Origin of the sequence: Geomonas sp., assembly GCF_035254065.1 — a bacterium.
In the GTDB taxonomy this organism is placed as follows: domain Bacteria; phylum Desulfobacterota; class Desulfuromonadia; order Geobacterales; family Geobacteraceae; genus Geomonas.
Genome location: NZ_DATFBA010000374.1, coordinates 1 through 45,101 on the forward strand (window position 1 = coordinate 1; position 45,101 = coordinate 45,101).

Sequence of the window (45,101 nt, forward strand, 5' to 3'; positions counted from 1 at the left end):
GTGGCACTCGCGCAGGAACCGGGGTTGTACGGCACCATCGTTTCGGTGCAGGACGGCTATGTCTACTATGTCCTCGGTCAGGACAACAACTCAGGGGGAACGACGGCCGAACTGAGAAGGGTGCGCATCGACGGTTCTGCTGCGTCTGAGAGTTATTTCAAGGTGCCGACTCAATACGCCCTCGAATGCTTCGACGGTATCGGCACCGTCTATTTGTCGCAGGGGGTCTACAACGACGTATACAAGTATGTGAGGTATGACATCGCCACCGGCAAAGCCGTCGACCTCTCTACGGGAAACTTTTTTATCTTCGGTTTTAACAGCTCCAGCGTTTATTTCGCCGATGGCCGCGGATACGTCTACCAGGAACCGGTCACCGGAGGGCAAAGCACATACGTGATGAGCGTGCCGTACCCATTGGAGCTGAAGCCGGGCTGGATACCTTCCGGCGACGGCTTCTACTTCATCGTCTCGTATATGGATCCGATCAAAGGGTATCTTTCGGAAGTCGACTATCTCGAGAAGGTAAAGTGAAATTATCTTCCGAGATTGCTCGACAACCAGGGGGACCAAATGACGAGAGCCTTCGAAGGGGTCAGCCTGCTAAGTCATGCTAAAGTGGTGCTACGCCATCCGCCAAGTTACTGGTCATACCTGATGCATTGAGACAGCAACTCCGTTATCCAGGTGTTGATACTCTTACCGTGGGCTGCGGCTTGGGTTGCCAGGCGCTCGTGCAAGTCGGGAGGAACGCGTAGGTTGAACTTGCCGGAGTACTGCTTTCGAGGCTCCACGCCATCCTCTGCACACATATCCAAAAAAGCCTTCAAGGACACTTCTCCCTCTTTTCGAAGGTCGTCCACGGTAGTGGCGTAAAAATCCGCTCCGCCGTTGATCCCCACGAATTCTCCCCTGAACATGTTGATCTGCGGATCAAATGAAATTACTGCTCGATAGCCGTTGATCTCCAGAATATTCATGGACTGACTCCGTTTTGCTCAAGCCATTTCCGAATCGCGACAACTGCACCTTTATCCGTATCCAGCGTTGGATGCGGGCGATGGAAAACACGCCGGTCGCCAAAAAGACGGACGCCAACGCGTGAACCTTCCCGCTCAGTGATCTCCCCGCCTAGCTCCCGGAACAGTGCGATGATGTCGGGCCACTGAATATTGGCAGGAACCGGGTGGTTGAAGATCGCTTGCAGGGTCTTCGCGTGCTTTCTTTTCATGTCTAATTGGTACCACATATCGGTACTAGCGTCAATCGCTGGACAATCTGCACTGCCGCGCTTCCGTCCCGTTCGCCCGTTACTTCCATCGTCTGATTCTTCCGTGATAAAATGCCAGTAAAGGTGCTGTATTCGTATGCGCCCTCACCCCCTGCCCCTCTCCCCTAAAGGGGCGAGGGGAATTGGAAGGTGGACACGGGGGGGGCGAAAAAGGAGGTGCATCAGAATATGCCGCTGATTCAGGTGATACTGGTGCTTATTGTGGTCGGCGTTTTGCTCTGGCTCGTCAACACCTACATTCCTATGGCGGGCTCCATCAAGTCGATCCTCAATGCGGTAGTGGTCATCGTGGTGGTGTTGTGGCTCCTGAACGTTTTCGGATTGTTGGAAAACCTCACCAAGCTTCGGGTCGGCAAATGACGTTGCATGGTACACTTATAGACTGTCGGCCCGCAGCAAGCGACCAGGCCCGGTCAGCCTCACGATGACGGCTTAACCGGAAACCGGTCGGAGGGACCTGTAAGGTCCCAAAGGAGGACAGCATGCTGTGGACAATCGTAGTTATCCTACTCATCCTGTGGTTACTTGGTCTGGTTAGCAGTTATACCTTGGGTGGCTTCATTCACCTGCTGCTGGTGCTGGCGGTCATCCTCATCGTGGTAAACCTGATTTCCGGACGGAGGGCGTTGTAACTGCGCTCCACGTAGTTAAGTCAGCTTGTTAGGCGTTCCATCTGCAGGCCTCCGCGGCACGTGAGCGCCGCGATTTTACAGAAAGGAGGAGTCATGATGAAAAGGGTATTGCTCGCGATGGCCATGCTTGTGCTGAGTACCGCGACAGCCTTCGCCGCGGAGGGCGCTACCGTCGACCTGAGCGGGATGCAGGGTATGCAGGGGGACTCGCCCCTGCAGGAGGGGATGGCTGCCGGAGGTCCGGGAATGCAGGGGGGAATGCCGGGCTGCAACAAGATGGTGATGATGCACAATCCCGAGAAGGTGCTGATGATGGCCTACCACCAGAACGTGGTCACCTTCGGGAAGGCATTGGAAAAGATGGCCAGGCAGCGGGAAAGGGTCCCTCCGGAGTTTGCCCGCACTGCGCTCGCCGAAATGCGTCGTAGCGTCGAGCAGATCGAGAAGTACCGGGCCGGTGCCTTGGCCGGCATGCCCGCCGAGATGAAAGGCGGGGACATGCAGAAGATGATGGATGAGCACCTGGTCAACGTCAAGACCCAACTGAGGGAACTGGACGAACTCGCCAAGTCGGACACCATCTCTTCCAAGGAGGTCCTCAAGCACCTGGAGGCCCTTTTCCACGACTGCAACGGTACCTCCTGTAAGCCCCCCCGCGCCCATGGGATGCCGGAAGGCAAATGCCACCCTGGGATGCAGGATGGAAAGATGTCCGACTGCCAGAAGCGGGGGCCTTGCGGGCATGGCTGCGGGCATGAAGGGGAGCACAACTGCGGACATGACGGCAGGCACGATTGCGGGGAGTGCCGCGAGCACTCCGGCTTGATGCTCCAGCACCACCAGATGATGCTCGGTATGGCCCAGAAGATGAAAGCGCAGGATGCCGAGCTGCAGAAAATGGTCGACAAGATGCAGAAGGCTCCCAAGAGCAAGAAGGCCGACCAGCTGGCGGCAATCGTGGCGAAGATGGTCAAGCAGCGGGCAGAAATGACCGCGCAGATGGAAAAGATGCAGAATCACCACCATCCCGGTGGCGCCCATGCACCATGCATGGAGGGGGGCGGTCATGAGGCCGACGGCGAAGGGATGGATATGGGTGACATGAAGATGCAGGAAGAGTAGACGGCGGCAGGAAGGCTTAGGCTGCCGAAGGTAATGGAAAAAGCAGGGCTGGGTGGAACCTCGTTCCCCCAGCCCTCTTTTTTTTGTCCTTTTTCTACGTTTGGACCAACGTCAGAAGCAATCCCCCCTGTCCCCCCTTTATCAAGGGGGGGACCAGATAGGGGAAGTTATCGCTGAATGGCATAGCTGAAGGGGGAGATCAATGCCTTCCTTGCATCTTCCCTCTCGGGTTGTGCAGGAAGTTCGGGCCCTGCCTGAGGAGCGCGGTCATTCCGGTGGTGGGGAGCGGGCGGCTGAAGTAGTAGCCCTGCGCCTCCTCGCTTCCCTCGGCCTGCAGCCAGGCGAGCTGCGAGGCGGTTTCCACTCCCTCGGCGATCACCTTGAGCTGCATGCTGCGCCCGATGCTGATCACCGCCCTCACCACGGCCGCGTTGTCGGAGTCGCCGGCGATGTTGTGGATGAAGGACTGGTCGATCTTCAGCTTGTCCACCGGCAGCTTCTTGAGGTAGCTCAGGCTCGAATAGCCGGTCCCGAAGTCGTCGATGGAGAGCTGCAGGCCGAGCGCCTTCATGGCGGCCATGCTCCCCAGCACCTTCTGGGGGTCGCTCATGATGGTAGCCTCGGTCAGTTCCAGCTCCAGGCATTCCGGCAGGATGCCGGTCTCCATCAGCGCGCTCTCTACGGTGTCCTCGAAATCGCGGTGCTGGAAGAAGCTCGCCGAAAGGTTGACCGCCACCGAGAGCGGTCCGATCCCCTGCTGCTGCCACTGCCGAATCTGCCGGCAGACGGTGCGGATGATCCATTTGCTGATCGGGGTGAGCAGGCCGCTTTCTTCGGCGATGGAGATGAACTGCTCGGGGTGGATCAGTCCGCGGGTGGGGTGCTGCCAGCGGATCAGGGCCTCCATGCCGCTGAACCTGCCGGTGGCCAGGTCGACCTTGGGCTGGTAGTGCAGCACGAACTCGTCGTGGTCGATGGCGCGGCGCAGGTCGACCTCGATGGCGAACCGCTCGTGGGCCTGCTCGTTGAGCTTGTGGGTGAAGAACTCGAAGTTGCTCCCCCCCGTTTTCTTGGCGTGGTACATGGCGATATCGGCATTTTTCAGCAGGACCAGGTAGTCCTCGCCGTCGTCGGGATAGATGCTGATGCCGATGCTGGTGTTGACCGCGATGTTGCTCCCCTCCACGCTGAAGCCGGCGTTGATGATCTTCTCGGCCACGATAGTGGTCTCCGCAACCCCGCAATCCCACAAGACGATGACGAACTCGTCCCCGCCCAGCCGCGACACCACGTCACAGGAGCGCGTGCAGTCGCTGAGGCTGCGGGCGACCGACTGCAACAGCCTGTCGCCGACGTCGTGCCCCATGGTGTCGTTGATCTGCTTGAAGCCGTCGATATCCAGAAAGAGCAGCGCCACGTTGCGCTTGGCCTTCTGGGCGACCGAAAGGACCTGTTCGATCCTGGCGTACAGGGTGCTGCGGTTGGGGAGCTTGGTGAGGGGATCGTGGTGGGCGAGGAAGAAGATGTTTTCCTCGGCCTGCTTGATCTCGGTGATGTCCAGGATGAAGCCGTCCAGCCGTGAGATGGTGCGGTCGAAGCCGCTGCCGGCGCGCTGCACCGCGCAGTTGTTCAGGATCCAGCGCTCGGTGCCGTCCTTGTGGATGATCCGGTGCCGGATCGGCTGCTGGTCCTTGCCGGAGAAGATGCCGTCCAGGAACTCCATGACCAGTTCCCGGTCGTCCTCGTGGATCATGTTGTACCAAAGGAGCGGGTCCTGGTAGTAATCCTCCGGCGCGTAGCCGGTGATGTCCAGGCATTTGGGACTGTGGTAGATGGACTTGATGGCACCGTTTTCGAAACGGACGCTGTAGACGTACTCGTTTATGTTGCTCACCAGGGTACGGCACTGCTCCTCGCTCTTGAGAAGCGCCTCCTCGGCCTGCTTGCGCACGGTGATATCCCGGATGTTGTATTGGATCACCCTGGTTTGTCGGTCGTGATAGATGGTGCTGATCACCTCGACGGCGAGTTGGCGACCGTCAGCGGTCTTAAGCGGCAGGTCATCGTGGTGGATGTGGTCCCTGTGCTGGAGTGCGTCGAAATGAGCGTGGCTGGCGGCGAAGCCGCTGAAGGCCTCGATCTCCCAGATCCTCCGGTCCAGAAGCTCTTCCCGCGGGATGCCGATCATCTCCACCAGGGTGGGATTCACCTCGGTGATGGCACCCGAGTCGGCGCCCACGATCATGATGCCGTCCTTGGCCGCCTCGAAGAGCCGGCGGTAGCGGGTCTCCGATACCAGAAGGGCCTCCTCGGATCGCTTCCGGTCGGAGATGTCCAAAACGGCCAGGCGGATCTCCATCTCCTCGTTACAGGAGGCTTCGATGCGGACGTAGAGGGGAGGGCCCTCCTTAACCAGCAGGGTGAGCTCACAGGTGCCTTTGCAGGCGCTGGAGGAGATCCTGGCGAGGAAGTCGGTCAAGGTGGGACGGTACTCTTCGCTGACCAACTGTTCGAACTTGGTCCCCACCAGCCGGGAGCGTTCCTCTCCTATCAGGGTGGCGCCGGTCAGGTTGGCGGCGCGGATGACGCCGGCCTCGTCGAGGGTGAAGTAGCCAATGGGGGCGAAATCGTAGAGATCGGCGTACTTTCCGAGCGCGTTCGCTATCCCCTCGCAGGCACCGCTACAGAGGGCGGTGATATCCCGTTCGGAAGGTGATGCGGAAGGCCGGTGCTGCCGGGTTTGTTTCGGGACATGAGGTCGTGCGGGGTGCGTCTGCTCGTGCGCTGGTTGCCGCCCCCCCCGCTCCGGGGAGACATCCTTTTCCCATTCGAAGGTCTCCTCGACTGGCAGGGATCCGCGCTGCACGTGGTTGCGAAAACTTCGGCGCATTAACTACCTCCCGTTTCCGTTCTCATTATGCTGAAAATGATAACGCATTTCACGCAAAACGTCATCTCTTTCTCCCGGGGAGCGGGGGCCGTTACAGGTGGGACAGCTGATGGAGAGGGTGGGGCAGAGGTAGGTGCTGAGCCGGGCGAGGCTGCCCTGACGGCCCATGTCGGGCTGGGGACGCGCAGTCGCCGGCATTAATAGTTCGACTAACGCACCAATCAATCATTGCTAATGGATTGATTTTACGAAAAAAACTGTTTCACGCTCCGTCGATGACGATTATAATGCGCCCGCCTTGACTCTCGTCGTTTCCGCTGCAGCCGGCGATGGAAGGGCCCGACAGGGCCTATTCCAAGGCGCAGGGAAGTTCACAGCCGAGGGGGCTTTCTGCGGCCGCGGGAAGCGGGAGATCGGGGACAACAACCAACAGGAGGAAGGTAGAATGAGCAAGAACAGAAGCATGATCGCCTTAGCCGTCGTAGTAGCGGCTCTGGTGATCCCAACCGTCTGCTTGGCCACACCGCCCAATCCTGGGGGCTACAGCTCGTTTTTTCTCGGCGCAAGCATCCCCCAGGACACCACCGTGACCACCACCCAGTTCAATCCCATCACCACCAGAGAGGCCCGGACCCAATTCGACCCGGGGATCAACGTCGGCGGCACCGCCGGCTACGATTTCGGGTACGTGAGGGTGGAGGGCGAACTGTCCTACAAGCAAGGACAGATCAGCGGGGTCGGGGAACCGACCTACGGCGTGCACTACGTCAATACCGACGGCCATGTCGGGGCCTTTGCCGCCATGGTCAACGCCTTTTACGACATCCACAATGACAGCCCGGTCACCCCTTACATCGGGGGGGGCATGGGGGTCGCTTCCGTCAACATCACCAACACCAAGGGGGTGGATGCCAATTCCGGAGCCCTCAACTACCACATCTTCAGCTCGGACGACGCGGCCGCCTTCGCCTACCAGGTGGGGGGCGGCGTGGAACTCGCCCTCAACCACCATTTCTCGCTCGATGTGGGCTACCGCTATTTCGGCACCAGCACGGTCAGCCTCCACGACAACTGGCCGAACTCAACCGACTTCAAGCTCGCCTCCCATAACGCACAGGTTGGCCTGAGGGTCAAGTTCTGACCGTAACAGCAGGAGCCACGGGGCCTTTCCTCGCGGGGGAAGGCCCCGTGGCCACGATTAGAGAGGACGAAATGAGAACACGCAGCATAACGATCCCGGCCCTTCTGCTGTCGGCCGCCATCTGCCTGGGGCTTTGCGGCTGCGGCGGGGGCTTCGACCAGGGAAGTGCCGGCGGCAGCTCTACCCAGCCCAGCACCGTGTCGAGCGCGGTCGGGGCGATCGCCACCGACTCCTGGGGGTACACCGGCGTAAATGCTCAGCAGTTGACCTCCCCCGCCAAGGCTCAGGTGGTTGTCGAGGGGCGGACCCTGCTGGAGGACGGACTGAGCACCGTGGTCTCCGGGTTTGACCCCACCGTGGTCAAGTACTCCAGCGACCCCACCACGCTCCCTTCCCCGGCCCAGGTTTCCCAGCCGGGGACCTTCGTTTCCTACGTAAGCATCGCCATCAGCACCGCCTGGACCGCCAAACCCGCCATGACGGTGACCATGCAGGTTCCCACCCTTACCAGCGGCCAGGCCGTCACCATCTACTTCTACGACCCGGGGACGGGGAAATGGGTCTCCCCGCAGCCGACCCAGGTCACCAGCTCCGGCGAGGTCACCTTCCAGGCGCCCGTCATGTCCTTCTACGGCGTCTTCAAATGACCCGCAAGCTTCTTGCTCAGGTAGTAACCTGCACAACCTGCACTACCCATTGGTAAGCTCTCCCTCCCCCACCGGGGGATGGCAGGGGTGAGGGAAGCCTCGGATCTTCAAGGAAAGTTCCCTCACCGTGGCCCCTGAAGCAGAAGCAAATCCCCCCTGTCCCCCCTTTATCAAGGGGGGGACCTGAAGCAGAGTTGGCAGGTAAGAAAGAAAAAGGGGCACAGCCGACGGCTGTGCCCCTTTTTTGCTTTTTGTACTGCTACACTTCGGCCGCAGGCCTTAGCTGCCGGTCTTCTTGAAGTAGGAGAGGAACTCCTCGCGGGTCAGGTAGTCCTTGCGGACCAGGTGGTCGACGCTGCGGGTCATGGCGGCGCGTTCCCCTTCCTTCATGCCCTCCTTGAGCAGCACGAAGAACGGGATGTTGCGGGTCTGCGGATAGAGCTGGAAGCGGTGCATGAGCTCGAAGGCTCCCATGTCCGCCAGCATCAGCGAGCAGAAGATCATGAAGGGGTGGATGATGGTGCCGACGGCGACCGCCTCCTTGCCGGTGTAGGCATTCACCGCTTCGAAGCCGAGTTGCTCGATCGCTTTCTGCACCCGTTCCTCCCCCCGCCGGGTGACGATCATCGCCTGCAGGTCGTAGTCCTCGGACTCGTCCGCCAGCCCGTACTGTTTGAGCTTCTTGGAGAGGTACCCCTGGTCGACCGGGAGCATGAAGAAGCCGGCCGCGCGGAAGACCTCGCCGATCTCGCCGTCTTCGCTGAGGTACAGCGGCAGGATCGGTATCTCGCGGGTGGCGGGGTTTCCTTTCAGGGTGAGCAGCAAGCCCCAGCCGTCGTCGGACCAGGGGGAGATGTCGAGCAGGATGGCGCGCGGAGTGCACTGCTCAAGTTGGGAAAGGTCAGCGGCTCGGCAACGGAAACCACCCTCGTGGAGGTAGCGGCAGACCACCTCTCCGCGGTCGACGTTCTTTCCGAGGCCCATGACCCACAGCTCCTGGTCATCACATTCAATCATCTGTATTCCTTTTTTGGCGATCATTTTTTAATAAATAGCATATTTTGAGTGGAGAGCAAGAAAAACTTCGCCGATGTTGAAATGAGGCGTCAGATATGCTACCTATCCGTGATCTTAACTATTTACCGGAGGATGAGCGACATGTCGAGCAAGGTGTATTTCGCGGATATGCGGGCGGGGGCGCGTGAGAACCTGTTCGCCAAGATCGGAAGGCTCATGAAAGAGGCGGGGCTTGCCTCCTGTCTCAGGGAAGGCGAGCTGGTGGCGGTCAAGGTGCACTTCGGGGAGAAGGGGAACCACACCTTCATCCGCCCCATCTTCATCCGCAGGGTGGTCGACGAGATCAAGGAGTTAGGCGCCAACCCTTTCCTGACCGACTCCTCGACCCTCTACCCGGGGCAGCGCAAGGAGGCCGTCTCGGCGCTCGCCTGCGCCATAGAGAACGGATTTGCGTACTCGGTCGTGAACGCGCCGCTCATCATGTGCGACGGCCTGCGGGGGCACACCGCCCAGGAGGTGCCGGTGAAGGGGGAGCTCCTGAAAAAGGTGAGCATCGGTTCCGAGATCCTGGAGGCGGACGCACTGATAGCGGTATCCCATTTCAAGTGCCACGAGCTGACCGGTTTCGGGGGGACCCTCAAGAACCTGGGGATGGGGTGCTCCAGCCGGACCGGGAAGATGCAGCAGCACTCCACGGTGGCTCCCAAGGTGGCCGAGAAGTTCTGCAACGGCTGCGGCATCTGCTTGAAGTCGTGCGCCCATGCCGCGGTCGCCATCGTGGAGGGGAGGGCGAACATCGATGCGGAGGCCTGCGTCGGCTGCAGCCGCTGCATCACCGCCTGCGTCCAGAAGGCGATCAACATCCAGTGGAACGAGAGCGCCTCGCTGGTGATGAAGAAGATGGTGGAGTACGCCACCGGTGCCCTCTCCGGGAAGAAGGGGAAGTCGCTCTTCATCAACTTCATCACCCAGGTATCGCCTGCCTGTGACTGCTACGGGCATGCGGACGCCCCCATCGTGAACGACATCGGCATCTGCGCCTCCACCGACCCGGTGGCGCTCGATCAGGCCTGCGCGGACCTGGTCAACAACGCTCGGGGGAACCTGGATACCGCCCTTGCCAGCGGGCACGAGCCGGGCGGCGACAAGTTCCGTGGCGTGCATCCGGAGATCGACTGGGAGGTGCAGTTGGAACACGGGGAGAAGATGGGAATCGGGAGCAGGAAGTACACCCTCGTCAAGATTTAACGCGGGGGATGGGGACGGATAAAGTCAAAGGCGTTGGAACGCGGATGACGCGGATTGGACGGATTTACACCGATTAAGGCTTAGGTTAAAGCAAGGATTAAAGCAGGTACTAAAGACAAAACCCTAAAGGCATTATTAACAGGGATAAAAGCGGATGAAAGGGATAAAGGCAAAATCACAGCCTTTGATGTACATCCCCTTCATCCCCTTCATCCCTGTTAAATTAGCCTTTAGGGTTTTAGTTTTCCCTTTTACAGGTTTTATCCGTGCAGATCCGCCAAATCCGCGTCATCCGCGTGCTAAGTCTTTGACGTTATCCGCCTTTATCCTACTTCAGGAAACCGAACTTCTTCATGCGGTAGCGGAAGGCGTCGATGCCGAGGTTGAGCTTCTTGGCGGCCTTGGACTGGTTCCAGTCGGTCATCTCCAGGCTCTGCTTGATCAGCTCGCGCTCGACTTCCTCGATGTCGATCCCTTCGGGCGGCAGCTTGAAGGTCTGCATCGGCACGGTCACCTGGGACGCCTTGGCCACGATCTCCAACGGCAGGTTCTCCAACAGGAGGTTTTCTTCGTTCCCCAGGATGATGGCGCGCTCGATCACGTTCTTCAGCTCGCGGATGTTGCCGGGCCAGTTGTACTCGACCAGCAGCTTCTCCGCCATGCTGGAAATCCCCTTGGTCGGCTTGTTGAACTCCTTGGTGTACATCTCGATGAAGTAGTTGGCCAGGATCAGGATGTCCTCCTTGCGCTCCCTGAGCGAGGGGAGGAAGATGGGGATCACCTGCAGGCGGTAGTAGAGGTCGTTTCTGAAGGTCTTCTCCTCGATCGCCTTCAGCAGGTCCTTGTTGGTGGCCGAGATGATCCGGACGTCAACCGGCATCACCTTGGTGCCGCCGATGCGCCGGAAGGTCCTGTCCTCCAGGAAGCGCAGCAGCTTGGCCTGCATGCCGATCTCCATGTCCCCGATCTCGTCCAGGAACACGGTGCCGCCGTCGGCCAGCTCGAAGAGACCTTTCTTGGAGACCTTGGCGTCGGTGAAGGCGCCCTTCTCGTGCCCGAACAGCTCGCTCTCCAAAAGGGTGGCCGGCACTGCCGCGCAGTTGATCGCTACGAACGGTTTCTCGGCACGGTTCGACTCGTAGTGGATCCACTTGGCCACCAGCTCCTTGCCGGTCCCCGACTCCCCCTGCACCAGCACGGTGGCGGCGTCGCTCTTGGCGACCTTGGCCATCATGTCCAGCACGTTGCGCATATGCTTGGAGGTCCCCAGTATCTTGGGCGGCCCCGATTTCTTGTGCTCGCTCCTGAGCTGGACCACCTCGCGACGCAGGTCCTGGGTCTCCAGGGCCTTCCTGATCACGATCGCCATCTCGTCCAGGTTGAACGGCTTGTTGATGTAATCGTAGGCGCCGTGGCGCATGGTGTTGACCGCGGTCTCCAGTCCCCCCTGCGCGGTCACCATGATCACCAGGATGTCCTCGTCCAACTCCTTGAGCCTCTGCAGGACCTCAAGGCCGTTGATGCCGGGGAGATGGTAGTCGAGCAGCACCAGCTCGGGCTGCTCCTCGCGGGCCAGCCTGAGCGCGTCTTCCCCGGTGCCGGCCGTGCAGACGTCGTATCCCTGCTTCTTCAGGTTCTGCTCTAACGACCAGCGGATCAGGTGCTCATCGTCAACGACCATTATTTTCGTCTTGCGCATGGATGCTCCTTACGAATGGTTGTCCCGTCGGCTGCTAAACGTATGTCATGAAGGCTCGGGGAGCTCGCGGGGCTCCCCCCCGTTTGCTGCCCCCTGCAGGGGCACCATCCCCTCCGGGCATTCAGCCGGACGGTAGGCGGGGAGCTCCACCGTGAAGGTGGTCCCCTTGCCGTCCTCGCTGATCACCGAGAGCCTGCCGTTATGCTGCGCGATCAGGCGGTGGCAGATGGGAAGACCGAGACCGGTCCCCTGGGCCTTGGTGGTGAAGAAGGGGGTGAAGATCTTCTCCAGAATCTGCGGCGGTATCCCTTGCCCGGTGTCGGTCACCTTGACCTGCACGGTGGGGACCCCGTCGATCTCCACCAGGCTGCTCTTGACGGTCAGGGTCCCGCCCTGCTGCATGGCCTGCACCGCGTTCAGGAACAGGTTCAGGAATACCTGCTGGATCTGCTTGGGGTCGACGTAGACGGGCGGCAGGTCCTCCTGCAGCTCCAGCTGTTTCTCGATGTTCTTGCCGCCCCGGTGCTGTCCCGCGAACACCAGGGTCTTCCTGAGCTGGCTGTTCAGGTCGGTGCAGGAGGGCTCGGGTGCGGTCGGCTTGCCGAAGAACAAGAGGTCGTTCACCGTCTTGTCCAGCCGGGAGATCTGCTCCAGCACCTCGTTGATGATGGAGCTGCGCGGGTCCTCCGCCTCGAAGTCGTCTTTCAGGACGGTGATGGCGGCCGCGATGCCGGTCAGCGGGTTCTTGATCTCGTGGGCGATGCCGGCCGCCATCTCGCCCACCGAGGCGAGCCGGTCGGCACGCTCCATCTGCTGGAAATGGAAGGATTCCAGCTCCTTCTTGGCCTTGTCCAGCTTGCCGACCATGGAGTCGAAGCTGGTGATCAGCTTGCCGATCTCGTCCTTGCCGTGGGAGGTCATGCGGACCGAGAGATCGCCCGCTTCGACCTTCGCCATGTTCTGGCTCATCCGGATCAGCGGCTTCTTGACGAACTTCAGCATGACCAACGAGATGGTGAGGGACAAGAAGCCGATGATGGCGACCGTGGAGAGGATGAACAGGTTGGTCAGCTCTACGATCCGCTTCCTGGTCTCCACCAGGGAGTAGTTGACGTTCAAAAGGCCGATGATCCTGCTCTTGGAGCCGTGGCAGAGGTTGCATTGCCGGTCGTTGTAGATCGGCTTCACCATCCCCAGTACTTCCCCGTAACCGGGGAGGTTGAAGACCCCCTCCCTCTTGTTGTCCAAAAAGAGCTTGAAGTCCTGCTGGTCGACCAGGTGACCCACCTCGCCCGGCTGGGAGGACTTGAGGATCACCCCGTGGGGGTGGAAGATGCGCACGCCCACCAGCTTCTCGTTCTGGCCGACCATCTCCAGGATGACCTGCACGTCCTCGGTGTTGCCGATGCGCATGGCGTTGTAGACGCTGCGTTCAATGGTGTTCAACAGGAGGTCGCTGGACTCGCGGGCGGAGTTGATGAGCTGCATCTGCTCCCGCCTGAGGGTCAGGAACGCGAAGGTCCCGATGCCGAACACGAGCAGGCAGATGGAGAGCACGATGACCCGAGTTGTCAGACTCTTGAAAATCAGAGGTGCCTCCGCTGGGGTGGTGAATGCATATGCATCTTCAGGTGGTGCCGTGCAACCGGCCGCGGGCCGGTGGCGGTTACTACGGATTACGGTGGCGTTGTTCGCGTGCCTTGTCCGGCTCCCGTCTGAGACTCATCCCCCAGCGGTCTGGGCCAATGCGTGCAGATGAACACCCAATCCTTGTAGCTGCTCTTCCCCTCGAAGTCGCTGGGGTCCAGGTTGAACGAGGATGGGTCTTTGAAGGACTGCTTGATCGGCGCCTCTTCGCTGGTGCTGTGCACGCCGAGTATCCTGCCGTCGGCCCCTTTGATCGGCTCGAACTCCTTGAGGGTCATCGGGTCCAGGAAGAGCTTCCTGAGGCACGGTTTGGGGCTGGCCCCGGTCCCCTTCAGCAGCTCCTTGAGTTCCTTGGGACCCGGTACCCCGACTGGCAGGGCGGCCGGGTAGGTCCGGGGCTGGCCCGGGAGAGGGGTCTGGCCCGTCTGGGTCGGTATCCCCTTGGGCCAGTACCAGCGCCTAAGCCCGTCCATGTACTGCATGCCGCGGAAGAGGAGTTCGGTCTCCTTCTCCCGCTGCGCTGCAGTCTTCCAGACGGTGACGGCCCGTGCGGCCATGATCCCCAGGACCACGACCATCACCAGCGCGCCGATGTAGGTGAAGCCGGCGCTGGATCTGAGGAGGGAGACCCGCCTCATCCTTTCCTCGTGATGATCTCCCTTGCCTCTTCCATCAGGGTCTCGGCGTTCAGGCCGAAGTACTTCAGGAGCTCATCAGACTTGCCGGAGGTGCCGAAGCGGTCGTGGATGCCGACCCGCTTCATGAGGGTCGGGCACTCCTCGCCCAAAAGCTCGGCAACCGCGCCTCCCAGGCCGCCCACCACCGAGTGCTCCTCGGCGGTGATGATGGCGCCGGTCTCGCGGGCCGCTTTCAGCACGATCTCCTTGTCGAGCGGTTTGATGGTCCCCAGGTGGACCACCCGCGCGGAGATTCCCTCGGCCTGGAGCTTCTCGGCGGCGATCACCGCCTGGGCGGTCATGAGGCCTGTGGTCACGAAGGTGAGGTCGGAGCCGTCCACCAGCTGGTTGCCCTTGCCGATCTTGAACTCATGGCCCGCGGGAAAGACGGTGGGGACCTTGTTGCGCCCCAGCCGCACGTAGACGGGCCCCTTGTAGGCGGCCGCCGCGCGGATGGCGCCCTTGGTCTCCTCGCCGTCGGCCGGCACGATCACCGTCATGTTGGGGATCGCGCGCATGATGGCGACGTCCTCCACCGACTGGTGGCTGCCGCCGTCCTCGCCCACCGTGACGCCGCCATGGGTGGCGACGATCTTCACGTTGGCCTTCGGGTAGGCGACCGACTGGCGGATCTGCTCCCAGGCACGGCCGGCCGCGAAGATGGCGAAGGTGGAGACGAAGGGGATCTTGCCCACCGAGGCGAGGCCTGCGGCGGTGCCGACCATGTTGGCTTCGGCGATGCCCATGTTGAAGAAGCGGTTGGGGAATCTCTTGGCGAAGACGCCGGTCTTGGTGGAGCCGGAGAGGTCGGCGTCCAGTGCCACGATGCTCTCGTTCTCGGCGCCCAGCTCGGCGAGCGCCTCCCCGTAAGCGTCCCTGGTTGCTATCATAATCGGTATCCTTTCCTTATTCGTTGGCTAGTCGGCGCAGCCCAGGCACCTGAGCGCCTCGGGAAGCTCCTGATCGTTGGGGGTCACGCCGTGGTAGGAGGCCTTGTTCTCGAACAGGTGCACACCTTTGCCCTTGACGGTCTTGGCGACGATGGCGGTGGGAGCCCCCTTGTGGGTCTCGGCGTGGTCCAAGGCTGCTACGATCTGCGCCATGTCATGGCCGTCGATCTCGATCACCCTCCAGCCGAAGGAGCGGAACTTGTCGGAGATGGAGGCGACGTTCATCACCTTGGAGACGTCGCCGTCGATCTGCAGGCCGTTGGAGTCGATCAGGGCGCAGAGGTTGTCGTTGCCGTAGTGGGCGGCGGCCATGGCGGCCTCCCAGATCTGCCCCTCCTGCAACTCGCCGTCGCCCAGGATGGCGTACACGCGGTTCTCCTTGCCGTCCAGCTTGAGGCCGAGCGCCATGCCGTTGGCCATGGAAAGCCCCTGGCCGAGCGAGCCGGTGCAGACGTCGACCCCCGGGGTCCCCTTGCAATCCGGGTGGCCCTGCAGATGGCTCCCCAGGCGCCTGAGCATCATGAGGTCCTCGCTGGGGAAGTAGCCGCACTCGGCCAGCGTCACGTAGAGGGCGGGGGCGGCATGCCCCTTGGAGAGCACGAAGCGGTCACGTCCGTCCCAGGAGGGCTCGGCCGGGTTGTGGCGCATCTTGTGGAAATAGAGGGCGCATACCATGTCGATGGCGGAGAGCGAGCCGCCCGTGTGTCCCGACTGCGACTTGTGCAGGGTTTTCACGATGGCGATGCGCAGGCGCCTCGCCTTTTCTTCCAGCTCTGCGATCTTTTCTTTCACGAAGATTCCTTTCAGGATGGTGTTTATTTTTCCTCGCCCGTGATGAGGTAATCGAGGATCACCTCATCCAGGCTCCGTTTGGTGGGGGAGGCCGGGGGACTGGTCGGGTTGGTGCCGGCCGGAGGGCCGGGTGAAGCGGGAGTCACGGCTGGTGCGCTCTGGCTTGCCGTTGACGGCTGAGGTGCCGCGGGTGCGGGGACCGCCTGTGCAGTTGCTCGTGCGGGGACTGGCTCCGCAGCTGCCCGTCCCCCTTCGGTTGCGCCCGGCTCCGCAGCTGCCGGTGCCCCCTGCGGCACGCCGTTGGGGAAGGCGCGGGCGTCGAACTCACCCGCCTTGAGGCGCCGCATCATGTCCTTGTGCTGCTCTTTCATGATCGATTCGACCACTTGCTCGAGCTGCTCGACCTTGATGATGTCCGCGTAGCTCGTCTTGGCGGAAGCGAGGATGGTTCCACCGCGGTAGAGCAGGGTGATGATGTGGGGATTGGCCTTGCCGCTGTCCTCGGTCTGGACGTGGAAGACCTCACCCTTGTACCTGATGTTGTGATTGAAGCCGAGTACCATCGTTGGTTCCCTCTACGCCAAATGGCGTAACGTGCGCAAATTAGCACAGCGTCCGCGGCGTTGCAAGCTATATATTAGGAGGGAAACCCTTTATTTTGCCAGCAGTTTCTTGATACGGGCCACGGCCTCCATGGCGTCCTTGGCGTAGAGGTCCGCCCCGATCTCATCCGCGTACTGCTGGGTGACCACCGCGCCCCCCACCATGGTGAAGGTCTGCACCCCTTCTTCCTTCAGAAGGCGCACCACCTTGTCCATCTGGGCCATGGTGGTGGTCATCAGCGCGGAGAGCCCCACCGCGTCCACCTTATGGGCGAGAGCCTCCTCCAGGATGCGGGCGGCGGCCACGTTCTTGCCCAGGTCGATCACCTCGAAGCCGTGGTTCTCCAAGAGCGTGACCAGGATGTTCTTGCCGATGTCGTGGATGTCCCCTTCCACGGTGGCCATCAGGATCTTGCCCAGGCTCTGGATCCCTCCGCTTTTCAGCTCCTGCTTGAGCCGTGCGAAGGCGGCCTTCATGGTGTCGGCGGAGACCATCACCTGCGGCAGGAAGAAGGCACCGCTCTCGAAGCGGCGGCCGACCTCCTCCAGCCCCTGCAGAAGGGCCTCCGAGCTGATCTCCATGGGGGTGAGCCCCTCGGCGAGGGCCTCTTCCACCAGCGCCACCACCGATTCCTGTTCACCCTCGATAACCGCGCGGGCCAGCCTGCCGCGGATCCCCTCCGGCGCGGCGGCAACCGGAGCGGCCCCCTGCGCGCCCGACTGCTCCAGGGTGGCGGTGACCGGGACGTTGGCGGTCTGCCCCTTGTAGGCCTCGATGTAGGCGCCGGCGTTGGGGTCGCGCCCCAGCAGCACCATGGCGCTTCGCCAGGCGGCCATCATGGGGGCCTCCTTGGGGTTTATGATGGCGGCGGTGAGACCGGAGTGCATGGCCATGGAGAAGAAGGTGGAGGAGATCAGCGGCCGGCAGGGGAGGCCGAAGGAGATGTTGCTCACCCCCAGCACGGTGTTCAGTTTCAGCTCCTGGCGGACCTGCTTGATGGCATCCAGCGCCACCAGCGCCCCCTTGGGCTCGGCGCTCACCGTCAGGGTGAGGCAGTCGACCACCAGCTGGCTCTTGTCGATGCCGTAGGCCTGCGCGCGCCCGGCCACCTTGGCCGCGATGGCCGCGCGCCCCTCGGCGGTGGCCGGGATCCCCGTCTCGTCCAGGGTGAGGCAGACCAGCGCCGCCCCGTACTTCTTGGCGAGCGGCAGCACGGCGGCCATGCTCTTCTCCTCGCCGTTCACCGAGTTGATGAGCACCTTGCCGTCGGCGGCCTTGAGACCCGCCTCCAGCGCCTCGGGGGAGGAGGAGTCCAGGACTAGCGGCGTCTGCACCGCGCCGGTGATGCAGAAGACGGCGCGCTCCATGGCGGCCGGTTCGTCGATGCCGGGGGTGCCTACGTTGACATCCAGCAGGGTCGCCCCCAGGGCGGTCTGCTCCAGGGCCTCGCGGCGGATGTAGCTCACCTTACCTTCCCTGAGTTCCTGCGAATAGAGCTTCTTGCCGGTCGGGTTGATCCGCTCGCCGATCACCGCGACCGGGGCATTCGGCCCGATGGCGGCAAAGGCACCGCGGCTGGAGAGCCAGGTGGTGCCGTCGTTTTCTTTCTGCATGAAGGGGCGCTGTTTCCCCTCCAGCGCCTGCTGCATGGCGGCGATGTGGGCCGGCGTGGTGCCGCAGCAGCCGCCGATGACCCGCACGCCGAGCTCCAGCAGGCGGTCATGGAAGGCGGTCATCTGTTCGGGGGTGTCCGGAAACACGGTATGGCCATGCTGGAGGATGGGGAGCCCGGCGTTGGCCTGGCAGATGAGCGGCAGCGAGGTGACCTGGCGCATCGCTTTGAGCACCTCGTACATCCCCTCTACCCCCAGACCGCAGTTGGAGCCGATCACGCTGGCCCCTACCGCCTCCAGGGTGATGGCTGCCGCCTCGGGAGGGGAGCCGAGCACGCTTCTCCCCTTCTCCTCGAAGGTGAGCATGGCGATGATGGGGATCTCGGCGGAAAGCTCGCGGATGGCGATCACCGCGGCGCGGATCTCCTTGATGTCCAGGAAGGTCTCGAGGGTGATCAGGTCGCAGCCCGCCACGATGAGCGCCTTGGCCTGCTCGCGGAAGATGGCGGCCATCTCGTCGAAGGTGACATCCCCCACCGGCTCCACGAAGCGCCCGGTCGGCCCGATGGAGCCCGCCACGTAGGCGCTCTCTTTGGCCACCTCGCGGGCCAGGCGCACCGCCTGCGCGTTGATCTCGGCTACCCGGTCGGCCAGGCCGTAGTGTTCCAGTTTCGCCGAGCTGCCGCCGAAGGTGTTGGTGACGATGATGTCGGCACCGGCCTCCAGGTAGGCGGCATGCACCCCCGCCACGATCTCCGGTGCCGTCAGGTTCAACTCTTCCGGCGACTGGCCGGGTTTCAGGCCGCGCTCCTGCAGCATGGTCCCCATGGCGCCGTCCAGCACCAGTACCCGTTCCTTGATCGCCTGCAAAAACGGCATCTTCATGATCACCTCGTTTGTCCCGCTATTATAAAGAGTAGTTTCTTCGTGTTCAGTCCCCTCTCCCGAAGGGGGAGGGTTAGGGAGGGGGAACTCTGCCGCAATCGCAGCTGTACGTCCAAAGCAAATCCCCCCTGGCACCCCTTTAACAAGGGGGGCGTGAGGGGGCAGATCCCTCACCCTTCGACAGGCTCAGGGCGAACGGCTTGGCTACTTCTGCGATGGGGCCGGTGTCTCGGCCTGCTCCGCCTTCTTCCCTTCCAGCGTGAAGTCCGGCGGCAGCGGCTCTTTCAGGTCCAGGTGCCCCTGCAGGGTCTCCGCCGGGGCTCCCTCTATCAGGATCTGCACCGACTTTATCTGCGGGAAATTGGTGGTCACCGTGTCGACGATGGAGTAGACCGCGGCGGTCTCGGCGGCGCTGCCGGGCGGGGTCCCCTCTTTCAACTCAGAGCCGAAGTCGATGTGCGCCACGTTGCCGATCACCTTCACCCCCAGCACCCTGGTGTTTGCCGGGATGGTGGGTGCGCTGGAGCCGATGGGGCCGCTGACCAGCTCGTCCATCACCGTCTCGATGCTCTCCTCGAGCCCTTCCTCGATCTCCACCTCGCGCCCCTCGCGGACCAGCCCCTTGCCATCGGGGGAGCCGAAGAAGAGGGTGACCACCGTGGTTCCCTGCTGGGCAGTGGTCGGGGAAGGCTCCAGCGGACCACTGGCGGTGTGGTACTTGCGGAAGATAAGGGCGCCGAGCACCACGGCGAACAGCAGGAAGGAGGCCAAAAGGAGGTACTTGGCCTGGGTTCTACGCTTCTTCAAGGCACTCTCCCTCCTGAAGTTCCTGCTCCAGGTCCACCTGGTAGACGTCACCCAGCCGGCCGCCCAGGAAGCGGTTGCCGACCCGGATGAATCCGGCCGGGATGTCGGTCACGTAGTAGTGGTGGTTCCCCTTCTCTCCCTTGGGACGCAGAAGGTCTCCCTCGGAGAGGATCTGCGCCACGGTGAGCGCGGTCTGCTCCGCGGAGTCCACCAGCTTCACCCCCGGTCCCATCACCTCGCCGATCACCTGCTTCAGGATGGGGTAGTGGGTGCAGCCAAGCACCAGGGTGTCGACCTGCTGTACCTTCAGTTCTTCCAGGTAGATGCGCGCCGTCAGCCTGGCCACCTCGTTGTCCACCCACCCCTCTTCGGCCAGCGGCACGAAAAGCGGGCAGGCGCGGGTGACCACCTCGATGTCGGGATTGATGCGCTTGATCGCCTTGGTGTAGGCGCTGGAGCCGATGGTGGCGGCGGTGCCGATCACGCCGACCTTGCCGCTCTTGGTGACGGCGGCCGCGGCGCGGGCGCCCGGTTCGATCACCCCCACCACCGGGATGGGGAATTCCTTCTGCAGGGTGGCGAGCGCCACCGCGGAGGCGGTGTTGCAGGCGACCACCAGCAGCTTGATGTCGCGGCTCAGGAGGTAGCGGGCGATCTGCTGCGAGTAGCGGATCACCGTCTCCGGCGACTTGGTGCCGTAGGGGACCCGGGCGGTATCGCCAAGGTAGATGGTATCCTCCTGCGGAAGGGCCCGCACCACCTCTTTGAGGACGGTGAGGCCGCCGATGCCGGAGTCGAAAATGCCGATCGCTTTCCAGTTCAACCTTGTCTCCGAGAAATTTGACTGTGGCCGTCGAAACCCATCCTCACCCTGTCCCTCCCCTTGAAGGGGAGGGGACGTGGTGCCAGCGGCAACCAGTTCCCTGGGAGCCGCGGTGTGAAGCTCCCTCCCCTTCAAGGGGAGGGTCGGGGAGAGGATGGGTTGTTTTTTTACTGATATGGCCGAAAGTGTGTATGTTATTTGATATTAAGCCGGATTGTCAAGGTTTCCGTCGGCGCAAAGCTCGGCGGCGTGCGGGATTCCGGGCAGACGCTGCGACGTTTTTTGCTATACTTGAAAGCTTTTGAAGCCCTCTTCCCAAAACGTGGTTTACCGGCCGTGCCCCCTTCGGTCTCACCTGTACTGGTTCGGGGAAGGTGTGCGGTTTATAACGGTATTGCGGTTGACAAATCGGAAAGAAAATGGTTTTATCTATAACCTATTTTATGACCCTTGTAAGTAATTGATATCATTCACTTTTTTACTCTGAGTATAATTTTTTACTATCACTAATTGGCTCTTCACGTAAGGGTCAAGCCCAGCCAAAGGAGAAGCGATGGAGGGAAGGAAATTCAAGAAGGTTATGGCGGCCAACCGCGGCGAGATCGCAATCAGGATCTTCCGCGCCTGCACCGAGCTCGGTATCAGCACGGTTGCCATCTACTCGGAAGAGGACAAGCTCTCGCTGCACCGCTACAAGGCGGACGAGGCGTACCAGGTCGGCAAAGGGAAGAAGCCGATCGACGCCTACCTCGGCATCGATGAGATCATCGCCCTCGCCAAGAAGGTCGAGGTGGACGCCATCCACCCCGGCTATGGCTTCCTGGCCGAGAACGCCGAGTTCGCCGAGAAGTGCGAGGCCAACGGCATCGCCTTCATCGGACCGACCGCCGAGATGCAGCGGGCCCTGGGTGACAAGGTCGCGGCCAGGAAGGTGGCCAAGGCCGCCGGCGTGGCGACCGTGCCGGGCACCGAGGAGCCCATCCAGCACGAAGAGGACGCCCTGATCTTCGCCAAGAACTACGGCTATCCCATCATCATCAAGGCGGCGGCCGGCGGCGGTGGCCGCGGCATGAGGGTGGCCACCGACAAGAAGGAGCTGCTGGAGGGGCTGCAGTCCGCCTCCTCCGAGGCGAAGGCCGCCTTCGGCGACCCATCCGTGTTCCTGGAGCGTTACCTGAAGAACCCCAAGCACATCGAGGTGCAGGTCCTGGGGGACTCCTTCGGCAACCTGGTGCACTTCTTCGAGCGCGACTGCTCCATCCAGCGCCGCCACCAGAAGGTGGTCGAGTTCGCCCCCTCGCTGGCACTCCCCGGCGACACCCGCCGCGCGCTCTGCGCCGACGCCATCAAGATCGCCAAGCAGGTCGCCTACCGCAACGCCGGCACCGTCGAATTCCTGCTGGACGAGGAGGGGAGCTACTACTTCATCGAGATGAACCCCCGCATCCAGGTCGAGCACACGGTCACCGAGATGATCACCGGCCGCAACCTGGTGCAGGCGCAGATCCTGATCGCCGAAGGGAAGAGGCTCTCCGACCCGGAGATCAACATCCCCAACCAGGGCTCCATCGAGATGCGCGGCTTCGCCATCCAGTGCCGCATCACCACCGAGGACCCGGCCAACAACTTCGCCCCGGACTTCGGTATCCTGACCACCTACCGCTCCTCGGCCGGCTGCGGCGTGCGCCTGGACGCGGGCAACGCCTTCACCGGCGCGCAGATCACCCCGCACTACGATTCGCTCTTGGTCAAAGTCAGCGCCTGGGGGCTCACCTTCCAGGCGGCCTCCAACGTGATGAACCGCGCCCTGCAGGAATTCCGCATCCGCGGCGTGAAGACCAACATCGGCTTCCTGGAGAACGTCATCACCCATCCGGTCTTCCAGTCCGGCGACTGCAACACCTCCTTCATCGACCAGCACCCTGAGCTCTTGGTGATCCCGGAGAAGAAGGACCGCGCCAACAAGGTGCTCCATTTCCTGGGCGAGGTCATCGTCAACGGCTCCGCCGGGGTAGCCAAGCCGCTTCGCTCCGGCGAGCTTTTGGAGGCCAGGGCCCCGGAGGGGGATTTCCTCACCAACAAGCCGAAGGGGACCAAGGACATCCTGCGCGAGCAGGGGGCCGAGGCGCTCTCCAAGTGGGTGCTCGACCAGAAGAAGCTCCTTTTGACCGACACCACCATGCGTGACGCGCACCAGTCGCTGCTCGCCACCCGGGTGAGGAGCTACGACATACTGAAGATCGCCGACGCCACCTCGCACCTCGCCAGCGACCTCTTCTCGCTGGAGTGCTGGGGCGGCGCCACCTTTGACGTCTCCATGCGCTTTCTGAAGGAAGACCCCTGGCAGAGGCTGCATGACCTCGACAAGGCGATCCCCAACGTGCTCTTCCAGATGCTTTTGCGCGGCGCCAACGCAGTTGGCTACACCAACTATGCGGACAACGTCGTCCAGCGCTTCGTTGAGGAGGCGGCCGCCTCCGGCGTCGACGTCTTCCGCGTCTTCGACTCGCTCAACTGGACCCGCGGTATGACGGTGGCCATGGACGCCGTCAGGAAGTCCGGCAAGATCTGTGAGGCCGCCATCTGCTACACCGGCGACATCAGCGATCCGACCCGCACCAAGTACCCGCTCTCCTACTACGTCTCGATGGCGAAGGAACTGGAGAAGATGGGCGCCCACATCCTCGCCATCAAGGACATGGCGGGCCTTCTGAAGCCGTTTGCCGGCTACCAGCTGGTCAAGGCGCTCAAGGAAGAGATCGGCATCCCGATCCACCTGCACACCCACGACACCTCCGGCAACGGCGGAGCCCTGCTGTTGAAGGCGGCCGAGGCCGGCGTGGATATCGTGGACGCGGCGCTCTCCTCCATTTCCGGCCTCACCTCGCAGCCGAACATGAACGCGCTTGTGGCCACCCTTAAGGGGACCGAGCGCGACCCGCAGGTGAACGAGCGCGGCCTGCAGCAGCTCGCCAACTACTGGGAGAACGTGCGCGACTACTACGAGCCGTTCGAGTCGGGGCTGAAGAGCGGCACCGCCGAGGTCTACCACCACGAGATCCCGGGGGGACAGTACTCCAACTTCAAGCCGCAGGTCGCCGGCCTGGGACTCATCGACCGCTGGGAAGAGTGCAAGGAGATGTTCCACAAGGTGAACATGATGTTCGGGGACCTGGTCAAGGTCACCCCCTCCTCCAAGATCGTCGGCGACATGGCGATGTTCATGGTGAAGAACAACCTCGAGCCCGAGGACGTCTTCACCCAGGGCGAGGACCTGGCGTTCCCCGAGTCGGTGGTCGGCTTCTTCAAGGGGATGATCGGCCAGCCGTACCAGGGCTTCCCGAAGGAGTTGCAGAAGGTCATCCTGAAGGGCGCCGAGCCGATCACCTGCCGTCCGGGTGAGCTCCTGGAGCCGATGGACTTCGAGGCCGAGCGCGCCGCCGCGGCCGCCAAGGTCGGTCATCCGGTCAACGACAAGGACCTGATGTCCTACCTGATGTACCCGAACGTCTACGTCGAGTTCGACAAACATCGCCAGGAGTACTCCGACATCTCGGTGATCCCGACCCCCATCTTCTTCTACGGTCTGGAGCCGGGCCAGGAGACCTCCATCGAGATCCAGCCGGGCAAGACGCTGATCGTCAAGCTGAACGCCATCGGCTCGCTGCAGCCCGACGGCACCCGTAACATCTACTTCGAGCTGAACGGCAACGCGAGAAGCGTGACCGTGCGCGACCAGTCGGTGCAGACCGAGACCTCCTCGCGGGAGAAGGCGGACAGATCCAACCCGAAGCAGGTGGGAGCGCCCATGCCGGGCAAGGTGCTCAAGGTGAACGTGAAGCCGGGCGATCAGGTGAAGGCGGGGGACATCCTGGCGGTCACCGAGGCCATGAAGATGGAGACCAATATCAAGGCCAAGGAGGACGGCGCCGTCGCCGAGGTCCGCTGCAAGGAAGGGGACAAGGTAGAGAAGGAAGAACTCCTCTTCGTCATGGCGTAATACAAGGTAGTACAGTCATTAGTAGTAAAAAAGGGGACCGGATCCGGTCCCCTTTTTCTTCAGCTCGGCAGGCGTCGTCAACCTATTGGCGACCCTTTTTCGTATCCTTTTCTAATGCACAAAAAACAGGCAATTTGTTACAAATAGCGCTATACGGCAACATTCCGCCTGTCATCCCCGCTGTTCTCCACAAAGTTATCCACAGCTGCCGTGGATACAGAAGCAACTCTGGCCACCTTTTAGGCACAACCCCTGAAAAGTCCGCCGCTTTTGTCCACTTTTCTGGCCTTTGTAACAAAACTGACAAATTATTGACGAATTCTAATTGCGGAAAGGTGCCCTGCTGCAGCGTGCTGGATGCAGAAAGGGCGAACCCGATGCGGGTTCGCCCTGTCCCTTTGCCAACTCATGTATCCTCGGTGCCGACCGACTCATTCTCCGCTTCCTGCCAGGGGCGGTCGGGACTCTTCTCGGTGGAGTTCAGCGCGGCGTGGGTGCGCCGCACCGCTTCGGGAGAGATGGTGACGGTGTCTCGCGGCCGTTTCACTCCGGCACCCTGCAGCGATCTCTCGGAGTTCTTCTTGTCCCTGGGGGGTGCCGTGCTGGCCTGCAAGGCGACCTGTGCGCTTTCACCGACGGCGGATAACATGATGTCGCCTCCTGAGGGCTCTCCGAAAACTATCTCAGCTGCGCGGTACCCGATGGCCACTTTATGCAAGAGGGGGGTGGCAGGATGGTATTAATGCCTGCTAATTCAATAAGGAGAAAGTATAGCGAAGAACTTCCAGAGGTACAGGAAAAATTTCATGGGGATAGCGTTATCTGCGGATCGAGGATGGGTTATTTCAGCTTGAGGATGGGTGCTTCGACAGGCTCAGCACGAACGGATACCGAAGGTAATCCTGCTTGCGCTAAGCCTGTCGAAGGGTGTCTTGCCTAACCTAGTGCCTTTATCGCCTCGCCGAGGGCAAACTGGGTGAGCCCCTGCTCAACAAGCTCGGAGAAAGGGGCTTCACCGCGCCGGAAAAGATCGAAGCGCGGTGTGCGGCCGGCGGGGTCGTTCACCATGCGGGAGGCGATGATGCCGGCCTCGGAGAGTTGCGGCTGAGCGCAGGAGTTCGGGCAGCCGGAGATGGCCCAGGAAAGCTGCTGCGCCTTGGGGCCCATCTGCTTAACGAGTTCTTCCGCGATATCCCTGGTCGGCGCGAGCCCCATGATGCACTCGTGGTTTCCCGGGCAGACCCTGAAGATGACCCGCTCCTTGGGCTGGTCGCCGGGAAAGCCGGCTGCACGCAGGGCGCCGGCGGCCCCGGAGGGATCCTGGTCGCCCGCCACATGCAGCACCACGTTCTGATCGCCGGTCACCATCAGCACCCCGCCGCAGTGATCTTTGGCGATCTGGGCCAGGGCGGCGAGCCCCTCGGCCTTCAGTTCGCCGGCAAAGATGCCAACCTCCAGCCGGTGCGCATCCGATACGGCTGCCGGCACCATGCTGGTGGTGAGACTGGGAACGGTGGGGAGTTCCACGGCAGCGGCGGGGTCCTCCAGGATCCGGCGGCGGAACTCGTCCTGGCCGGTGGTGCGCACCAGGTGCTTGAGGCGCTTGCCGGCCGGGGTGTTGGCCTCGTAGAGCCTGAGGATGGTCTCGATGAGCGGCAGCAGGCTATCTTCCAGCACCGCCTCCGCCAGCAGGAAGCCGGGGATCGGCTCCCGGCCGAGCCCTCCGGCCACCCAGACGTCGTAGCGCGCCCTGCCGTCGGAGGAAGGGGCGGGAATGAGGCCGATGTCCTGGATCAGATGGCGGCGGCTGGCGGTGTCCGCCTCGACCCCGATCTTGAATTTCTTGGGAAGTTTCTCGAAGCGCGGGTTGCCCGAGAAGTGGCGGTGGATCTTTCTCACCAGCGCCTCCAGCGCTGGTGCGGCCGCCGAGGAGAGGCTGCCGCAGATGACGCCGCGCACGGCACCGCCGCAGGCCCCCCGATTGATGAGCCCCACGGTGGCCAGCTGCCGGGCCACGGTGACCAGGTCCTCTTCCTTGAGCCAGTGCAGCTCGATGCTCCCCCTGGTGGTCAGGTGCACCAGCCCTCGTGCGTACTGCTCAGCCACCTCGGCCACTTTCAACGCCTGCTCGGCCGAGATGATGCCGGCCGGGAGCTTGACCCGCTGCATGAAGAACTCTTGCTGGCGCTGCGGGTATATTCCCTCCAGGCGCAGGTTCTGCTTCTCTGTCTGCATCTAAATATTCCTCCGGTATTACTGCCCGTTTCGGCTTGGTGGGCGTGGCAGTAGATACTACAATGTCCGGGTTGGCATGTCCATTTGAAAAGAAGGGCACTTATCGTACAATTCTCTTCTGTCACAGAACCTGTTGTAATAGACTTGGCAATCATAGCTCCGCACAGATACTGAAGGAAAAGAAAGGAAGGCTCATGTCCGAAATAGTACACCCGACCATTCACCAGAAGGACTACACGCCGCCAGACTACCTGGTTGAAAGCGTCGAGCTCACCTTTGACCTCGATGCCGAGCAGACCACCGTCCTCTCCCGCCTCGCCATCCGGTCCAACCACGACCGAAGCGGCGGCGCACGCCCGCTGGTTTTGGACGGCGAAGAGCTGATCCTCGGTTCGCTCAAGCTGGACGGCGAGGAGCTGCACCCGGGCGGCTTCTCGGTGGACGACCACCATCTGACGATCCGGGAGGTCCCGGAGCGCTTCCAGCTGGAGGTGGTGACGGAGATCAGCCCCAGCGCCAACACCGCCCTTTCCGGCCTCTACGTCTCCGGCCCCATGCTCTGCACCCAGTGCGAGGCGGAGGGGTTTCGGCGCATCACCTACTTTACCGACCGCCCGGACGTGATGGCGGTCTACACGGTGACCCTCAGGGCCGACCGGGCGAAGACGCCGGTGCTGCTCGCCAACGGCAACCGGGTCGCCGCGGGGGAGCTCCCGGACGGCCGCCACTACGCGACCTGGCATGACCCCTTCAAGAAGCCGAGCTATCTCTTTGCAATCGTGGCCGGCGACCTGGAGCGGATCTCGGACCGCTTCACCACCATGAGCGGCCGGGTGGTCAACCTGGAGATCTACGTGGAGAAGAAGAACCTCGCCAAGTGCCGGCACGCCCTGGTCTCGCTGGAAAACGCCATGCGCTGGGACGAGGAGCAGTTCGGCCGGGAGTACGACCTGGACACCTACATGGTGGTGGCGGCCGACGACTTCAACATGGGGGCCATGGAGAACAAGGGGTTGAACGTCTTCAACTCCAAGTACGTGCTGGCCAGCCCCCAGACCGCCACCGATGACGATTACCAGGCGATCGAGGAGGTGATCGGCCACGAGTACTTCCACAACTGGACCGGCAACCGCATCACCTGCCGCGACTGGTTCCAGCTCTCCCTGAAGGAGGGGCTCACCATCTTCCGGGACCAGGAGTTCTCAGCCGACATGCAGTCGCGCCCGGTGAAGAGGATCGTGGACGTGCGGCTGCTGAGGGCGCAGCAGTTCCCCGAGGACGCGGGGCCGCTCGCCCATCCGGTGCGCCCGGAATCCTACGTGGAGATCAACAACTTCTACAGCATGACGGTCTACCACAAAGGGGGGGAGGTGATCAGGATGCTTAAGACCCTGCTCGGCAAGGAGAAGTTCCGTGCGGGGATGGACCTCTACTTCGCGAGGCATGACGGACAGGCGGTCCGGGTGGACGATTTCGTGCAGGCGATGGCCGACGCCGGCGGCCGCGAGCTTACCCAGTTCATGCGCTGGTACGACCAGGCCGGCACCCCGGTCCTCTCGGTCACCGACGACTGGGACGAGGCCGCGCGGAGCTACACGCTGACCGTCACCCAGAGCTGCCCTCCCTCGCCCGGGCAGGCCGGCAAGCTCCCCTTCCACCTGCCGCTGGCCATGGGGCTTTTGGACCGGGAAGGACGGGAGCTGCCGCTGAGACTGGAGGGGGAGCCGGAGAGCTCGCAGACCTCTCGCGTGCTGGAGTTGCGGGACCCGACCCACCGTTTCCGCTTCGTCGACCTGCCGTCGCGCCCGCTGCCGTCGCTTTTGCGCAACTTCTCGGCGCCGGTCAAGCTGGAGTACCCCTACAAAGAAGAGGACCTGGCCCTCCTGATGACCCACGACAGCGATCCCTTCGTCCGCTGGGAGGCGGGGCAGGTCGCGGCGCTGCAGCTGATCATGGCGCTGGTGGCCGATCATCAGGCCGGGCGTGAGCTCAGCGTCAAAGAGAGCTTCGTCGATTCCTTCGGCGAGCTTCTGGCCGATGACAAGCAGGACCGCGCCTTCCTGGCCGAGATGCTGACCCTGCCGGCGGAGAGCTACCTGGCCGAGCAGATGGAGGTGATCGACCCGGTGGCCGTCCACGAGGCGCGGGAATTCGTGCGGGCCACGCTGGGGAGGAGGCTGCGGGCCGAATTCATGGCGGTGCGCGAAAAGTGCGCCCCCCAGGCACCCTACCGCCCGGACGACGGCCTGGCCGGTTGCCGGCGGCTTGGCAACCTCTGCCTCGCCTACCTGATGGCCACCGGGGAGCCCGATGCGATCGCCCTCGCCCTGCAGCAGTTCAAGAGCGCCGACAACATGACCGACAGCCTGGGGGCCCTGGGCACCCTGGCCGGCTGCGACTGCCCCGAGCGCCAGGAGGCCCTGACTGACTTCTACCAGCGCTGGCGCGACGACCGCGGCGTGATCGACAAGTGGTTCATCCTGCAGGCCACCTCGCGGCTCCCCGATACCCTGCAGCGGGTGATCGCCCTCCTGCACCACCCCGACTTCGACATCCGCAATCCCAACCGGGTCCGCTCGCTGGTGGGGGCCTTCAGCCAGTCCAACCAGGTCCGCTTCCACGAGGCAAGCGGCGCCGGTTACGAGTTCCTGGCCGACCAGGTGCTCAAGCTGAACGCCATCAACCCGCAGATCGCGGCACGCATGCTCACCCCCTTCAGCCGCTGGAGGCGCTTCGACACCGGACGCCAGGAGCTGATGAAGAAGGAGCTGCACCGGGTCCTGGCCGAGCCAGGTCTCGCCAAAGACGTCTTCGAACTCGCCACCAAGAGCCTCTCCTGATCCTGCCAATAAAAAAAGCGGCGGCCCAAAAAGGCCGCCGCTCACCACACGCCGAACATACATTCCATTCCGAACCATCAGGTCCGCATCAACACATCGCACTGGCCTTCCATTGCATTGCACGAGCTGCAACCTCGTCAGGCGGCAGATAACAACCACTACATCGCACGACAGCTACATAACATGAGAAGCAAGACTGCTAGATCACATGGAAGAAAGAGACTACGTGACAAAGAGATAAGACACTAACGACAGCAAAAGTGGATGGGAACGACTCTACTCCGCGAAGCAGGGCTCGGCTGCCACCTGCTCATCCTGCTCCTGTTTCGATGCCTGATAGGCGAAGAGGCAGGACAGTTGGAAAGCTACCACGACGAGGGCTACCGCGATGAAACCCACCAGCAAGCTGATCATTCTCTACTCCTCCGTTGGTTGTGGGGATCGCTCCCCGTTGACGCATCAGCTGGAGTATTGCTGAATCCATGCCAGTTGTTTACATTTTGATCGCCCTAAGGTGGTGGAACGGCGTCGGTTTCGGCGGCAGGTTAATGATAGGCCGGTAACCTGCGGTACCACCATCGGTGTGCTTCGGCGGTATACGTTTCAAATCATTGCGGCAGGCTGCCCTGTTTGCCTTAAGGGGTGGGGGGAGGGGGGAGACAGAAATATTAGAAGAGAAAGGCTCAGGATGAACAGCAGGGGTGGTTCAAAGATGAGGTTGCACCAATCCGGTACGGTTCTGGGTCCTGAAAGGTCCGCTATAACACCGGAGTCGTTGCGCTGCCATCGGTCTCTTCACCGTTACGCCCATCTGCTGGTCGTAGCGCGGCCACTGAGCTTGGAAGCAAGCGCCGACCGGACCGGTTCTGCGCGGAAAGGTGGAAAGGGCCCCGGGCGGAGAGGGGACGATCGGGAAAGAGGCGGCGCGGGCCCGCTGGTGGCGGTCGGCCGGCACAAAAGAAGGCCCTGCGGTGGGAACCGCAGGGCCTTGGTATTCAAAGGAGGGGTGCTGCTGCAGCGCCAGGAGTGCTACTGCAGCGCCTTTTCGTTGCAGGGGCCGGTGATGCCCAGGTTGCGGCAGGCAGCATCGAGTTTCTGCTGGATCTCGGCGGTCCCCATCCCCAACTCCTTCTTGACCTTCTCCTCGCACATCTTGTCCCACTCAGCCTCTTTCTCCCGCAGGTCGGCGCGGTTGTAGCGGTGGTCGTAGCGGCTGAAATACCCCTGGGAGAGCCGGCGCCATTCCTTGTCCTGGATGTCGTCCGCCTTCTTCTTCAGCTCCAGAAGTTCCCGCGCCTTCCCCTTGGCGTCCAGGACGGGGGGAGCCGGTTTGGCCGGGGCGGGGGCAGGGGCGGCAACGGGCCGCATCAGCTCCAGCAGCCGGTCGTTGGCCTTCACCGCCAGCTCGCTGGTCGGGTAGCGGTCGATGATCGCCTCGTAAAGTTCCTGGGCCTTCGCCGTATGCCCCTGGCGTTCGGCCTTACCCGCCTGCAGGTAGAGGGACTGGGCGTTCTCAGGCGGTGCCGGAGCCTCGCTCGCCAGCGCGGAGCCTGCCGTGAGGGCGACGAGTAATGCGGTCAATGCGATGCAGCGCTTCATGCAATTTCCCCTTTTTTAGTGTGCTTGGCGCCTCCGGCCACAGCCTGGGAGGCATCCCGTCCTCGCCCCGCTCGCCGAACTGGAAGGGCGCAGGGCATCTGTCCTGGTGCTGTTAAGGTCGGTGCCGGCAGCGGCGGAGTCGTTCCGCCAGCGACCGGAGGAGTGACATTCTAGTCAGTCAGCTCCTCGCTGGCAACCGGAATTTCATCCCGGCGGCCGGCGGGCATCAGTTCGGAGACCAGCATCCCCGCCACGATCAGCCCCGCCCCCATCAATCCCCACCTCCCCAAGGTCTCGTTGCCGAAACGGCAGGCATACAGCGCGGCGAACACCGGCTCGCAGCAAAAGATGAGCGCGGTGTGCGCGGGGCTCAACAGGCGCTGCATCGAGGTCTGCACCAGGAAGGCGAAAACGGTGGCAAAGACGGCGCAGACCACGATGGCAGTTTCCGTCCCGTCGGTCACCGTCAGCACGGGCTTTCCCCTCAGCAGGGCGGTGAGGAAGCTCAGCAGGAAAACGGTGCCGATCTGCACCGCGGTGAGCCAGCAGACATCGCTTCCCCCCTTGCGCGCGAAGCGGCCGGTGCAGAGCAGGTGGATGGCGACGCAGAGCGCGCAGATGGCAGCCAGCAGGTCGCCCGGGTTGAACTGCAGGGCCCTGCCGTCGGTGCAGAGGAAAAAGAGCCCCAGGGCGGCGAGGGTCGCCCCGATGCCGACCGGGAGCGTCACCTGCTGCCTGAAGAAGAGCGCGCCCAGCAGGGGGACGATCACCACGTTCAGGCCGGTGAGAAAGCCGGTGTTGGTGGCGCTCGTGTACTGCAGCGCCACGGTCTGGAAGGCGAAGGCGGCGAAGAGGAAGGCGCCCAGCACTCCGCCGTCACGTAGCGAGGCGAGGGTCAGTTTCCTCCTCTGGGCGAGACAGAGCACGACCAAGAGGAGAAAGGCGAGCAGAAAACGTTGCGACAGGAAGACGAAGACATCCTCCTTGGCCACCGCATCCTTCACCACCGTGAAGGTGACCCCCCAAAAGAAGGTGGTGACCAGCAGCAGCAGGACCGCTACCCCTTTTTTCAGCATATGAAACACCATTTTCCAACTGCGAAATTGCCCTCGCGACCTTTGCCCACCGGCGGCGAGGGAGAACCAAATGGTCCAACCTATACAGGGAACGAATTCCCGTGAAGGAGCGCTACTCTCCCTCTTTTTCACCGCGAATGCAAATAAAAAGAAAAATGGTCGTACCAAACTATTGACATTGTATTCAAACCTGTTTACAAGTAGGTGCCGTTAAACCTTATAAAACATTTGTTTATTCTAACAAATAAAGTGTTCCAGACTCTAAAACAACTGTTTGTTGCCATTACATTGGAGGGACCATGAAGAAGGTATTTAGCCTGCTGTTGACCGCTCTCACCCTGTGCCTGTTCACCGTCGCAGCCGCTCCCGCGGCCCGCACCATCACGGTGGCCACCGACGCCACCTGGCCCCCGATGGAGATGGTCGACGCCAACAAGAACATCGTCGGCTACGACATCGACTTCCTCAAGGCCGCCGCCAAGGAGGCCGGCTTCTCGGTGGTCTTCAAGAACACCGCCTGGGACGGCATCTTCGCCGGCCTCGACTCCGGCCAGTACGACGCGGTGATCTCCTCGGTGACCATCACCCCCGAGCGCCAGAAGAAGTACGACTTCTCCCTCCCCTACATCGACGCCGGCCAGATCCTGGTGGTCCCCAAGACCGAGCACGCCGCCAAGCTTGCCGACATGAAAGGGAAGAAGGTCGGCGCCCAGATCGGCACCACCGGCGCATTCGAGGTGAAGAAGGTGGCAGGGATCGAGCTCAAGACCTACGACGAGATCGGTCTGGCCTTCGAGGACATGGCAGCCGGCCGCATCCAGGGGGTGGTCTGCGACGAGCCGACCGCCATCATCTACGCACTGCAGAAGCAGGAGTACAAGGCGAAGTTCAAGATCGCCGGCAAGCCCTTCACCAAGGAGGCCTACGGCATCTGCGTGAAGAAGGGGAACAAGGAACTGGTCGCCCTGCTCAACAAGGGGATCACCGCCGTCAAGGCCAAGAAGATCGACCAGCAGCTCAAGAAGAAGTGGTTGAAGTAGCTCGGAAACGCTGCGGGGACGGGGCCTCCTCCTGGGTCTCCCATCCCCGCGGCGTTGCCTTTTCGTAAAAGCGGGCGCCCCGCCAGGTAAGAAGGGGTGCCCAAGCGAGCCTCCGCGCCGCAGGCAAGGTAGAAGGATTTGATGTTAATGGCAGAAAACGAAGACAAGAAACGGATCGTGGTGGGAGACGGCGCCGCCATCCCCACCAAGAGGGACATGGGGCTCTTCACCGCCTGGCGGGTGGCCTTTTTCGGGGCCATCGGCGTGCTGGGCTGGCTCACCTACTCCAAGCCCGATCCCTACCTCACCGTCCTGAAGTTCGTCCCCGACGGCATCCTGGTTACCTTCAAGGTGACGGTGGGAGCCATCCTGCTCGCCCTGGTGATCGGCCTGATCGCAGGCCTTGGGCGGGTCGCCCAGAACCGCCTGTTGAACGGCATCGCCTCGCTCTACGTCGAGGTGATCCGCGGCATCCCCCTGCTGGTCCAGATCTTCTACATCTACTACGCGCTCGGCCGCTTCGTGAAGGTCCCCGACATGCTCTCCGCCATCGTGGCCATGGCGATCTGCTACGGCGCCTACATGGGCGAGGTGTTCCGGGCCGGCATCCAGTCGATCCCCAAGGGGCAGATGGAGGCGGCGCTCACCCTGGGGATGAGCCGCGGGCAGGCGATGTACCACGTCATCGTCCCCCAGGCCTTCAAGGTGGTGCTGCCGCCGGTCGGCAACGAGTTCATCGCGCTTTTGAAAGACTCCTCCCTGGTCTCCATCCTCGCCGTGGCCGACCTTTTGCGGCGCGGCCGCGAGTTCGCCTCCGAGTCCTTCACCTACTTCGAAACCTACACCGTCATTGCCTTGATCTACCTCATCATCACGCTGTTTTTCTCGAAGCTGATCGGAATCATGGAGGAGCGAATCAATGCCGGCAGGTAGCAAGCGCAAGATGGTGGAGGCGCGCGACGTGGTCAAGTTCTACGGGCGGCTGCGGGCGCTGGACCGGGTCTCGCTCGACGTGCAGGAAGGGGAGAAGGTGGTCATCATCGGCCCCTCCGGTTCCGGCAAGAGCACCCTTCTGCGCGCCATGAACCGCCTGGAGGAGATCGACGCAGGCTCCATGACCGTGAACGGCATGGACCTCTACTCCCCCAAGACCGACATCAGCAAGGTGCGTGAGGAGGTGGGGATGGTGTTCCAGTCCTTCAACCTCTTCCCGCACAAGACCGTGATGGAGAACCTGACCCTCGCCCAGCGGGTGGTGAGAAAGCGTCCCAAGGAGGAGGCGCAGGAGCGGGCGGCCAGGCTTTTGGCCAAGGTGGGGCTCACCGAGAAGGCCAACGTCTACCCCGGGCGCCTGTCGGGGGGGCAGCAGCAGAGGGTGGCCATCGCGCGCTCGCTGGCCATGGACCCCAAGATGATCCTGTTCGACGAGCCGACCTCGGCGCTCGACCCGGAGATGATCGGGGAGGTGCTGGACGTCATGAAAGACCTGGCGCGGGAGGGGATGACCATGGTGGTGGTCACCCACGAGATGGGCTTTGCCCGCGAGGTGGCCGACCGGGTGGTCTTCATGGACCACGGCGCCATCATCGAGGAGGGGACCCCGGAGCATTTCTTCACGGCCCCCAGCCATCCGCGCACCAAGCTGTTTTTGAACCAGATCCTTTAGTTGGTTGTTGTAAATAGGTTGGTGCGCGTATGGCGCACCTCCAATTCTTCCGAGGAGGGAACCAGATGAGAGTAAGCAGCAAGCTGCTGGTCCTCGCGCTTTCCGGCGCGCTGACCGCAACCGCAGTGCCCGCGCTGGCACTGGAGAACGAGTTCCACGGTATGTTCCAACTGCAGTTCGACAACTCGAACTTCAACGGCACCAGGAACCTGGACGACGCGGGGGCCCGCTACAACCCGCAGCTGAAGCCGGCAGATCCGGGCTCGGCCAACTTCTTCGAGCAGCGCGCCCGCCTGTACTACACGGCCAAGGCGAGCCAGGAAGTGAAGCTGGTCACCAAGTTCGAGCTGGACTACTCCTTCTGGGGTAACTCGAGCTACACCACCCACCGCAACCAGGGGGGCGCCCTGGGCGCGGACACCGTCAACCTCGAGACCAAGAACCTCTACCTCGACCTCAACTCGCCGACCCTCTCCACCTCCGCCAAGATGGGTATGCAGGGTGTGGACGACGCCTTCAAGGGGATCTTCGTTTCCGCCGACATGGCCGGTATCCTGTTGACCCACGAGTACCAGAAGGCGAGCGCCTCCCTGGGCTACTTCCGCTGGAACGACACCACCGGGCAGGTCAACCCCTTCAGCGACCTGGGCAGGGATGCCCGCAACATGGTGCTCTTCGACGGCAAGTACAAGGTCTCCGACGCCACTACCCTGGGCCTTGCCTACTACTTCGTCTACTCCAACAAGGTCAACGTCCAGGACGGCAACGGCAACCCGCTGGTCGAGGACCTCACCGTCAGCAACCTGGGCGCCAACTTCGTCACCGCCCTCGGCCCGGTCACCCTGGACGGCTTCGCCATCTACCAGTTCGGCCACAACGGCTCCGAGAACCACTACACCTTCAACCCCTCCCCCGGCGGGCTCGACGCCAACAAGCACCGTAACGCCTGGGCGGCCAACCTGGGCGGCCGCAGCAAGCTCGGCCCCGGCACCCTGCGCAGCGAGTTCCTCTACGTCTCCGGTGAGGGTTCCGAGGACGACGGCAACACCAACGCCTTCTACACCCCGGGCAACTTCGGCTACAGCGAGTCGGGCTTCTGGAACAACGAGATGGTCATCCTCGGTCGCGACAAGAACGGTCTGACCAACGACTCGGCCATCGTGTTCGACGCCAACAACAAGGACCAGGGCGTGTTCTTCGGCTCGGTCGGCTACGACCTCCCCATCACCAAGTCCATTTCGGCCAGCGCCAATGCCGGCTTCGCAGCCGTCGCCAAGGCCAACATCTTCAAGCCGGTCAACCTGAAGACCGGCAAGCAGAACAGCAGCAACTACCTCGGCACCGAGATCAACGGCGAGACGAACTACAAGTTCACCGACACGGTGACCTTCTCCGCTCGCGCCGGCTACGTCTTCCTGGGGAGCTACTGGGACGGCGTCTCTACCGGTGGCAAGGATCCTTCCAACCCCTGGGACGTGAAAGTTTTGGTAAACTACACGTTCTAAACCAGAGCCGCCGGGGTTGACGTCCCGGCGGCTCGCCATACTCACCTACAGGAGGCCTACCATGAAGAAAATAGCCGTGATGATCATGGCCGCCGTCGTGCTTGCCGCCCTTCCGGTTGCCGCACAGACCGCAGCTGACAAAGACGAGTGCCTGCTGGCCGCCAAAAACTGCGCCAACGAGGTGGACAACATCCAGAAGAAGGTGAAGAAGCTGCAGAAAGAGATCAAGAAAGGCGACCGGGTCTACACCAAGGAAGAGCTGGATACCCTCAAGCGCAAGCTGGACGAGGTCAACCAGCTTCTGAACGACCTCAACAAGCCGGGCGGCCGCTAGACCTTTTTTGTTTGCCCAATCATTTGAATTGATTTATAAGTTGCACGACTGCATTCCAACAGGGAGGTGTGTGATGACGATTAAGAAGTGCGCGGCACTGCTGCTGGTCGGCCTTTTGGCCGCAGGTAGCTTCGGCTGCAAGAAGAAGGAAGAAGGGGCAGGCTCCGCTGCCAGCGGGGACACCGTGAAGATCGGCTTCCTGGGCGCCCTCACCGGCGACGTCGCCATGTTCGGCAAGCCGACGCTGGACGGCATGAAGATGGCCGCCGAGGAGATCAACGCGGCCGGTGGCGTGAACGGCAAGAAGATCGAGATCGTGGAGGCCGACGACCGCGGCGACAAGCAGGAGGGGGCTTCGGTCACCCAGAAGCTGATCACCCGCGACAACGTGGTCGCCATCGTGGGCGACCCGACCACCGGCATCACCAAGGTCGCCGCCCCCATCGCCCAGAAGGCGCAGGTGGTGCTGCTCTCCGCCGGTGCTACCGGCCCGGGCGTGGTGGAGAACGGTGATTTCATCTACCGCGACACCCTGCTCGACTCCGTCGCCATCCCGGCCTGCATCGACTTCTTCTCCAAGGACATGGGGTACAAGAAGGTGGCGGTGATCACCTCCGACAACAACGACTACTCGGTCGGCCTCTCCCAGACCTTCCGCGACGCCGCCAAGGGCAAGGGTATCGAGATCGTGGCCGACGAGAAGGTGAAAGACGGCGACAAGGACTTCTCCGCCCAGGTGACCAACATCAAGGCGAAGAACCCGGACGTCATCTTCTTCTCCGGTTACTACACCGAGGGCGCCCTGATCATGAAGGAAGCCCGCAAGCAGGGGATGAAGGCCTCCATGTTCGGCGGCGACGGCCTCTTCTCGCCCAAGTTCATCGAGCTGGGCGGCCCGGCCGTGGAAGGCTCCATGTGCGCCCTGGGCTTCTCGCCTGAGCAGGCCTCCCCGGTTACCGCCAAGTTCGTCGAGGCGTTCAAGAAGAAGTCCAACGGCGCCGAGCCGGGTCTCTTCGACGCGCAGGGCTACGACGCGGTGATGCTGCTCGCCGACGCCATGAAGCGCGCCAAGAGCAACGATCCCAAGGTGTTCAAGACCGCCCTGGGTCAGACCAAGAACTTCGAAGGTGTCTCCGGCACCATCACCATCCGCGCCAACCGCGAGCCGATCAAGACCCCGCTTGCCCTGCTGGAAGTGAAGAACGGCAAGTACGCCCTGAAGGCCAAAGTACCGGTCAAGATGGACTAAGAGTAGCGCAAGGGGACTTTCCCAAGACAAAGGCCCGGCAGAGGAATCTGCCGGGCCTTTCTTGTTCGAACCTGGGAGCGCTACCTTGGTCCTCGTCGGGAGAGGGCAGGGGTAAGGGACGTTTCCACGAAGACGGCAGGCGTGCGACGCCTCACATGACGGTGCAATTATGGTCCCCCCCTTGGTAAAGGGGGGAGAGGGGGGGGTGCCTTTTGCTTTTTGCCCTGGCTGCGGACGTGGCGTTGTCGGCAGGTCCGGCGGCAGTTCCCCCTCCCCCAGCCCCTCCCCCTTCGGGAGAGGGGAGTCTCGAGTCAGGCGGTCTGCTTCTCCATGTAGGAGCTGAAGCGCCGCACGTGCTCGCGGGCGATCCTTCTGGCCTCCTCGGAGTCCTTTGCCTCGATGGCCGCGATCAGCTGCACCATGTCCTGGTGGTTCTCGCGCATGAGCGCCTCCTCCTTGGGGAGAAAGCTCTCGTAGTAGGTGTGGATGTTGGTGGAGAGGGACTCCAGCACCGAGATGAAGAGGGGGTTGCGGGTCAACTCCGCCAGGCGCAGGTGGATCTTTTCGTCGGTGCTGATGAAGCTGTCCCAGTATTCGGGCCCCTTGGCCAGGTAATCGGCGGCGGTGGAAAGGAGGATCTTCAGCCCGTCCACGTCCTCGGCCTCCGCGCGCCGGGCGGCCAGGGCGGCGATGTCCCCCTCCAGCCCGATCCTGAATTCGGCCAGGTTCTGCAGGGAGACCTTCTTGTAGCGGATCAGCAGTCCCAGGCTGGCGCTCACCTGCTCGGTCCCCACCCCCTTGACCACGGAGCCGCCGGTCACCCCGGTCCGGATCTCGATCAGCCCCTGCTGCTCGAGCACCCTGAGCGCCTCCCTCAGCGTCCCCCGGCTCACCTGGAACCTCTCCTTGAGATCCCGCTCGGCCGGGAGCTGGTCGCCGGTCTTCAGCTTGCCGGTGACGATCGCCTCCTGGATCTGCTCTACCACGTCCTGGTACACCCTGCTTTGCTTCGCTTGACGGAACATCATCTAATCCTTTTCCAACTGGTGTACTGACCGGTGGGGGCACTGCCCGTGCCAACGGTACAACCTTTATACCAGCTTGCCCGAACCCATGCAATATCATAGATGTTACCTTGGGGTATTGACAAGCGGGGGAAAATGCATTATCTAATGGTCCAACCATTATAATTATTCAGCACAGGAGGCTGACATGCAGACCGCACTCAACGAAAAGATCGTATCCCGGGGGAAGGAATTCTTCACCGCCATCAGCGGCGAAAAGCCCTCACTGTTCAACAAAGGGGCCTGGATGGGGAAGGTCATGGACTGGAGCATGCAGAACGAGCAGTTCAAGGTGCAGATGTTCCGCTTCGTGGACGTCTTCCCGTCGCTGACCACCAGCCGGCTGTTGACCGACCACATCCGCGAGTACTTCGGCGATGAGAAGGATATGCCGCCGGTGCTCTCCTGGGGGGCCAAGGCGGCCGGCATGTTCGGCTCCTTCGGCGGCAGCGTGCTCAACAAGGTGCTTTCCTCCAACATCCAGGAGATGGCGCGCCAGTTCATCGTGGGCGAGTGCACCAAGGAGGCGGTCAAGAACCTGGAGAAGCTGAGAAAAGACGGCTTCGGCTTCGTGGTGGACGTCCTTGGGGAGGCCACCCTTTCCGAGCAGGAGGCTGAGGTCTATACCGATACCTACCTGGAGCTCCTGGAGGCCCTGAAGAAGGAGCAGCAGGGGTGGAAGGCGCTGGGGAGCGGCCAGGGCAGCCTCGACTGGGGCCACGCACCCAAGGTGAACATCGCGGTGAAGCCGACCGCGCTCTTCTGCCTCGCCAATCCCCAGGACTTCGAGGGGTCGGTGGTGGCCATCCTGGACCGGCTGCGCCGCATCTTCGTGAAGGTGGTCGAGCTGAACGGCTTCATGTGCATCGACATGGAGTCCTACCGGCACAAGGCGATCATCATCGAGGTGTTCCGCAGGCTGAAGCTCGAGTTCCGCGACTACCCGCACCTGGGCATCGTGCTGCAGGCCTACCTGAAGGATACCGACCGCGACCTGGAGGAACTGCTCGGCTGGGCGAGGAAAGAGGGGGTGCAGATCTCCATCCGCCTGGTGAAGGGGGCCTACTGGGACTACGAAACCGTGAAGGCGAAGCAGAACGACTGGGAGGTGCCGGTCTGGACGGTGAAGGCGGACAGCGACGCGGCCTTCGAGCGGCAGGCGAAGAAGATCCTGGAGAACGCCGACATCTGCCATTTCGCCTGCGCTTCCCACAACATCCGCACCATCTCCACCGTGATGGAGACCGCCAAGGCACTCGGGGTCTCCGATGACCGCTACGAGTTCCAGGTGCTCTACGGCATGGCCGAGCCGGTGCGCCGCAGCATCCTGAAGGTGGCCGGCCGCATCCGCCTCTACTGCCCCTACGGCGACATGGTGCCGGGGATGGGCTACCTGGTGCGCCGCCTGCTGGAAAACACCGCCAACGAGTCCTTCTTGAGGCAGAGCTTCGCCGGCGATGCCGAGCTCGAGCGGCTGCTGGAGGACCCGGCGGTGACCGCGCAAAGGGAGAAGGCGGCGCGCGCACAGGAGCCGGCCCCGGTCAAGGAGGCGCTCCCCCCCTTCAAGAACGAGGCGATGGTCGACTTCACCCGCCCCGACCACCGCGAGGCATTCCCGCGCCACATCGCGGCCGTGCGCGGCCAGTACGGCAAAAAGTACCCGCTCTTCATCGATGGCAAGGAGATCGCAACCGCCGAGCTGCTGCCGACCGTGAACCCGAACCGCCCCTCCGAGGTGCTGGGGACCATCTGCCAGTCTGGGACGGCCGAGGTAGGCCAGGCAATCGCCGCCGCCAAGAAGGCCTTCCCGGCCTGGCGTGACACCTCCCCGGAAAAGCGGGCGGAATACCTGGTCAAGGCGGCAGCCGTCGCCCGCCGGCGCGCCTTCGAGCTCTCCGCCTGGCAGGTGCTGGAGATCGGCAAGCAGTGGGACCAGGCCTACGCTGACGTCACCGAGGCGATCGACTTCCTGGAATACTACGCCCGCGAGATGATCCGCCTGGGCACCCCCACCCGGGTGGGCAACGCCCCGGGCGAGCTCAACCACTACTTCTACGAGCCCAAAGGGGTGGCGGCGGTGATCGCCCCCTGGAACTTCCCGCTCGCCATCAGCGTGGGGATGGTCTCCGCCGCCATCGTGGCCGGCAACCCGGTGGTCTTCAAGCCGTCCGCGCTCACCTCGATCATCGGCTGGCACCTGGTGGAGATCTTCCGCGAGGCGGGACTCCCCGCCGGCGTCTTCAACTACACCCCCGGCCGCGGCTCGGTGATGGGGGACTACCTGGTCGACCATCCGGACATCAGCCTGATCGCCTTCACCGGCTCCATGGAAGTCGGCTTGAGGATCATCGAGCGCGCGGCCAAGGTACACCCGGGCCAGCAGAACGTGAAGAAGATCGTCTGCGAGATGGGGGGCAAGAACGCCATCATCATCGACGAGGACGCCGACCTGGACGAGGCGGTGCCGCATGTCCTCTACTCCGCCTTCGGCTTCCAGGGGCAGAAGTGCTCCGCCTGCTCCCGCGTGATCGTGGTCGACGCCGTCTACGACAAGTTCGTGGAGCGGCTGGTCTCCATGGCCGAGGCAACCATGGTCGGCCCCTCCGAGGACCCGCGCTACTACATGGGCGCGGTGGCCGACGCCAACGCGCAGCGCACGATCAAGGAGTACGCCGAAGTCGGAAAGCGGGAAGGGCAGCTCCTCTACGAGAGCAAGGTGCCGCAGGGTGAGGGGTACTACGTGCCGATGACCATCATCGGCGGCATCCGTCCCGAGCATCGCATCGCGCAGGAGGAGATCTTCGGACCGGTACTGGCGGTGATGCGCGTGAAGGACTTCGACCAGGCCATCGAGTGGGCCAACTCCACCCGCTTCGCCCTCACCGGCGGCGTCTTCAGCCGCAGCCCGCAGCACCTTGATCAGGCGCGCCGCGAGTTCAGGGTGGGCAACCTCTACCTGAACCGCAACAACACCGGCGCCCTGGTGGGACGCCAGCCCTTCGGCGGTTCCCGCATGTCGGGGGTCGGCACCAAGGCGGGTGGGCACGACTACCTGCTGCACTTCATGGACCCGCGGGTGATCACCGAGAACACCATGCGCCGCGGCTTCGCCCCGGTGGAGAGCGGCGACGACCTGCCGTAGGCATCACCCCATGCCTCCATCTACCCTCGCCCCTTCAGGGGAAAGGGTGGCCGAAGGCCGGGTGAGGGTGCCGCGATGAGCAGGAAATCCCGCCCTCACCCCTGCCCCTCTCCCCCGAGGGGGCGAGGGGGACGAGCCAAGGTCCCTCCCCTTCAAGGGGAGGGACAGGGTGAGGATGGGGTAGGGGACTGGCTCCGTCCGGTGTCTGTCCCCTGTCCGGCTCCCGCCCACTGTACAAAGGGGAGGGTGAGGATGGGGTGGCGCCCTTACCCCAAACGAGACACAACAGGAGACGCGGATGGAGCGCACCCGATCGGTCAAGGTACCGGGACGGCCCGCACCATCCGCGTTTCTGTTTCCACGGGAGATTGTGTCCCCCCGTTGCTCTCTCTGTTTGATCTGAACAAAAAGCTGTTTACGGAAAACCTTGACCTTGAGGGGGATTTCTGGAATAATGCGCGCCGGTCTGACCATTACGCCGTTTTGGCAATTCCGGGAGAAGATGATGAAAAAACTGATTCTGCTGCTCGCCGTCACCCTGATCGCAGCCTTTGCCCTGCCGACCTTTGCCGCCGACTCCTCGTTTGCCGAGGTCAAAAAAGCCGGCAAGCTGGTCATCGGTCTCGATGACGCCTTCCCCCCCATGGGCTACCGCGATGCCAGCGGCAAGCTGATCGGTTTCGACATCGACGCCGCCGAGGAAGTCGGCAAGCGCCTGGGCATCAAGATCGAGTGGCAGCCGACCGCCTGGGACGGCGTCATCCACTCCCTCAACTCCAAGAAGTTCGACTGCATCTGGAACGGCATGACCATTACCGACGAGCGCGCCAAGGAAGTTGCCTTCACCAAGCCGTACATCATGGACGGCCAGATCGCCGTGGTCCGCTTCACCGACAAGCGCTACAAGTCCTTGAAGGATCTGAAGAACGTGAAGGTCGGCGCCCAGAAAGGCTCCTCCGCCCTGAGCGCGGTCAAGAAACTCCCCACCGCGCCGGCTGAACTGAAGGAGTACGAGGACAACCCGAAGGCGCTCCTCGACCTGGAAGCTGCCCGCATCGACGTGGTGGTGATGGACAACGTCACCGGCCGCGACTTCATCGCCAAGCGCCCCGGCAAGTTCAAGGTCCTCCCCGGCTTCATCAGCAAGGAGCCCTTCGGCGTCGCCTTCCGCAAAGACGACACCTCGCTGCGCAGCAAGGTGCAGCAGACCCTGGACAAGATGGTGAAGGACGGCACCATGGCCAAGATCTCCCGCAAGTGGTTCGCCGAGGACATCACCAACCCGAAGAAGTGGTAATTGGTAGCCAGGCAACCGGCTTTACCGTAACGCAGTACCTGAAGGCTGTATATGACTGATTTCACTAAATCATCCAGCAGGGTCGTGACGACGGCCCTGCTTTTTTTGTGGGCGCTCTGCCTGCCGCTGTGGGCGGCCGCCCCGCCCGTCGACCCGGACCTGGTCTTCAAGCAGGCGAACGAGCTGATGGGGCAGGGGGACCTCCCCGCCGCGGTCGCCGAGTTGCAGAAGATCCCCAAGCCTGGCAAGGGCGAGGACGGGGAGTCCTACGTGCGCAGCCGCCTGCAGATCGGCCGGCTGCAGTTCTCGCTGGGGGAGATGGACAAGGCTTCGGCCGCGGCCCAAGAGGTGCTCGCCCTCTACCCCGACAACAGCGAGGCCAAGAACTTCGCCGCGTCGGTGGCGGCTGCCAAGAAGCCCGGCTATGTCACCTTCTTCAACGACTGCCTCCGCTTTCTCCCTTCCCTTCTGAAGGGGGCCGTCACCACGCTGCTCCTGGTGGTCGGCACCATGCTGATCTCCCCGTTGGGCGGACTCTTGATCGCGCTGGGGAGGATCAGCTCCTTCCGGGCGGTCTCCTCCCTCTGCTGGTTCGTGATCTGGTTCTTCCGAGGCACCCCGCTTCTGCTGCAGCTCTTCTTCATCTACTACGGCCTCCCCTCCCTGGGGATCACCCTGGCCCCCACCACCGCTGCCATCATCGGGCTGGGGCTCAACTCCTCCGCCTACCTCGGCGAGATCATCCGCGGCGGCATCCAGAGCATCGACCACGGCCAGATGGAGGCCGCCAAGGCGATCGGCATGAGCTACCGGCAGGCGATGCGCCGGGTGATCATCCCGCAGACCTACAAGCGGCTGATGCCCCCCATCGGCAACGAGTTCATCGCCCTCATCAAGGACACCGCGCTGGTCTCCACCATCGCCATGGTCGAGCTGATGCGCTCCGCCGACCAGCTCTTCAACACCTACTTCAACGTGACGGCGCTGGTGCTGGCTGCGCTTCTCTACCTGGCCTTCACCACCCTCTTCACCTTCATCTTCGAGAAGATCGAGTACCGTGCGGGGATCTATGAACACCGATAGGCAGCCGCTCATCGAACTTACCGGCATCACCAAGCGCTTCAAGAGTTTGACCGCGGTAAACGGCGTCTCCCTCTCCGTCTATCCCGGCGAAAAGCTGGTGATCATCGGCCCCTCCGGCTCGGGGAAGTCCACCCTGCTGCGTTCCATCAATTTCCTTGAGGAAATCGACGAGGGGACGATACGTTTCGAGGGGCGCGAGGTCGGTTACCTGCGCCGCCACGGCAAGCCGCAGCTGGACAAGCAGCCGGTGATCTGCGCCCTGCGGGCCGAGATCGGCATGGTCTTCCAGCACTTCCACCTCTTCCCGCACATGACCGTGCTCGGCAACGTCATGGAAGGGCCGCTCACCGTGCAGAAGAAGCCGGCCGCCGAGGCGCGCGACATCGCGCTGGACATGCTGAAGAAGGTGGGGCTCTCCGACAAGCGGGACGTCTTCCCGGCGACCCTGTCGGGGGGGCAGAAGCAGCGGGTGGCCATCGCCCGGGCG

Annotated in this window: 38 protein-coding genes; 19 read left to right on the plus strand and 19 right to left on the minus strand. The window is 62.6% G+C overall.

Annotation, left to right across the window (positions count from 1 at the left end; translation table 11 throughout):
• A partial coding sequence (locus VJ604_RS17490) for a hypothetical protein (protein WP_324084737.1) occupies nt 1-534 on the plus strand: 534 nt, incomplete at its 5' end.
• Between the two features lie 107 nt (nt 535-641).
• Here VJ604_RS17490 and VJ604_RS17495 read toward each other — a convergent pair.
• Both VJ604_RS17495 and VJ604_RS17500 read right to left on the minus strand, forming a co-directional pair.
• Complete coding sequence (locus VJ604_RS17495) at nt 642-980, minus strand: type II toxin-antitoxin system HicB family antitoxin (RefSeq protein WP_324084739.1); 339 nt, start codon at nt 978-980, stop codon at nt 642-644.
• Nucleotides 977-1,231, minus strand: coding sequence for a type II toxin-antitoxin system HicA family toxin (locus VJ604_RS17500; protein ID WP_324084741.1), 255 nt, complete (start codon nt 1,229-1,231; stop codon nt 977-979). The genes VJ604_RS17495 and VJ604_RS17500 overlap by 4 nt, the downstream gene beginning before the upstream one ends.
• A gap of 228 nt (nt 1,232-1,459) precedes the next feature.
• Here VJ604_RS17500 and VJ604_RS17505 point away from each other — a divergent pair, with 228 nt between their 5' ends.
• The 3 genes from VJ604_RS17505 to VJ604_RS17515 all read left to right on the plus strand — a co-directional run bounded on the left by VJ604_RS17505 (nt 1,460) and on the right by VJ604_RS17515 (nt 3,045).
• Entirely contained in the window at nt 1,460-1,651 is a 192-nt protein-coding gene (locus tag VJ604_RS17505; RefSeq protein ID WP_324084743.1) for a Thivi_2564 family membrane protein, read from the plus strand.
• A 122-nt stretch (nt 1,652-1,773) separates the two neighbouring features.
• Nucleotides 1,774-1,923, plus strand: coding sequence for a lmo0937 family membrane protein (locus tag VJ604_RS17510; protein WP_324084745.1), 150 nt, complete (start codon nt 1,774-1,776; stop codon nt 1,921-1,923).
• Nucleotides 1,924-2,016: 93 nt separating this feature from the next.
• On the plus strand, nt 2,017-3,045 hold the full coding sequence (locus VJ604_RS17515) for a hypothetical protein (protein WP_324084747.1): 1,029 nt from the start codon (nt 2,017-2,019) through the stop codon (nt 3,043-3,045).
• A gap of 199 nt (nt 3,046-3,244) precedes the next feature.
• Here VJ604_RS17515 and VJ604_RS17520 read toward each other — a convergent pair whose 3' ends face one another.
• Complete coding sequence (locus tag VJ604_RS17520) at nt 3,245-5,935, minus strand: sensor domain-containing protein (RefSeq protein ID WP_324084748.1); 2,691 nt, start codon at nt 5,933-5,935, stop codon at nt 3,245-3,247.
• Between the two features lie 445 nt (nt 5,936-6,380).
• Between VJ604_RS17520 and VJ604_RS17525 the strand changes: the two genes are divergently transcribed.
• Nucleotides 6,381-7,076, plus strand: a complete 696-nt coding sequence (locus VJ604_RS17525; protein ID WP_324084751.1) for an outer membrane protein — start codon at nt 6,381-6,383, stop codon at nt 7,074-7,076.
• A 71-nt stretch (nt 7,077-7,147) separates the two neighbouring features.
• On the plus strand, nt 7,148-7,723 hold the full coding sequence (locus VJ604_RS17530) for a hypothetical protein (protein ID WP_324084753.1): 576 nt from the start codon (nt 7,148-7,150) through the stop codon (nt 7,721-7,723).
• A 279-nt stretch (nt 7,724-8,002) separates the two neighbouring features.
• Here VJ604_RS17530 and VJ604_RS17535 read toward each other — a convergent pair whose 3' ends face one another.
• On the minus strand, nt 8,003-8,740 hold the full coding sequence (locus VJ604_RS17535; protein ID WP_324084755.1) for a response regulator: 738 nt from the start codon (nt 8,738-8,740) through the stop codon (nt 8,003-8,005).
• Nucleotides 8,741-8,881: 141 nt separating this feature from the next.
• Between VJ604_RS17535 and VJ604_RS17540 the strand changes: the two genes are divergently transcribed.
• Nucleotides 8,882-9,988: a DUF362 domain-containing protein gene (locus VJ604_RS17540; protein WP_324084757.1), complete on the plus strand. Its 1,107-nt coding sequence runs from the start codon at nt 8,882-8,884 to the stop codon at nt 9,986-9,988.
• Nucleotides 9,989-10,316: 328 nt separating this feature from the next.
• On the opposite strand, the gene VJ604_RS17545 is transcribed toward VJ604_RS17540, so the two are convergent.
• From VJ604_RS17545 to murI, 9 genes are all read right to left on the minus strand, one after another.
• Complete coding sequence (locus VJ604_RS17545) at nt 10,317-11,687, minus strand: sigma-54-dependent transcriptional regulator (protein WP_324084759.1); 1,371 nt, start codon at nt 11,685-11,687, stop codon at nt 10,317-10,319.
• Nucleotides 11,688-11,732: 45 nt separating this feature from the next.
• The gene (locus VJ604_RS17550; protein ID WP_324084760.1) at nt 11,733-13,244 is read right to left on the minus strand and encodes an ATP-binding protein; all 1,512 of its coding nucleotides are present in this window, start codon (nt 13,242-13,244) and stop codon (nt 11,733-11,735) included.
• Nucleotides 13,245-13,363: 119 nt separating this feature from the next.
• Nucleotides 13,364-13,972: a type II secretion system protein gene (locus tag VJ604_RS17555; protein ID WP_324084762.1), complete on the minus strand. Its 609-nt coding sequence runs from the start codon at nt 13,970-13,972 to the stop codon at nt 13,364-13,366.
• Entirely contained in the window at nt 13,969-14,901 is a 933-nt protein-coding gene (locus VJ604_RS17560; RefSeq protein WP_324084763.1) for a transketolase family protein, read from the minus strand. The genes VJ604_RS17555 and VJ604_RS17560 overlap by 4 nt, the downstream gene beginning before the upstream one ends.
• Before the next feature lie 27 nt (nt 14,902-14,928).
• Nucleotides 14,929-15,753 carry a transketolase gene (locus tag VJ604_RS17565; RefSeq protein ID WP_324084765.1) on the minus strand — a complete coding sequence of 275 codons (825 nt, stop codon included), beginning with the start codon at nt 15,751-15,753 and terminating at the stop codon, nt 14,929-14,931.
• Between the two features lie 23 nt (nt 15,754-15,776).
• Nucleotides 15,777-16,316 (minus strand): RomY N-terminal domain-containing regulatory protein, encoded by a 540-nt coding sequence (locus VJ604_RS17570; protein WP_324084767.1) that lies wholly within the window; start codon nt 16,314-16,316, stop codon nt 15,777-15,779.
• Between the two features lie 90 nt (nt 16,317-16,406).
• A complete protein-coding gene (locus VJ604_RS17575) occupies nt 16,407-18,854 on the minus strand; it encodes a homocysteine S-methyltransferase family protein (RefSeq protein WP_324084769.1) in 2,448 nt (815 codons plus the stop codon).
• A 204-nt stretch (nt 18,855-19,058) separates the two neighbouring features.
• Nucleotides 19,059-19,661: a GerMN domain-containing protein gene (locus VJ604_RS17580; RefSeq protein ID WP_324084772.1), complete on the minus strand. Its 603-nt coding sequence runs from the start codon at nt 19,659-19,661 to the stop codon at nt 19,059-19,061.
• Nucleotides 19,648-20,484: a glutamate racemase gene (gene murI, locus VJ604_RS17585; protein WP_324084773.1), complete on the minus strand. Its 837-nt coding sequence runs from the start codon at nt 20,482-20,484 to the stop codon at nt 19,648-19,650. The genes VJ604_RS17580 and murI overlap by 14 nt, the downstream gene beginning before the upstream one ends.
• 553 nt (nt 20,485-21,037) lie before the next feature.
• Here murI and VJ604_RS17590 point away from each other — a divergent pair.
• On the plus strand, nt 21,038-24,484 hold the full coding sequence (locus VJ604_RS17590) for a pyruvate carboxylase (protein ID WP_324084775.1): 3,447 nt from the start codon (nt 21,038-21,040) through the stop codon (nt 24,482-24,484).
• Between the two features lie 406 nt (nt 24,485-24,890).
• Here the strand turns inward: VJ604_RS17590 and VJ604_RS17595 are convergent, their stop codons facing one another.
• Complete coding sequence (locus VJ604_RS17595) at nt 24,891-25,133, minus strand: hypothetical protein (RefSeq protein WP_324084777.1); 243 nt, start codon at nt 25,131-25,133, stop codon at nt 24,891-24,893.
• A 287-nt stretch (nt 25,134-25,420) separates the two neighbouring features.
• Nucleotides 25,421-26,719, minus strand: a complete 1,299-nt coding sequence (locus VJ604_RS17600) for a ferredoxin-like domain-containing protein (RefSeq protein WP_324084779.1) — start codon at nt 26,717-26,719, stop codon at nt 25,421-25,423.
• Between the two features lie 194 nt (nt 26,720-26,913).
• Here VJ604_RS17600 and pepN point away from each other — a divergent pair, with 194 nt between their 5' ends.
• A complete protein-coding gene (pepN, locus tag VJ604_RS17605; RefSeq protein ID WP_324084781.1) occupies nt 26,914-29,559 on the plus strand; it encodes an aminopeptidase N in 2,646 nt (881 codons plus the stop codon).
• A gap of 276 nt (nt 29,560-29,835) precedes the next feature.
• On the opposite strand, the gene VJ604_RS17610 is transcribed toward pepN, so the two are convergent.
• From VJ604_RS17610 to VJ604_RS17620, 3 genes are all read right to left on the minus strand, one after another.
• Nucleotides 29,836-29,973: a hypothetical protein gene (locus VJ604_RS17610; protein WP_324084783.1), complete on the minus strand. Its 138-nt coding sequence runs from the start codon at nt 29,971-29,973 to the stop codon at nt 29,836-29,838.
• Between the two features lie 615 nt (nt 29,974-30,588).
• Complete coding sequence (locus VJ604_RS17615; protein ID WP_324084785.1) at nt 30,589-31,158, minus strand: outer membrane protein assembly factor BamD; 570 nt, start codon at nt 31,156-31,158, stop codon at nt 30,589-30,591.
• A 170-nt stretch (nt 31,159-31,328) separates the two neighbouring features.
• Nucleotides 31,329-32,246: a DMT family transporter gene (locus VJ604_RS17620; RefSeq protein ID WP_324084787.1), complete on the minus strand. Its 918-nt coding sequence runs from the start codon at nt 32,244-32,246 to the stop codon at nt 31,329-31,331.
• A gap of 287 nt (nt 32,247-32,533) precedes the next feature.
• Here VJ604_RS17620 and VJ604_RS17625 point away from each other — a divergent pair, with 287 nt between their 5' ends.
• The 6 genes from VJ604_RS17625 (at nt 32,534) to VJ604_RS17650 (ending at nt 38,028) form a co-directional block, all read left to right on the plus strand.
• The gene (locus VJ604_RS17625) at nt 32,534-33,274 is read left to right on the plus strand and encodes a basic amino acid ABC transporter substrate-binding protein (RefSeq protein ID WP_324084789.1); all 741 of its coding nucleotides are present in this window, start codon (nt 32,534-32,536) and stop codon (nt 33,272-33,274) included.
• Nucleotides 33,275-33,421: 147 nt separating this feature from the next.
• Nucleotides 33,422-34,207, plus strand: a complete 786-nt coding sequence (locus tag VJ604_RS17630; protein WP_324084790.1) for an amino acid ABC transporter permease — start codon at nt 33,422-33,424, stop codon at nt 34,205-34,207.
• On the plus strand, nt 34,194-34,940 hold the full coding sequence (locus VJ604_RS17635) for an ATP-binding cassette domain-containing protein (protein WP_324084792.1): 747 nt from the start codon (nt 34,194-34,196) through the stop codon (nt 34,938-34,940). The genes VJ604_RS17630 and VJ604_RS17635 overlap by 14 nt, the downstream gene beginning before the upstream one ends.
• Before the next feature lie 65 nt (nt 34,941-35,005).
• The gene (locus VJ604_RS17640; RefSeq protein WP_324084794.1) at nt 35,006-36,445 is read left to right on the plus strand and encodes a hypothetical protein; all 1,440 of its coding nucleotides are present in this window, start codon (nt 35,006-35,008) and stop codon (nt 36,443-36,445) included.
• A 61-nt stretch (nt 36,446-36,506) separates the two neighbouring features.
• A complete protein-coding gene (locus VJ604_RS17645; RefSeq protein ID WP_324084796.1) occupies nt 36,507-36,779 on the plus strand; it encodes a coiled-coil domain-containing protein in 273 nt (90 codons plus the stop codon).
• Nucleotides 36,780-36,852: 73 nt separating this feature from the next.
• On the plus strand, nt 36,853-38,028 hold the full coding sequence (locus VJ604_RS17650) for an ABC transporter substrate-binding protein (RefSeq protein WP_324084797.1): 1,176 nt from the start codon (nt 36,853-36,855) through the stop codon (nt 38,026-38,028).
• A 311-nt stretch (nt 38,029-38,339) separates the two neighbouring features.
• Here VJ604_RS17650 and VJ604_RS17655 read toward each other — a convergent pair whose 3' ends face one another.
• A complete protein-coding gene (locus tag VJ604_RS17655) occupies nt 38,340-39,053 on the minus strand; it encodes a FadR/GntR family transcriptional regulator (RefSeq protein ID WP_324084799.1) in 714 nt (237 codons plus the stop codon).
• Nucleotides 39,054-39,240: 187 nt separating this feature from the next.
• On the opposite strand from VJ604_RS17655, the gene pruA reads away from it, so the two are divergent.
• The 4 genes from pruA to VJ604_RS17675 form a co-directional block, all read left to right on the plus strand.
• Nucleotides 39,241-42,234, plus strand: coding sequence for an L-glutamate gamma-semialdehyde dehydrogenase (pruA, locus tag VJ604_RS17660; protein ID WP_324084801.1), 2,994 nt, complete (start codon nt 39,241-39,243; stop codon nt 42,232-42,234).
• A 505-nt stretch (nt 42,235-42,739) separates the two neighbouring features.
• Nucleotides 42,740-43,531, plus strand: coding sequence for an amino acid ABC transporter substrate-binding protein (locus tag VJ604_RS17665; protein WP_324084803.1), 792 nt, complete (start codon nt 42,740-42,742; stop codon nt 43,529-43,531).
• A 51-nt stretch (nt 43,532-43,582) separates the two neighbouring features.
• Nucleotides 43,583-44,614 (plus strand): ABC transporter permease subunit, encoded by a 1,032-nt coding sequence (locus tag VJ604_RS17670; RefSeq protein WP_324084805.1) that lies wholly within the window; start codon nt 43,583-43,585, stop codon nt 44,612-44,614.
• A partial coding sequence (locus tag VJ604_RS17675; RefSeq protein WP_324084807.1) for an amino acid ABC transporter ATP-binding protein occupies nt 44,601-45,101 on the plus strand: 501 nt, incomplete at its 3' end. The genes VJ604_RS17670 and VJ604_RS17675, both read left to right, overlap by 14 nt.

What these genes read in the sequence shown, in the direction of transcription:
- VJ604_RS17495 (WP_324084739.1), bottom strand. Translation starts at nt 980, where the DNA reads ATGAATATTCTGGAGATCAACGGCTATCGAGCAGTAATTTCATTTGAT.
- VJ604_RS17500 (WP_324084741.1), bottom strand. Translation starts at nt 1,231, where the DNA reads ATGAAAAGAAAGCACGCGAAGACCCTGCAAGCGATCTTCAACCACCCG.
- VJ604_RS17505 (WP_324084743.1), top strand. Translation starts at nt 1,460, where the DNA reads ATGCCGCTGATTCAGGTGATACTGGTGCTTATTGTGGTCGGCGTTTTG.
- VJ604_RS17510 (WP_324084745.1), top strand. Translation starts at nt 1,774, where the DNA reads ATGCTGTGGACAATCGTAGTTATCCTACTCATCCTGTGGTTACTTGGT.
- VJ604_RS17515 (WP_324084747.1), top strand. Translation starts at nt 2,017, where the DNA reads ATGATGAAAAGGGTATTGCTCGCGATGGCCATGCTTGTGCTGAGTACC.
- VJ604_RS17520 (WP_324084748.1), bottom strand. Translation starts at nt 5,935, where the DNA reads ATGCGCCGAAGTTTTCGCAACCACGTGCAGCGCGGATCCCTGCCAGTC.
- VJ604_RS17525 (WP_324084751.1), top strand. Translation starts at nt 6,381, where the DNA reads ATGAGCAAGAACAGAAGCATGATCGCCTTAGCCGTCGTAGTAGCGGCT.
- VJ604_RS17530 (WP_324084753.1), top strand. Translation starts at nt 7,148, where the DNA reads ATGAGAACACGCAGCATAACGATCCCGGCCCTTCTGCTGTCGGCCGCC.
- VJ604_RS17535 (WP_324084755.1), bottom strand. Translation starts at nt 8,740, where the DNA reads ATGATTGAATGTGATGACCAGGAGCTGTGGGTCATGGGCCTCGGAAAG.
- VJ604_RS17540 (WP_324084757.1), top strand. Translation starts at nt 8,882, where the DNA reads ATGTCGAGCAAGGTGTATTTCGCGGATATGCGGGCGGGGGCGCGTGAG.
- VJ604_RS17545 (WP_324084759.1), bottom strand. Translation starts at nt 11,687, where the DNA reads ATGCGCAAGACGAAAATAATGGTCGTTGACGATGAGCACCTGATCCGC.
- VJ604_RS17555 (WP_324084762.1), bottom strand. Translation starts at nt 13,972, where the DNA reads ATGAGGCGGGTCTCCCTCCTCAGATCCAGCGCCGGCTTCACCTACATC.
- VJ604_RS17560 (WP_324084763.1), bottom strand. Translation starts at nt 14,901, where the DNA reads ATGATAGCAACCAGGGACGCTTACGGGGAGGCGCTCGCCGAGCTGGGC.
- VJ604_RS17570 (WP_324084767.1), bottom strand. Translation starts at nt 16,316, where the DNA reads ATGGTACTCGGCTTCAATCACAACATCAGGTACAAGGGTGAGGTCTTC.
- VJ604_RS17575 (WP_324084769.1), bottom strand. Translation starts at nt 18,854, where the DNA reads ATGAAGATGCCGTTTTTGCAGGCGATCAAGGAACGGGTACTGGTGCTG.
- VJ604_RS17590 (WP_324084775.1), top strand. Translation starts at nt 21,038, where the DNA reads ATGGAGGGAAGGAAATTCAAGAAGGTTATGGCGGCCAACCGCGGCGAG.
- VJ604_RS17595 (WP_324084777.1), bottom strand. Translation starts at nt 25,133, where the DNA reads ATGTTATCCGCCGTCGGTGAAAGCGCACAGGTCGCCTTGCAGGCCAGC.
- VJ604_RS17600 (WP_324084779.1), bottom strand. Translation starts at nt 26,719, where the DNA reads ATGCAGACAGAGAAGCAGAACCTGCGCCTGGAGGGAATATACCCGCAG.
- pepN (WP_324084781.1), top strand. Translation starts at nt 26,914, where the DNA reads ATGTCCGAAATAGTACACCCGACCATTCACCAGAAGGACTACACGCCG.
- VJ604_RS17610 (WP_324084783.1), bottom strand. Translation starts at nt 29,973, where the DNA reads ATGATCAGCTTGCTGGTGGGTTTCATCGCGGTAGCCCTCGTCGTGGTA.
- VJ604_RS17615 (WP_324084785.1), bottom strand. Translation starts at nt 31,158, where the DNA reads ATGAAGCGCTGCATCGCATTGACCGCATTACTCGTCGCCCTCACGGCA.
- VJ604_RS17620 (WP_324084787.1), bottom strand. Translation starts at nt 32,246, where the DNA reads ATGGTGTTTCATATGCTGAAAAAAGGGGTAGCGGTCCTGCTGCTGCTG.
- VJ604_RS17625 (WP_324084789.1), top strand. Translation starts at nt 32,534, where the DNA reads ATGAAGAAGGTATTTAGCCTGCTGTTGACCGCTCTCACCCTGTGCCTG.
- VJ604_RS17630 (WP_324084790.1), top strand. Translation starts at nt 33,422, where the DNA reads ATGGCAGAAAACGAAGACAAGAAACGGATCGTGGTGGGAGACGGCGCC.
- VJ604_RS17635 (WP_324084792.1), top strand. Translation starts at nt 34,194, where the DNA reads ATGCCGGCAGGTAGCAAGCGCAAGATGGTGGAGGCGCGCGACGTGGTC.
- VJ604_RS17640 (WP_324084794.1), top strand. Translation starts at nt 35,006, where the DNA reads ATGAGAGTAAGCAGCAAGCTGCTGGTCCTCGCGCTTTCCGGCGCGCTG.
- VJ604_RS17645 (WP_324084796.1), top strand. Translation starts at nt 36,507, where the DNA reads ATGAAGAAAATAGCCGTGATGATCATGGCCGCCGTCGTGCTTGCCGCC.
- VJ604_RS17650 (WP_324084797.1), top strand. Translation starts at nt 36,853, where the DNA reads ATGACGATTAAGAAGTGCGCGGCACTGCTGCTGGTCGGCCTTTTGGCC.
- VJ604_RS17655 (WP_324084799.1), bottom strand. Translation starts at nt 39,053, where the DNA reads ATGTTCCGTCAAGCGAAGCAAAGCAGGGTGTACCAGGACGTGGTAGAG.
- pruA (WP_324084801.1), top strand. Translation starts at nt 39,241, where the DNA reads ATGCAGACCGCACTCAACGAAAAGATCGTATCCCGGGGGAAGGAATTC.
- VJ604_RS17665 (WP_324084803.1), top strand. Translation starts at nt 42,740, where the DNA reads ATGAAAAAACTGATTCTGCTGCTCGCCGTCACCCTGATCGCAGCCTTT.
- VJ604_RS17670 (WP_324084805.1), top strand. Translation starts at nt 43,583, where the DNA reads ATGACTGATTTCACTAAATCATCCAGCAGGGTCGTGACGACGGCCCTG.